The 40,837-nt window shown below is 68.7% G+C and carries 39 protein-coding genes and 1 pseudogene; all 40 read left to right on the forward strand.

The genetic code is table 11. The features are described 5' to 3' along the window. A partial coding sequence (locus LRM18_RS19385; protein WP_270955310.1) for a flagellin occupies positions 1-760 on the forward strand: 760 nt, incomplete at its 5' end. A gap of 441 nt (positions 761-1,201) precedes the next feature. Continuing rightward, a complete protein-coding gene (gene fliD, locus LRM18_RS19390) occupies positions 1,202-2,617 on the forward strand; it encodes a flagellar filament capping protein FliD (protein ID WP_053462823.1) in 1,416 nt (471 codons plus the stop codon). A 128-nt stretch (positions 2,618-2,745) separates the two neighbouring features. After that, positions 2,746-3,162, forward strand: coding sequence for a flagellar export chaperone FliS (gene fliS / locus LRM18_RS19395; RefSeq protein WP_005416447.1), 417 nt, complete (start codon positions 2,746-2,748; stop codon positions 3,160-3,162). Next, positions 3,159-3,452, forward strand: a complete 294-nt coding sequence (locus tag LRM18_RS19400) for a hypothetical protein (protein WP_049466169.1) — start codon at positions 3,159-3,161, stop codon at positions 3,450-3,452. The genes fliS and LRM18_RS19400 overlap by 4 nt, the downstream gene beginning before the upstream one ends. Next, positions 3,449-4,027, forward strand: a complete 579-nt coding sequence (locus LRM18_RS19405; protein WP_049466167.1) for a PilZ domain-containing protein — start codon at positions 3,449-3,451, stop codon at positions 4,025-4,027. Before LRM18_RS19400 ends, LRM18_RS19405 begins: the two co-directional genes overlap by 4 nt. A 92-nt stretch (positions 4,028-4,119) precedes the next feature. Further along, entirely contained in the window at positions 4,120-4,752 is a 633-nt protein-coding gene (locus tag LRM18_RS19410; protein WP_032959406.1) for a response regulator transcription factor, read from the forward strand. Between the two features lie 321 nt (positions 4,753-5,073). Further along, a complete protein-coding gene (rpoN, locus tag LRM18_RS19415; protein WP_270955311.1) occupies positions 5,074-6,483 on the forward strand; it encodes an RNA polymerase factor sigma-54 in 1,410 nt (469 codons plus the stop codon). Between the two features lie 14 nt (positions 6,484-6,497). Then, the gene (locus tag LRM18_RS19420; protein ID WP_005409556.1) at positions 6,498-6,875 is read left to right on the forward strand and encodes a response regulator transcription factor; all 378 of its coding nucleotides are present in this window, start codon (positions 6,498-6,500) and stop codon (positions 6,873-6,875) included. Next, on the forward strand, positions 6,872-8,377 hold the full coding sequence (locus tag LRM18_RS19425; protein WP_053462827.1) for a sigma-54 dependent transcriptional regulator: 1,506 nt from the start codon (positions 6,872-6,874) through the stop codon (positions 8,375-8,377). Before LRM18_RS19420 ends, LRM18_RS19425 begins: the two co-directional genes overlap by 4 nt. Positions 8,378-9,118: 741 nt before the next feature. Beyond that, positions 9,119-9,484, forward strand: a complete 366-nt coding sequence (fliE, locus tag LRM18_RS19430) for a flagellar hook-basal body complex protein FliE (RefSeq protein ID WP_014037113.1) — start codon at positions 9,119-9,121, stop codon at positions 9,482-9,484. 13 nt (positions 9,485-9,497) lie between these two features. Then, a complete protein-coding gene (fliF, locus tag LRM18_RS19435) occupies positions 9,498-11,144 on the forward strand; it encodes a flagellar basal-body MS-ring/collar protein FliF (protein WP_064238479.1) in 1,647 nt (548 codons plus the stop codon). A 7-nt stretch (positions 11,145-11,151) separates the two neighbouring features. Next, the gene (fliG, locus tag LRM18_RS19440; protein WP_024958226.1) at positions 11,152-12,138 is read left to right on the forward strand and encodes a flagellar motor switch protein FliG; all 987 of its coding nucleotides are present in this window, start codon (positions 11,152-11,154) and stop codon (positions 12,136-12,138) included. Continuing rightward, a complete protein-coding gene (locus LRM18_RS19445; RefSeq protein WP_130768116.1) occupies positions 12,135-12,776 on the forward strand; it encodes a FliH/SctL family protein in 642 nt (213 codons plus the stop codon). Before fliG ends, LRM18_RS19445 begins: the two co-directional genes overlap by 4 nt. Beyond that, complete coding sequence (locus LRM18_RS19450) at positions 12,773-14,158, forward strand: FliI/YscN family ATPase (protein ID WP_049466155.1); 1,386 nt, start codon at positions 12,773-12,775, stop codon at positions 14,156-14,158. The genes LRM18_RS19445 and LRM18_RS19450 overlap by 4 nt, the downstream gene beginning before the upstream one ends. 3 nt (positions 14,159-14,161) lie before the next feature. Further along, positions 14,162-14,629 (forward strand): flagellar export protein FliJ, encoded by a 468-nt coding sequence (gene fliJ, locus LRM18_RS19455; RefSeq protein ID WP_021203862.1) that lies wholly within the window; start codon positions 14,162-14,164, stop codon positions 14,627-14,629. Continuing rightward, on the forward strand, positions 14,629-15,801 hold the full coding sequence (locus LRM18_RS19460) for a flagellar hook-length control protein FliK (protein WP_154330537.1): 1,173 nt from the start codon (positions 14,629-14,631) through the stop codon (positions 15,799-15,801). Before fliJ ends, LRM18_RS19460 begins: the two co-directional genes overlap by 1 nt. Before the next feature lie 193 nt (positions 15,802-15,994). Next, positions 15,995-16,510 (forward strand): flagellar basal body-associated FliL family protein, encoded by a 516-nt coding sequence (locus tag LRM18_RS19465; RefSeq protein WP_005416435.1) that lies wholly within the window; start codon positions 15,995-15,997, stop codon positions 16,508-16,510. Positions 16,511-16,520: 10 nt separating this feature from the next. After that, positions 16,521-17,525 (forward strand): flagellar motor switch protein FliM, encoded by a 1,005-nt coding sequence (gene fliM / locus LRM18_RS19470; protein WP_014647040.1) that lies wholly within the window; start codon positions 16,521-16,523, stop codon positions 17,523-17,525. After that, entirely contained in the window at positions 17,522-17,857 is a 336-nt protein-coding gene (gene fliN / locus LRM18_RS19475) for a flagellar motor switch protein FliN (RefSeq protein WP_005409543.1), read from the forward strand. The genes fliM and fliN overlap by 4 nt, the downstream gene beginning before the upstream one ends. Then, complete coding sequence (fliO, locus tag LRM18_RS19480; RefSeq protein ID WP_053495137.1) at positions 17,854-18,273, forward strand: flagellar biosynthetic protein FliO; 420 nt, start codon at positions 17,854-17,856, stop codon at positions 18,271-18,273. The genes fliN and fliO overlap by 4 nt, the downstream gene beginning before the upstream one ends. 1 nt (position 18,274) lies before the next feature. Beyond that, a complete protein-coding gene (fliP, locus tag LRM18_RS19485; protein ID WP_049466148.1) occupies positions 18,275-19,054 on the forward strand; it encodes a flagellar type III secretion system pore protein FliP in 780 nt (259 codons plus the stop codon). 59 nt (positions 19,055-19,113) lie between these two features. Next, complete coding sequence (locus LRM18_RS19490) at positions 19,114-19,383, forward strand: flagellar biosynthetic protein FliQ (protein ID WP_005413254.1); 270 nt, start codon at positions 19,114-19,116, stop codon at positions 19,381-19,383. A 13-nt stretch (positions 19,384-19,396) separates the two neighbouring features. After that, positions 19,397-20,188, forward strand: coding sequence for a flagellar biosynthetic protein FliR (gene fliR, locus LRM18_RS19495; RefSeq protein WP_046430450.1), 792 nt, complete (start codon positions 19,397-19,399; stop codon positions 20,186-20,188). Positions 20,189-20,355: 167 nt separating this feature from the next. Then, positions 20,356-22,488 carry a bifunctional diguanylate cyclase/phosphodiesterase gene (locus tag LRM18_RS19500; protein ID WP_057494245.1) on the forward strand — a complete coding sequence of 711 codons (2,133 nt, stop codon included), beginning with the start codon at positions 20,356-20,358 and terminating at the stop codon, positions 22,486-22,488. Between the two features lie 206 nt (positions 22,489-22,694). Next, a complete protein-coding gene (gene flhB, locus LRM18_RS19505) occupies positions 22,695-23,825 on the forward strand; it encodes a flagellar biosynthesis protein FlhB (protein ID WP_043033586.1) in 1,131 nt (376 codons plus the stop codon). A 44-nt stretch (positions 23,826-23,869) separates the two neighbouring features. After that, the gene (flhA, locus tag LRM18_RS19510; RefSeq protein WP_176422005.1) at positions 23,870-25,930 is read left to right on the forward strand and encodes a flagellar biosynthesis protein FlhA; all 2,061 of its coding nucleotides are present in this window, start codon (positions 23,870-23,872) and stop codon (positions 25,928-25,930) included. Between the two features lie 145 nt (positions 25,931-26,075). Further along, positions 26,076-27,692, forward strand: a complete 1,617-nt coding sequence (gene flhF, locus LRM18_RS19515; RefSeq protein WP_057494248.1) for a flagellar biosynthesis protein FlhF — start codon at positions 26,076-26,078, stop codon at positions 27,690-27,692. Further along, the gene (locus LRM18_RS19520) at positions 27,679-28,566 is read left to right on the forward strand and encodes a P-loop NTPase (protein WP_032959426.1); all 888 of its coding nucleotides are present in this window, start codon (positions 27,679-27,681) and stop codon (positions 28,564-28,566) included. Before flhF ends, LRM18_RS19520 begins: the two co-directional genes overlap by 14 nt. Then, positions 28,563-29,306: an RNA polymerase sigma factor FliA gene (locus tag LRM18_RS19525; RefSeq protein WP_049465789.1), complete on the forward strand. Its 744-nt coding sequence runs from the start codon at positions 28,563-28,565 to the stop codon at positions 29,304-29,306. The genes LRM18_RS19520 and LRM18_RS19525 overlap by 4 nt, the downstream gene beginning before the upstream one ends. Before the next feature lie 57 nt (positions 29,307-29,363). After that, on the forward strand, positions 29,364-29,756 hold the full coding sequence (gene cheY, locus LRM18_RS19530) for a chemotaxis response regulator CheY (RefSeq protein WP_005413247.1): 393 nt from the start codon (positions 29,364-29,366) through the stop codon (positions 29,754-29,756). Then, positions 29,756-30,361, forward strand: a complete 606-nt coding sequence (locus LRM18_RS19535; RefSeq protein WP_049465790.1) for a protein phosphatase CheZ — start codon at positions 29,756-29,758, stop codon at positions 30,359-30,361. The genes cheY and LRM18_RS19535 overlap by 1 nt, the downstream gene beginning before the upstream one ends. Positions 30,362-30,363: 2 nt before the next feature. Then, the gene (locus LRM18_RS19540) at positions 30,364-32,187 is read left to right on the forward strand and encodes a chemotaxis protein CheA (RefSeq protein WP_206632630.1); all 1,824 of its coding nucleotides are present in this window, start codon (positions 30,364-30,366) and stop codon (positions 32,185-32,187) included. A gap of 101 nt (positions 32,188-32,288) precedes the next feature. Beyond that, entirely contained in the window at positions 32,289-33,029 is a 741-nt protein-coding gene (locus LRM18_RS19545) for a flagellar motor protein (RefSeq protein ID WP_005409527.1), read from the forward strand. A 1-nt stretch (position 33,030) separates the two neighbouring features. Continuing rightward, positions 33,031-33,876: pseudogene (gene motD / locus LRM18_RS19550) on the forward strand (flagellar motor protein MotD); the annotation flags it as partial. Between the two features lie 175 nt (positions 33,877-34,051). Further along, on the forward strand, positions 34,052-34,834 hold the full coding sequence (locus LRM18_RS19555; RefSeq protein WP_164082737.1) for a ParA family protein: 783 nt from the start codon (positions 34,052-34,054) through the stop codon (positions 34,832-34,834). Beyond that, the gene (locus LRM18_RS19560) at positions 34,831-36,132 is read left to right on the forward strand and encodes a chemotaxis protein CheW (protein WP_270955318.1); all 1,302 of its coding nucleotides are present in this window, start codon (positions 34,831-34,833) and stop codon (positions 36,130-36,132) included. Before LRM18_RS19555 ends, LRM18_RS19560 begins: the two co-directional genes overlap by 4 nt. A 284-nt stretch (positions 36,133-36,416) precedes the next feature. After that, complete coding sequence (locus LRM18_RS19565; RefSeq protein WP_057494251.1) at positions 36,417-36,725, forward strand: STAS domain-containing protein; 309 nt, start codon at positions 36,417-36,419, stop codon at positions 36,723-36,725. Continuing rightward, positions 36,722-37,087, forward strand: a complete 366-nt coding sequence (locus tag LRM18_RS19570) for a response regulator (RefSeq protein WP_005409521.1) — start codon at positions 36,722-36,724, stop codon at positions 37,085-37,087. Before LRM18_RS19565 ends, LRM18_RS19570 begins: the two co-directional genes overlap by 4 nt. 45 nt (positions 37,088-37,132) lie before the next feature. Next, a complete protein-coding gene (locus LRM18_RS19575; RefSeq protein ID WP_206632635.1) occupies positions 37,133-39,118 on the forward strand; it encodes a chemotaxis protein CheA in 1,986 nt (661 codons plus the stop codon). 339 nt (positions 39,119-39,457) lie between these two features. After that, the coding region (locus tag LRM18_RS19580; protein WP_270955319.1) for an MCP four helix bundle domain-containing protein at positions 39,458-40,837 on the forward strand (1,380 nt) is incomplete at its 3' end.

Raw genomic sequence — 40,837 nt, forward strand, 5'->3', positions numbered from 1 at the left:
CTCGTTCTCCAGCCAGCTGTTCCAGGTCGGCGCCAACGCCGGCCAGGCCATCGCCATCGACAAGACCATCGATGCCAAGGCCGGCTCGCTGGGCACCTCGACCTTCGCCACCGGCGCGACGGCTGCCCTGGCTGCCAGCACCGACGGTGCCCGCTTCTCCGGCACCGTGATGGGCGTGGACATCGGCACGGTTGAAGTGAAGGCCGGCGCCACCACGGCCGATGCCTCCAAGGCCGTCGCCACCGCCATCAACGCCAAGATCGGCGAGGCCGGCATCTACGCCGAAGCCAATGCCGACGGCACGCTGAAGCTGAGCTCGGTGAAGGAAGGCAAGGCCGTTGCCGCTGCCGACATCGCGCTGATGCGCAGCGACTACGACGCGACCGCCAAGACCTGGGGTACCGCGGCTGCGGCAGGCGCCTACACCGCTGGCGCCGATACGGCGGCCAACGTGCAGAAGCTGGACGTGAGCACCGTGCTCGGCGCCCAGCAGGCCCTGGAAGTGGTCGACAAGGCCCTGGGTGCGATCAACAGCACCCGTGCCGACCTCGGTGCGATCCAGAACCGCTTCACCTCGGTGGTGGCCAACCTGCAGACCTCGTCGGAAAACCTGTCGGCGTCGCGCAGCCGCATCAAGGACACCGACTTCGCCAAGGAAACCGCCGAACTGACCCGCACCCAGATCCTGCAGCAGGCCGGTACGGCCATGCTGGCCCAGGCCAACCAGGTGCCGCAGGGCGTGCTCAGCCTGCTGCGCTGATCCACGGCAAGAAGGCGCCGCTACCGTCGGATCGAACCGACGGTAGCGGCAACCGGGAAGCCACGATGCACGAAGGCGCGGGCCATGCCCGGCCCGGGATCACTCCCGAACCGGCTTGGCATCGCCCGCTCCTGCGGACCTCTCTTTCAGCGCTGTACCTTTGACTGTACGTACCGGGCGGCTTCGTCTCCCCCCGATTGTCAGTAGCCTGATCCCTCCCCTGCATTGGGGGAGGGTTTTTTGCAGACCCCCGGCAGCCCGCGGTGAACCCACCCGCACCCTGCCCCAGGCCTCCTGCAACCCGCGTGCCAGAACCTGCGCCAGAGCATTGGCACGGCACGTGCATCAACGAAGTCCTCAAGACCCAGCGGCGCAGGCCGCTATTTTCGTTGACGACGGGCCACCGCACGGCGGCCAGGCCCGGATACCAGGAGAAACGACGTGGCAGACTTTGGATACGGTGGCATCGGCTCGGGACTGGACATTTCCAGCATCGTCAACCAGCTGGTCGCAGCTGACCGCAAGCCCGCCGACAATGCGCTGAACCTGCAGCAGTCCAAGGCCAAGATGCAGCTGTCGTCGATCGGCACCGTCACCGCGGCCTTCGACAAGCTGAAGACGGCGCTGACCGCACTGAAGGCCACCACCGCGTTCGACACGCGCACGGTGACCGCCAGCAAGGGCGGCGACAAGGGCACCGACGAGATCCTGACGGCCTCGGTCGCTCTGTATGACGTCGGCACCACCAAGGCGGCAGCCTCCAACGGCACGCACGTGGTCAACGTCACCTCGCTGGCCACCGCGCACAAGCTGATCGCCGACACTTCGGTACCCAAGACCGACACGTTTGCTGCCGGAACCTTGACGCTGACCGTCGGCGTGGGCGACAACGCCAAGACCATGAACGTGGAGGTGGAGGACGGCGACACGCTGACCACCATCCGCAACAAGATCGACGCGGCCGGCCGCAAGGAAGGCGTGCAGGCCACCCTGATCAGTTCCGGCGACAACCAGTACCTGTCGATCGCCCAGGAAAAGACCGGTGCCGCCAACGCGATCAAGCTCGAATACGCCGGCAGCGATGCCAAACTGGGCGGCCTGGTCAACAGCCTGAAGCAGAACACCGCCGCTGCCGATGCCGAGCTGACCATCGATGGCGTCAAGGTCGTCAGCGCCAGCAATACGGTGGCCGATGCGGTCCCGGGCCTGACCCTGAACCTGAAGATGCCGGGCACCAGCACGGTGACCATCAGCACCGACACTGCTGCGGCGACCAAGGTGATGCAGGAGTTCGTCACCGCGTACAACGCCGCACTGGCGGCCATCAACACCGAAACCAAGTACGACGCCAAGACCAAGGAAGCCTCCACGCTGACCGGCGATGCGCAGATGCGCGGCGCCACCAGCCAGCTGCGCTCGGTGATGTCGAGCGTGCTCAAGGACCTGGCCGGTGACAAGCTCGATGCCAAGGCGATCGGCCTGGACACCCGCGGCTACCCCAATGCCGACGGCACGCTGATCCTGGACACCACCAAGTTCGCCGCCGCCCTGGCCAGCCAGCCAGAGAAGATGCGCCAGGCGATCACCGGTGACACCGGCGGCGCCGGCAAGCTGTACACGCTGGTTGACGGTTATGTGAGCACCACGGTCGGCAAGGAAGGTGCCTTCGTTGCCCGCACCAAGGGCCTGAACACCACGCTGGACAACATCGACAAGCGCCGCAAGGACCTCGACACGCGCATGAAGAGCGTGGAAGAGCGCTACAAGAAGCAGTTCCTGGCGCTGGACAGCCTGATGGGCAAGCTGCAGCAGAGCAACACCGCGCTGCAGCAGCAGCTGGCCCAGTTGAACCGCTGACGGAACGTGCGCGGCACTCAAGTTTGCCGCGCCATGCACCGATAACGGACGCAACAGCAATCATCGCCGCGCCGTCGGCACCGGTCCCCGCGATCACCCGACGGCACCCCGCGCAAGGAGAATCACGAATGTACGGTTCCAGCCGTCAATATGCCGAGCAGTACCGCCAGGTGGGGGTGACCAGTGCGGTCGCCGATGCCGATCCGCACAAGCTGGTGGCGATGCTGCTGGCCGGCGCGCTGGAGCGCGTGCGCCGCGCCCTGGCCAGCCTTGAACGCGGTGACCAGGCCGGCAAGGGCAAGGCGATCGGCGAAGTCTGCGCGATCGTCGGCCACCTCAACGGCTCGCTGGACCACGAGGCCGGCGGCGAGATCGCCGGCAACCTGTCGGCGCTGTACGACTACGTGCTGCAGCGCCTGACCGAAGCCAACCTGCACAACGACCGCGCCGCGCTGGATGAATCGCTGCAGCTGCTGGGCGAGATCGACAGCGCCTGGAACGCGATCCCGCACGAACAGCGCCGCCCCGCCGCGGTGGCACCATGAGCCTGCACGCGCTGCATGCGCAGCTGGATGCCTTCGAGAAGGCGCTGGGCGATGATGCGCTCGACCGGGCCGACAGCCTGCTCGACGGCCACGACAGCACCCTGCACGCCCTGCTCAGCCAGCCGCTGACCGCGGCCGACCACGCGCCGCTGAGCGCCCTGTTCGAGCGCCAGCAGAGCCTGCTGGGCCTGCTGCGCCAGCGCCGCGACGCCGTAGCCGCGCAGATGAACGATGGCCAGCGCTCCCTTCGCGCCGCGCATGCCTACCTGCAGGCAGAATCGCTGGCATGACCCAGTTGCCGACCACGTCGCTGCACCACCCAGCCGAAAGCGAGCTGTTCGACGAAACGCTCAGCTGCGAACTGGCGCTGCCGGCCGAGTTCCAGGCAGGCAGCGCAGCCGGCCGCACCAGCAGTGCCGAAGGCCTGCTGCGCAGCCTGGCACTGGTGGAGGACAGCCGCGTCGACGAGCACGACGAACGCAACGAAGCCAGCCTGCAGCTGCAGCGGCTGGAAGCCAAGCTGGACCTGGCGATGGTGCTGCTTGGCCGGCTGGTACGCCAGCAGGGCCAGGAACTGACGCTGCGCCCGGTGCGCTGGTCGCGGCGCGGCATCCGCCTGCAGCTGGGTCCGCGCAGCGGTGCCAGCCCCGGCCAGGCCGGGGTGGTGCGCCTGCAGCCCAGCGACTGGCTGCCCGACCACATCGACCTGCCGGTGGAGGTCGTCGCAGAAGCCGCCGACGGTAGCGGCGGGCACTTCCTGTGGCTGCGCTTCCAGCGCTTGGGCGATGGCCTGGAGATGGCGATGGAACGGCACCTGTTCCGCTTGCACCGCCGCCAGGTGGCCGAGGCACGCCGCGCACGCTGAAACCCGTCCCCTTGGCGCCGCACGGCCGACCCTTGGCGCGCCCGTTCAGCTAAGTTAAGGTGGATGCCCCTACACGGATCTGCTGCGTGCCTGTGCGAGTTCTCATCGTCGACGATCACACCCTTGTCCGCGCCGGCCTGGCGCGGCTGCTGCAGGGGTTTGCCGACGTGCAGCTCGTCGCCGAGGCCAGCAACGCCGAACAAGCACTGCAGCTGTCCCTGCAGCACGCACCGGACGTGGTGCTGATGGACCTCTCGCTGCCGGGCCGCACCGGCCTGGAAGCGCTCAGCGACATCCGCCTGCGTGCCCCCGGTACCCGGGTGGTGATGATGACCATGCACGACGATGCCGCCCACGTGCGCGATGCGCTGGATCGTGGCGCGGTCGGGTTCGTGGTGAAGGACGCCGCACCGCAGGAACTGGAACTGGCACTGCGCGCCGCGCACGCCGGCCAGGTGTTCCTGAGCCCGCAGATCTCGGCCAAGATGCTGGCGCCGATGCTGGGCCGCGAGAAACCCACCGGCATCGCCGCACTCTCACCGCGCCAGCGCGAGATCCTGCGCCGCATCGGCAAGGGCGAGAGCAACAAGGAAATCGCCGCCGATCTCGGCATCAGCGTCAAGACGGTGGAAACCCATCGCGCGCGGATGATGGAGTCGCTGGGCTGCCGCCGCGCCAATGACCTGCTGCTGCTGGCCGCGCGCCATCAGCACGAGCTCGAGTAAGCGCCGGTCCCGGGGTCAGCGCCCTTTCCCGCGGAAAGGGACCTGACCCTGCGACACCCTGCATCGGCGACGAAATCCCGTCACCCCGACATTCCCTGACAGGAATCCGTACCCCAGCCGCCGCGCACCCAGCGGCCTCGCCACGACGAATCAATGACTTGGCGGCGCATTTCGTCAATTTCCCGCGTCAGTGTAGGGAATCCCCCTACACCCTGTCGGGAGTTCCACGAAATGCATCAGGAACCCCCCGATTCCGTCCTCACCGGATGAAAAGCAAGATGCGTTCCACAAGGCGCCGGGGAGCGGTGCCGGGGAACCACGATGAAGGCTGCACTCTCGACCCAACTGGGCCAGCAACTCCACCTCACCCCGCAACTGCTGCAGTCGATCCGGCTGCTGCAGCTCGATGGCCTGCACCTGGAGCAGGAAATCCAGCGCCTGCTGGACTCCAATCCGCTGCTGGAGATCGAAGAGGCCGAGGCGCCGGCTGCCGACGCCACCGAAGCCAGCACCCCCACGATCGATACCGCCGCCTTTGACGAGCTGCCCGAGCCGTCGATGTGGGACGTGGCCGGCGCCAGCTGGCAGGACGGCGACGACGACCGCATGGCGCGCATCGCCGCCGGCGAGTCGACCGACCCACAGCTGCGCGTGCTGCAGCGCCTGTCGCTGGACATGGACGATCGCCAGCTGGCGGTCGCCGCCTTCTGGCTGGACCAGTGCGATGAGGCAGGCTACCTGCAGGCGCCGCTGGCACAGCTGCAGCTGCTGGCCAGTGCCCAGTTCGACATCGCTGCCGACGGGGTGGAAGCCATCCGCCAGCAGCTGCTGCATGGCGAGCCCGCAGGCATGGCCGCCCAGGACCTGCGCGAAGGCCTGCAGGCGCAACTGCGCAGCCTGCACGGCGTCGTGCCGGCCCGCCACTTGGCCGCCCGCATTCTCGACGGCGTGCTCGAAGCGCTGGCCGCGCACGACTACCCCGCCCTCGCCCGCCTGCACGATGCCGAGATCGACGACGTGCGCGAGGCCGTGCGCCTGATCCTCTCGCTGCAGCCGCGCCCGGGCGACAGCCTGCTGCCCGAACGCAACGCGGTGGTGGTGCCGGACGTCGTCGCCTGGCACGCCGACGGGCAGTGGAAGGTCGCCCTGAACCCGGCCACCAGCCGCCGCGTGTCGATCAACAGCCAGTACGAACAGGTGCTGGCCGAAACCAGCGACGCCGCCCCGGCGTTGCGCGAGATGCTGCAGGAGGCGCGCTGGTTCAGCCGTGGCCTGTCGATGCGCTACGACACCCTGCTGCGCACGGCGCGGGTGATCGTCGAGCGCCAGGCCGCCTTCCTGGTGCGCGGCGAAGAGGCCATGGCGCCGTTGACCCTGAAGGAAGTGGCCGAGGAAATCGGCATGCATGAGTCCACCGTCTCGCGCATCACCACCGGCAAGTTCCTGCAAACCCCGCGCGGCACCTTCGAGCTGAAGCACTTCTTCGCCGTGCGCCTGGAGGGCGCTAGCGTCTCCGGCCAGGCGGTGAAGGCCATGGTCCGCCGCCTGATCGACGCCGAACCGGCCGGCCGCCCGCTGGCCGACGAGGCCATTGCCGGCCTGCTGTCGCGCCAGGGGGTGAACATTGCCCGCCGAACCGTCGCAAAATACCGAGAACAACTGGATATCGCCCCGGCCCGCGAACGGCGCCGGCTCAGCGCCAGGCAACCCCAGCTGGCCCGGGTGGGCTGAAAAGGATGTTGGACATGAACAAGCTCACGGTCCTGCTGGTCGATGACCACGAAGGCTTCATCAACGCGGCGATGCGCCATTTCCGCAAGATCGACTGGCTGCAGATCGTCGGCAGCGCCGGCAACGGCCTGGAAGCGATCGAGCGCTCGGAAACGCTGCGCCCGCAGGTGGTGCTGATGGATCTGGCCATGCCGGAAATGGGTGGCCTGCAGGCCACCCGCCTGATCAAGTCGCAGGACGATGCGCCGTACATCGTGATCGCCAGCCACTTCGACGACGCCGAGCACCGCGAACACGCGCTGCGCGCCGGCGCCGACAACTTTGTCAGCAAGCTGTCCTACATCCAGGAAGTCATGCCGATCCTGGAAGGCCTCAGGGAGGAACAGTCGTGAGCGAATCGCGCATCCTGGTGCTGGACAACGACGCCGTGCGCGCAGAGCGCACCGTTGCCCTGCTGGAATTCATGGACTTCAACCCGCGCTGGGTGTCCGACGCAGCCGACTTCGACCTGGGCCGCCAGCGCCAGAACGACTGGATGGCGGTGATCGTCGGCAGCCTGGACGACAGCGCTGCCAGTACCGCGCTGTACCACTGGCTGGGCGGCAGCAGCCTGCCGCCGCCGGTGCTGCTGGCCGACGGTGATGCCGCTGCGTTTGCCCAGCAGCACGGCCTGCACGAAGCCAACATCTGGCCGCTGGAAACGCCGCTGCGCCATGCGCAGATGGAGGCCCTGCTGCGCCGTGCCAGCCTCAAGCGCCTGGACGCCGAGCACCAGGCCGGTGCCGCGCAGGACCAGGGCCCGACCGGCAACGGCCCGGCAGTGACCGCGCTGCGCACCATGATCGAACAGGTGGCCGCGTTCGATACCACCGTGCTGGTGCTGGGTGAATCCGGTACCGGCAAGGAAGTGGTGTCACGCGCGATCCACCAGCGCTCGCCGCGCCGCGATGGCCCGTTCGTGGCAATCAACTGCGGCGCCATTCCGGCCGACCTGCTGGAAAGCGAACTGTTCGGCCACGAAAAGGGTGCCTTCACTGGCGCACTGACCGCGCGCAAGGGCCGTTTCGAAATGGCCGAGGGCGGCACCCTGCTGCTCGACGAAATCGGCGACATGAGCCTGCCGATGCAGGTGAAGCTGCTGCGCGTGCTGCAGGAACGCAGCTTCGAGCGCGTCGGTGGCAACCAGACCATCCGCTGCAACGTGCGCGTGGTGGCCGCGACCCACCGCGACCTGGAGACCCGCATCGCCGAGGGCAAGTTCCGCGAGGATCTGTTCTACCGCCTCAACGTGTTCCCGATCGAAGTGCCCGCGCTGCGCGAGCGCCGCGAGGACCTGCCGGCGCTGGTGGAAACCATCGCCGCGCAGCTGGCCCGCACCGGCCGTGGCGAAGTGCGCTTCACTCCCGAAGCGCTGCAGGCGCTGTCCAGCTACGAATGGCCGGGCAACGTGCGCGAGCTGACCAACCTGGTCGAGCGCCTGGCGGTGCTGCATCCGGGTGGCTCGGTGCGCGTACAGGACCTGCCGGCCCGCTATCGTGGCGACGCCGCACTGGCCGCGGTGGCCGCACCGGCACCGGCAGCGCCGGTGGCCAGCGAAGACCGCCTGGACCTGCGCAGCTTCTCCTTCCATACCCCGGGCAGCGGCAACCAGCCGGCGCTGGAACACGGTATCGCCGTCAATCGCCCGGCGGCGCCGGCGGCACTGCCCGACGATGGCCTGGACCTGCGCAACCACATGGCCAACATCGAACTGGGCCTGATCAACGAAGCACTGGAACGCACCCAGGGCGTGGTCGCCCACGCCGCCCAGCTGCTTGGCCTGCGCCGTACCACTCTGGTGGAAAAGCTGCGCAAGTACGGCATCGAGCGCGAGCAGGCCGAGCTGGCCGGCTGAACCGCGCTACCAGCATGAAGGGGGCACGAACGCCTGGGCTTGCCCGGGCGTTGGTGTTTGTAGTGCCCGGGGTCAGATCCCTTTGCGCAGGAAACGGATCTGGCCCCGGATGTTCCGCGCACCGATGGCCACATCGGCCGCAGCTGCCGCAACCAGCGCCCCGCCCCCTACACCTTGCTGTTGACCGGCCAGAGCCATCGCTAGGGCCGTTTCGTCGACACCCAGCACGCGGGCCCCATCGCACCGCGCCAGCGCCAGAATTCCGGCCGCTGCACCCTGCAGCCATAGGCCAGAAAACCGACGCCGGTTAAATGACGCCGCCAATGGGGTCAGAGCCCGTTGCGTCGCAACGGGATCCGACCCCGTGCCAACCAACGGTCGGCGCCCACCATCAGTAGCAGGTTCCAACAGATCGCGGCCACCTGTCGAAGGCGGGGTGGGTCCGGTTGCGGGGTGTCCGCGGCATGGATGCCGCGGCCAAGCCCCCAAGGACGGGTTTACGGCGTCCCCGTAACCGGACCCACCCCGCCATCCCTCCGTAGACCCGCTTCTGCTGTTGCTCCGGCTTCGGCCGTTGCCGTTGAGGTTGCCGGCCAGCGGCCGGCACCACCGCGGGGAGCGGGGTGCAACCCCGCACGCACATCCAATCTCCTCACGTCACTGAATCGAAAACCGGTTTCGGCACGGCACTTGCACTGGCTACAGCAGACAACCCCATCCCTGTTTCTGGAACCGTTGCAGATGTCCCACTCCGTCACTTCGATCCTTTCGCAGATCCGCTCCTATCAGACCCAGATGGGACAGCCGGCGCTCAACCCGCTGGGCGAAACGCCGCGCAGCAATGCCCTGCCGGGCACGGTGCTGGACGCGCCGCAGGTGCAGCCGGCCAGCTTCACCGAAACCCTGCGTGGTGCGATTGCCGGCGTCAACGATGCGCAGCAGAAGTCCGGCGCCCTCGCCAAGGCCTTCGAGATGGGCGACCCCAGCGCCGACCTGGCCAAGGTCATGGTCGCTTCGCAGCAGTCCCAGATCGCCTTCCGCGCCACCGTGGAAGTCCGCAACCGTCTCGTCCAGGCTTACCAGGACGTGATGAACATGCCGCTGTAAGGAATAGAGACGCATGGCACTGACGCTCTCCAAGGACAGCCTGAACGCCGAGAAGGCCGGGCAGTGGTTCGACCGCCTGCAGAGTCTGCAGATCACCCGTCGGCTGGGCCTGATGGCAATGATCGCGGTGGCGGTGGCGGCAGGCCTGTCCGTGTTCTTCTGGTCGCAGAAGCCGGGCATGGTCCCGCTGTACACCGGCCTGGACCAGAAGGCGACGGCGGAAGCGACCGACCTGCTGCGCGCCGCGCAGATTCCGTTCGCACTCGACCCGGCCACCGGTGGCATCACCGTGCCGGAAAAGAACCTGCACGACGCTCGCCTGAAGCTGGCCGGCTCCGGCCTGACCGACAGCGGCAAGCTCGGCTTCGAGCTGATGGAGCGCGATCCCGGCTTCGGCGTCAGCCAGTTCGTGGAAAGTGCGCGTTACCAGCACGCACTGGAAACCGAGCTGTCGCGCACCATCAACACGCTGCGCCCGGTGCGTGATTCACGCGTGCACCTGGCCATTCCCAAGCCCAGCGCGTTCACCCGCCAGCGTGACGTGGCCAGCGCCTCGGTCACCCTGGAACTGCGCGGCGGCCAGCAGCTGGAACGCAGCCAGGTGGACGCCATCGTGCACATGGTCGCGGCCAGCATTCCCGACCTCGCGCCGGAACGGGTGACCGTGGTCGACCAGAGCGGGCGCATGCTCAGCATCACCGACCCGAACAGCGAAGCGGCGGTCAACGCCGCCCAGTTCGAGCAGGTGCGCCGCCAGGAAACCTCGTTCAACCAGCGCATCCGCGAGCTGCTGGAACCGATGACCGGCCCCGGCCGGGTCAATCCGGAAGTGAGCGTGGACATGGATTTCTCGGTGACCGAGGAAGCCCGTGAGCTCTACAACGGTGAACCGCAGAAGCTGCGCAGCGAGCAGATGAGCGAGAACACCACCAGCACCCCGGGCCCGCAGGGCGTGCCCGGCGCGACCAGCAACAGCCCGCCGGGCCAGCAGGCCGCACCGGCCACCGCGCAGGCCCCGACCGAAAGCAGCAAGAACGCCACCCGCAACTACGAGCTGGACCGCACCCTGCAGCACACCCGCCAGCCGGCCGGCCGCATCAAGCGCGTCTCGGTGGCGGTGCTGGTGGACAACGTGCCGCGTGCCGGTGCCAACGGCAAGATGAGCCCGCAGCCGCTGTCGGCTGCCGAACTGACCCGCGTCGAAGCGCTGGTCAAGCAGGCCGTCGGCTTCAACGCCGAGCGTGGCGACACCGTGTCGGTGATGAATGCCCCGTTCGTGCGCGAGACCACGCCTGAGGAAGGCCCGGCGTGGTGGGAGCTGCCGTGGGTGCACGATGCCGGCCGCATGCTGCTGGGCGCGGTGGTGGTGCTGGCGCTGCTGTTCGGCGTCCTGCGCCCGGCGCTGCGCGCGATCACCGGCCAGAACAGGAAGGACGACCCGCAGGCACTGGAGCCGCACACCGCAGACGTGCAGCTGGTCGATGACGATGGCACCCCGCTGCCGGCGCTGGGCGCCGACCGGGTCAGCCTGGCCGGGCCGGACGCACTGGCCCTGCCGGTGGATTCTTATGAGGAACGACTGCGGATGGCGCGTGAAGCCGTGAAGACCGACTCCAAGCGCGTGGCCCAGGTGGTCAAGGGTTGGGTGGCCAATGACTGAGGCAGCCCTGACCGGCGTGCAGCGCGCCGCCGTACTGCTGCTTTCGCTGGGTGAGCTGGACGCGGCCGAAGTGCTGCGCCACATGGAACCCAAGGAAGTGCAGAAGATCGGCATCGCCATGGCCACGATGACCGACATCACCCGCGAGCAGGTGGAACGGGTGATGGACCAGTTCGGCCAGGAGCTGGGCTCGAAGACCTCGCTGGGCGTGGGCTCGGACGACTACATCCGCAACATGCTGGTGCAGGCGCTGGGCAGCGAGAAGGCCGGCAACCTGATCGACCGCATCCTGCTGGGCCGCAACACCACCGGCCTGGACGCGCTGAAGTGGATGGACCCGCGCGCGGTGGCCGACCTGGTGCGCAACGAGCACCCGCAGATCATCGCCATCGTGATGGCGCATCTGGAAACCGACCAGGCCGCCGACGCGCTGAAGCTGCTGCCCGATCGCACCCGCGTGGACGTGCTGCTGCGCATCGCCACCCTCGACGGCATCCCGCCGAACGCGCTCAATGAACTCAACGAGATCATGGAGCGCCAGTTCGCCGGCAACCAGAACCTGAAGTCGTCGAACATCGGTGGCGTGCAGTGCGCGGCCAACATCCTGAACTTCATGGACAGCGGCCAGGACCAGGCCATCCTGGGCGAGATCGCGCGCATCGATGCGCCGCTGAGCAACCGCATCCAGGACCTGATGTTCGTCTTCGACGATCTGGTCGACCTGGACGACCGCGAGATGCAGCTGGTGCTGCGCGAAGTCAGCGGCGAGCGCCTGGGCCTGGCCCTGCGCGGCGCCGACATCAAGGTGCGCGACAAGATCACCCGCAACATGTCGCAGCGCGCGGCCGAGATCCTGCTGGAAGACATGGAGGCCCGCGGACCGGTGCGCTTGTCCGACGTGGAAGGCGCGCAGCGCGAGATCCTGGCCATCGTCAAGCGCATGGCCGATGAAGGCACCGTCACCATCGGCGGCAGCGCGGAGGCCATGCTGTGAGCAACGTCGTGCGCTGGCTTGCCCCGGACCTGCTGGCCCAGCCCGAACCGCTGCTGGAGCAGGAGGACGCGTTCGAACTCACCGAGCCGGACCCGGAACACGAACCGGAGCCGCCGCTGCAGCTGCCCACCCTGGAGGAAATCCAGGCGATCCAGGACAGCGCCGAGAAGGAAGGATTCGATCAGGGCCATGCCGAAGGCTACGGCCAGGGCCAGGCCGAGGTGCGTCGCCTCGCCGCGCAGATCGAAGGCATCCTCGACAACTTCAGCCGGCCGCTGGTGCGGCTGGAGAACGAAGTGGTCGGCGCCCTTGGCGAACTGGCGGTGCGCATCGCCGGGGCACTGGTCGGCCGCGCCTACGAGGCGGAGCCGGCACTGCTGGCGCAGCTGGTCGGCGAAGCGATCGACGCCGTGGGCGGCAGCACGCGCGAGGTGGAAGTGCGGCTGCATCCGGATGACATCGCCGCGCTCGCCCCGTTGCTGAACCTGTCGCCGGCGCAGCGCCTGGTACCGGATACCAGCCTCAGCCGCGGCGACCTGCGCGTGCACGCCGAAGCGGTGCGCATCGACGGCACCCTGGAAGCCCGCCTGCGCGGTGCGCTGGATGCGGTGATCCGCCAGACCGGAGCGACGGCATGAGCGCTGCACCGCAAACCACGACGCCGCCGGCCGACTGGGCCGTGGCCCGCAACCTGCGCCTGGCCCGGCGCCTGGATGGCCTGCGCGTGGATACCGCGCATGGCCGTGGGCTGATCCGCGAGGGCGTGCTGCGCCGCGCGGTCGGCCTGACCCTGGAAGCGGTCGGCTGCGAGGCGCCGCTGGGCGCCAGCTGCAAGGTGGAAGTGGTCGATGGCGGCTGGGTCGATGCCGAAGTGGTCGGCTTCGCCGGCGAACGCACCTACCTGATGCCCAGCGCCGAACTGCATGGCCTGCTGCCCAATGCGCGGGTGGTGCCGTCGGCGCGCCGGGGCGGCGTGGAAGTGGGCGAAGGCCTGCTCGGCCGCGTCATCGACAGCGACGGCGTGCCGCTGGACGGCAAGGGGCCGATCCGCGCCGAAGGCCACGTCGGCATGGCCGGCGTGTCGATCAACCCGCTGGCGCGTGAACCGATCACCCAGCCGCTGGACGTGGGCGTGCGCGCGATCAACGCGCTGCTGCCGATCGGCCGCGGCCAGCGCGTCGGTCTGTTCGCCGGCTCCGGCGTCGGCAAGTCGACGCTGCTGGGCATGATGACCCGCTACACCGCCGCCGATGTGATCGTGGTCGGCCTGATCGGTGAACGTGGCCGCGAAGTACGCGATTTCGTCGAGACCACGCTGGGCGAGGAAGGCCTGCGCCGCGCGGTGGTGGTGGCCAGCCCCGCCGACCGGCCACCGCTGGCGCGCCTGCACGGTGCCTACCGTGCCACCGCCATCGCCGAGTGGTTCCGCGACCAGGGCCTGAACGTGCTGCTGCTGATGGACTCGCTGACCCGCTTTGCGCAGGCGCAGCGCGAGATCGGGCTGTCGGTTGGCGAACCGCCGACCACCCGCGGCTACCCGCCGTCGGTGTTCGCCAAGCTGCCGGCGCTGGTCGAGCGCGCCGGCAATGGCGCAAAGGGCCGCGGCTCGATCACCGCGTTCTACACCGTACTGACTGAAGGCGATGATCCACAGGACCCGATCGCCGACGCCGCGCGCGCGATCCTCGATGGCCACATCCTGCTTTCGCGCCGCGTGGCCGACAGCGGCCTGTACCCGGCCATCGACGTCGAATCGTCGGTCAGCCGCGTGGTCACGGAAATCGCCGACGAGCCGTGGCGCCTGCGCATCCGCAAGCTGAAGCGACTGGTCTCGGCCTACTCGGCCAACCGGGACCTGATCGCGATCGGTGCCTACCAGCGCGGCAACGACGCGGCCACCGACGAAGCCCTGGAACGCTGGCCGGAAATCATGGAGTTCCTCGGCCAGGACGTTGCCAAGGCCGCAGATCTCCCGCACAGCCAGGCGGCGCTGCAGCGCCTGGTGGAACAAGAGAGTTAAGCCATGAACCAGTCCAAGCGCATCGATCCCCTGCTCAAGCGGGCCCAGGAACACGAGGACGCGGTCGCCCGCGACCTGGCCGAACGCCAGCGCGTGCTCGACACCCATCTGTCGCGCCTGGACGAACTGCGCCGCTATGCCGAGGAGTACGCCAACGCCCAGATGGCAGCGACCAGCCCGGCACAGCTGCTGAACCGCCGCGCCTTCCTTGATCGCCTGGACAGCGCGGTCGAGCAGCAGCAGGCCACGGTCAACGGCAACCGCGAAAAAGTGGAGGCCGAGCGCGCGCGCCTGATCCTGGCCAGCCGTGACAAGGCGGTGCTGGAGCAGCTGGCCGCCAGCTACCGCGCGCAGGAAAAGGTGGTGACCGACCGCCGCGACCAGCGCGAGATGGACGATATCGGTGCGCGGCGTGCGCGCCTGGTGCAGGCCGAAGACCAGGACGGCACCGAGCAGGGAGGCCGCCCGTGATGCCCGCTCCGCTCGCCAGCAGCGCCAACACCACCACGCCAGCCGCCAGCAACAGCGCCGCGCGTGCCCCGCGCAGCGAAGGCGGCAAGGATTTCAGCCAACTGCTGCAGGGTGGCGCACCCTCTTCACCCGCGCCTGCCGGCGGCGCCACGACGCCGACGCCGACGCCATCCACGCCCAGCCAGCCATCGACCGCCGACAGCCATGGCCAGGCACCGGGCGAACGCAACGCAGACGGCGAAGCGGCAACCGCTGAAACGTCCCCGCTGCCGCCCGTTGCCGTGACCCCGGCTGGAGCCGGCACCGACAAGGACAAGCCTGCCGCAACCGAGGACGCCCCGTGGCCACCGCTCGGCCTGGCCGGCCTGGTGCTGGCGATGCCGGCGCCTGCCGATCCAGCGGCCGCCCTGCCGACCACCGCTGCGCCATCGCTGGCCAGCGACGGTAGCGCGCTGCCCGCTCCCCCTGCCGCGAACACGGCACTGCCTGCAGCCGCGCCGGCAGCGGCAAGCGCAGCGCCAGTGGTGGCCGACGGCAAACCGGCGGCGACCAACGCTGACGACGCCACCGCACTGCCCCTGCCGGAGATGATCCTGCCCGGCAAGCGCAGCGAGCGCGCCGAAGGCAGCGATGTGGCCGCCGTTGGCGACCGCGCCAGTGCGCCGCTGCTGCACGCACCGCCAGCGGCCGCCGTGCAGGACCTGAAGGCCGCACTCGCCACCGGCACCGCGATCTTCAATGGCGAACCGACGCCCAAGCCCGTGCTCGGTGACGAGGGCTTCGATCAGGCCATCGGCGCACGCCTGGGCTGGCTGGCCGACCAGAAGATCGGCCACGCCCACATCCGCCTGAGCCCGGACGACCTGGGCCCGGTCGACGTGCGCCTGCAGTTGAACGGCGACAAGGTGCATGCCAGCTTCAGCAGCCCGCACGTGGACGTGCGGCAGGCACTGGAAAGCAGCCTTCCGCGGCTGCGCGAGCTGCTGGGCGAACAGGGCTTCCAGCTGGCCCACGCCGACGTCGGCCACCAGGCACCGGGCGGTGACGGCAATGCGTCGGGCCAGCCCGGTGGCGGCAGCATGAGCGGCGACGGAGAACCGACGCCGGGCGACGCCAGCGTGTCGGCCGCGCAGTTGATCCGCCAGCGCGGCTTGCTGGACGCCTACGCCTGACAGGCGTGCCAGCCAAGGTTGGCACCCACCAGCGCTGGGCGGTTGGCACCCGCCCGGGCACCCTGCACTAGCGCCAGCGAGGATCGGCACCCTCCCGTCCGCGCCTCCGACGGAATTCCGTCGCACCCCACTGCCCCGCCTTCGGCACACCCCTTGCATATCCCGGTGAAGCAACCCTCAGGAGCTTCACCCCGTGGCCGCAGCCGCTGACAAAACCAAGAAGACCGCCGAGAAGGACAAGGCCGCCAAGCCGCGCAGTCCGATCCTGATCACCGCACTGGTGGCCGTACTGGCTGCCGCTGCCGCTGGTGGCGGCGTGTGGTTCTTCACCCAGTCCAAGCACGAAGAGAAGACCGCGCAGGCGCCGAAGAAGAGCGCGACCCCGGCCCCGGCACAGTACTTCGCGCTGGACCCGGCGTTCGTGGTCAACCTCAATGGCCCGGTCGACGGCCCGCGCTACCTGCAGCTGGAGGTCCAGCTGATGACCCGCGACCCGGCCGCACTGGAAGCGATCAAGACCCATGCCCCGGCCATCCGCGCGCGCCTGCTGATGCTGTTCTCGCAGGTCAGCCCGGACCAGATCGCCGATGTCGCCGGCAAGCAGAAGCTGCAGGCCGCGTCGCTGGCCGAGGTGCAGAAAGTGCTCAAGGCCGAGACCGGCAGCAACGGCGCCGACGATCTGCTGTTCACCAGCTTCGTGACCCAGTAAGGGCCCACCGATGAATGATCTGCTGTCCCAGGACGAGATCGATGCCCTGCTCCACGGCGTGGACAGTGGCGCGGTCGAGACCGATGCGGAACCCCCGTCAGGCGAAGCGCGTTCGTACGACTTCGCCAGCCAGGACCGCATCATCCGTGGTCGCATGCCGACCCTGGAAATGGTCCACGAGCGCTTCGCGCGCCTGTGGCGGATCGGCCTGTTCAACCTGATCCGGCGCTCGGCCGAGCTGTCGGTGCGCGGCATCGAACTGATCAAGTTCAACGACTACATGCACTCGCTGTATGTGCCGACCAACCTGAACCTGATCCGCTTCAAGCCACTGCGCGGTACCGGCCTGATCGTGTTCGAGCCGACCCTGGTGTTCGCCATCGTCGACAACTTCTTCGGCGGCGACGGGCGCTACCCCACCCGCATCGAGGGCCGCGAATTCACGGCCACCGAAATGCGGGTGATCCACCTGCTGCTGAAGCAGACCTTCGCCGATCTGCGCGAAGCGTGGGCACCGGTGATGGATGTCGACTTCGAGTACATCAACTCGGAGATCAACCCGCACTTTGCCAACATCGTGACGCCGCGCGAATACGTGGTGGTGTGCCGCCTGCACGTCGAGCTCGACGGTGGTGGCGGCGACATCCACGTCACCCTGCCCTACTCGATGCTGGAACCGATCCGCGAACTGCTCGACGCCGGCATCCAGAGCGACCGCAACGACCGCGACGAGAGCTGGGGCAAGACCCTGCGCGAGCAGCTCAACATCGCCGAAGTCACCCTGTCCAGCGTACTGGCCAGCAAGCGCATGACGCTGCGCGACCTGACCCAGCTGAAGGTCGGCGACATCCTGCCGATCGAGCTGAGCCCGCAGGTGCCGCTGTGCGTGGAGAACATTCCGGTGTTCACCGGCGAGTTCGGCATCGCCAACGGCATGAACGCCGTGAAGATCACCGCTACCCATCCACCGGGCACCCGCCCGCGCGTACCCGTCATCCAGGAAGACCCGCAATGAACGATATCGACGCCCTCGAACCGACCCCGGCCCAGTTCAGCAGCCTGCAGGCCGACGAGGCCAACGGTCCGGACCTGAACCTGGACGTGATCCTCGACGTGCCGGTGACCCTGTCGCTGGAGGTCGGTCGTGCCCGCCTGCCGATCCGCAACCTGCTGCAGCTCAACCAGGGCTCGGTGGTGGAACTGGAGCGCGGCGCCGGCGAATCGCTGGACGTGTTCGTCAACGGCACCCTGATCGCACACGGCGAAGTGGTGGTGATCAACGACCGCTTCGGCGTGCGCCTGACCGACGTGGTCAGCCCGAGCGAGCGGATCCGGAGACTGCGTTGAGCCTGCTGGCCTCCACCCTGCTGGCGGTCGGCAAGACCGCCGCCCCGATCGGTCCGCAGGTCGGCCAGCATGCGGCGGCCGCGCCCAGCCTGTTCGGCGCGGTGCTGGCGCTGCTGGCGGTGCTGGCGCTGGTGATTGGCCTGGGCTGGCTGCTCAAGCGCATGCCCGGCAGCGGCTTCCGCCCGGCCGAAGGCATGAAGCTGGTGGCCAGCCTCAGCGTCGGCGCCAAGGAGCGCGTGGTAGTGGTGGAGGTCAATGGCCAGCAACTGCTGCTGGGCGTCACCGCCGGCGGCATCAACACCCTGCATGCCCTGCCCGAACCGCTGCCGCCGCCGGCACCGGTGCGCGTGCCGGACTTCAAGAACCTGCCGAATTTCGCCCAGCTGCTGCAGCAGCGGCTGCGCAAGGATCCCTGACATGCGTGTCACCCGTACCCGTCTTGCCACCCTGATGCCGTGGCTGCTGTTGCTTGCCCTGTGCCTGTTGCCGGCGCTGGCGTTCGCCGCGCCCGGTGCCCCGGCCACCCCGCTGCCGGACGTCAATGTCGGCAAGATCGGCGGCCAGCCGGTCAGCCTGCCGCTGCAGACCCTGCTGCTGATGACGGCGATCACCCTGATCCCGTCGATGCTGCTGGTGCTGACCTCGTTCACCCGCATCATCATCGTGCTGGGCCTGCTGCGCCAGGCGCTGGGTACCGGCCAGACGCCGTCCAACCAGGTGCTGCTGGGCCTGGCCCTGTTCCTCACCGCGATGGTGATGATGCCGACCTGGGACAAGGCGTGGAGCGCGGGCATGGCGCCCTACCTCAACGGCGACATCGACTTCCAGACCGCCTGGACGCTGACCACGCAGCCCCTGCGCGGGTTCATGCTGGCGCAGATCCGCGAGACCGACCTGATGACCTTCGCCGGCATCGCCGGGCATGGCACCTACGCCAGCCCCGACGCGATCCCGTTCCCGGTGCTGGTCGCCTCGTTCGTCACCAGCGAACTGAAGACCGCCTTCGAGATCGGCTTCCTGATCTTCATCCCGTTCGTGATCATCGATCTGGTTGTGGCCAGCGTGCTGATGTCGATGGGCATGATGATGCTCTCGCCGATGCTGGTGTCGGCGCCGTTCAAGATCCTGCTGTTCGTGCTGGTCGATGGCTGGGTGCTGACCGTGGGCACGTTGGCGGCCAGCTTCAATCCGGCCTGATATCCCCCACAAAGCGCCGTCGAGCATGGCTCGACGCTGCACAAGCAGATGGAACCCGAATGTCTCCCGAACTTGCCTTGACCGAACTGCGTGGCGGCCTGATCACCGTGCTGTGGGTGGCCGGACCGCTGCTGCTCACCGTGCTGGTGGTGGGCGTGGTGGTGGGCGTGGTGCAGGCCGCGACCCAGCTCAATGAACCGACCATTGCCTTCGTCGCCAAAGCGGCAGCGCTGACCGCGGTGCTGTTCGCGCTGGGCAGCCTGCTGATCGGCCACCTGGTTGAATTCACCACGCTGCTGTTCCAGCGCATTCCACACCTGATCGGCTAGGGCACGCGCTTCGATGGACGCCGCGACACAGATGGCGGCCGACGGCCTGCAGGCCTTCGGCATGATCGGCACGGTGCTGTGGACCATGCTGCGCATCGGCGCAGTGGCCATGGCCATGCCCATGGTCGGCACGCGTGCGGTGCCATCGCGGGTGCGCGTGGTGCTGGCCGGCACCCTGGCCATCGCACTGGCCCCGCTGCTGCCCCCGGTACCGGACTGGACCGGCTTCGACGCGGCTACGGTGCTGACCATTGCCCGTGAACTGGCCATCGGCGTATCCATCGGCTTCATGCTGCGGCTGGTGTTCGAAGCCGGCGCGATGGCCGGCGAACTGATCGCACAGGGCACCGGCCTGGCCTTCGCGCAGATGAGCGATCCACTGCGTGGGGGAACCTCCGGCGTGATCGGACAGTGGTTCTACCTGCTGTTCGGCCTGCTGTTCTTCACCGCCAACGGCCACCTGGCGTTGATCTCGCTGCTGGTGGACAGCTATCGCGCGCTGCCGATTGGCGCCCCGCTGCCGGACCCGCATGCCTTCTTCAGCATCGCCCCCACCTTCCTGCTGACCGTGCTGCGCGGCGCGCTGAGCCTGGCCATTCCGCTGACCGTGGCGATGCTGGCGGTGAACCTGGCCTTCGGCGTGCTGGCGCGTGCCGCCCCGGCACTGAACCCGATCCAGCTGGGTCTGCCGGTCTCGCTGCTGCTGGGCCTGTTCCTGCTGGCCCTGCTGGCCGGGGAAATGGGGCCGCCGGTACAGCGACTGTTCGACGCCGCCTTCCAGGCTGCGGACGCGGTCACACACTGACCCGGTCATCACGAATTGCCGCTTGAAGTCCCCCCCGGTCTGCGCGTTAGAGTGAATGCGCGGCAACCGGGGGGATGCCGCACCTGGCCGGCGCCCGTCCGCGTCGGCCTGCCTCATGCATGCCCCACCGTAGTTTCCGTCGACAGGCAGGTCCGGGAGACTGACGAATGCTGGTAGGCACGTACAACCCGTGGCTGGTGGCGATCTCACTGCTGGTTGCCGTGATGGCGTCGTACACGGCGCTGGCGATGGCCGGACGCACGGTCACCGCCCCCGGCAAGGGCGCGGCCTGGTGGTGGCGCCTGGGCGGCGGCTTTGCCATGGGCCTGGGCATCTGGTCGATGCACTTCATCGGCATGCTGGCCTTCGACCTGCCCATTCCACTGGGCTACGACCTGCCCATCACCCTGCTCTCGCTGGCGCTGGCGATCGCCTCGTCGGTGTTCGCACTGTGGCTGGTTTCGCTGCGCACCCTGCCCCACCCGCGATTGGCCGGTGGTGCTCTGCTGATGGGCACCGGCATTGCCGGCATGCACTACGTCGGCATGGCGGCGATGCGCATGCAGCCGGGAATCGACTACGACCCGGGCTGGCTGCTGCTCTCCCTGGTGGTGGCGGTGGCCGCATCGTGGACCGCGCTGTACGTGGCGTTCCGCCTGCGCGCGCAGCGCACCCGCGTCGGTGACCGGTTGGCAGCCGCGGGCCTGCTCGGCCTGGCCATCGTCGGCATGCACTACACCGGCATGGCCGCCGCGCGTTTCCCGGAAGGCAGCATCTGCGGCGCGGCGGTCGGCGATGGCCTGCAGAGCGAGTGGCTGGCGATGCTGGTGGTGGTGCTGACGGTCGCGATCCTGGCGGTAGTGCTGGTGGTTTCATGGCTGGACCAGCGGGTGGAGGCGCAGCTGCTGCGGCTGCGCAACTCGATGCTGAGCACCTCGTTGACCGATGCCCAGCAGGAACTGACCCAGGCCGCGCTGCACGATCCACTGACCCGCCTGCCCAACCGCCTGCTGCTGCAGCGGCGCATCGTGCAGGCGCTGGCCGAAGCCGAACAGGGCGGCAACCGCTTTGCGGTGATGTTCATGGACCTGGATGGCTTCAAGCAGGTCAATGATGCCTACGGTCATCAGGCCGGCGACGCGCTGCTGGTGGCGGTGGCCGAGCGTACCCGGCAGCTGCTGCGGCCCAACGACATGCTGGCCCGCCTGGGCGGCGACGAGTTCGTGCTGGTGGTGCGCATCGAGCACGACGAAGACCTGCCGACCCTGGCCCGGCGCATCCTGCAGGCGGTGGGCAGCGGTCCGCTGCTGCAGGACAACGAACTGCAGGTGACCGCCAGCATCGGCGTGGCGATCTGCCCGGACCACGCCGCCAGCGAGCGCCAGTTGATGGCCTTCGCCGACGCGGCGATGTACCAGGCCAAGGAGTCCGGTCGCAACGCCTTCGTGCTCTTCGCCGACTGGATGAACGACAGTGCCGAACAGCAGTTCCGGCTGCTGGCCGACCTGCGCCGGGCCATTGGCAGCGAGCAGTTGTTCCTGCACTACCAGCCCAAGATCCGCGTGGCCACGCAGAAGGTGGCGGGTGCCGAGGCGCTGATCCGCTGGAAGCACCCGGAGCATGGGCTGATTCCGCCGGACCGTTTCATCCGGCTGGCCGAGCGCAGCGGCGCGATCAACGAGATCGGCCGCTGGGCGCTGGACCAGGCCTGCCGCCAGCTGCGCCACTGGCACGATGCCGGCCACGAAGGCTGGTCGATATCGGTGAACCTGTCGCCAGTGCAGTTCGGCTCGCCCCACCTGCTGCGCGACGTGCGCGAAGTGATCGAGCGCCATCGCATTCCCGCGCGCCACCTGGTGCTGGAGATCACCGAAAGCACGGTGATGCGCGACACCGACACCAGCCTGCGCCTGCTGCAGGCGCTGTCGGCGCTGGGCGTGGGCATCTCCATCGATGATTTCGGGACCGGCTATTCCAGCCTGCTGTACCTGAAGCGGCTGCCGGCCACCGAGATCAAGATCGACCACGCCTTCGTGCGCGACCTGGAACACAGTGCCGAGGACGTGGTGATCGTCTCGGCGATCGTGGCGCTGGGCCACGCGCTGGACATGGACATCGTCGCCGAGGGCGTGGAGACCGCCGCGCAGCGCGCCTACCTGGAGCGCCTGGGCTGCGACTTCCTGCAGGGCTACCTGCTCGGCCGCCCGGTCGACGCGGCACGCTTCATGCAGCTGCACGACCTACCACGGCCGCGGGTGGAACTGGCGCAGAGCCCACCGCCGCAATACCCGCCCGGCTGACACCGGGCCACGCGCGCCCGCCATCACGGAACGATTCCTGCGGCACTCTCCTGTAGAGCCGAGCTCATGCCCGGCTGTGCTTCGCGCCTGGCCCCAACCGTAGCCGAGCGTGGGCTCGGCTCTACAGAACGGGCCGTCGGTAGATCCACGCCATGCGTGGAACGGTTCTTGCACGCACCCCGGCATCCCCTGCCGCAGTGCCTGTGATGTCCGAGAACGAATCCGCCGGCGAAAAGACCGAACAACCTACCGAAAAACGCCTGCGCGATGCCCGTGAACAGGGCAACCTGCCGCGCTCGCGCGAACTCGGCACCGCCGCCGTGTTCGGCGCCGGCGTGCTGGCGGTGATGGCCATGAGCGGCTCGATCGGCCGTGGCGCCAGTGCCTGGATGAAGCACGCGCTCAGCCCGGAACAGAGCCTGCGGCAGAACCCGAAGGAACTGTTCGGCCACTTCGGCGACCTGCTGCTGCAGTTCATGCTGGTGATCGCACCGCTGGTGCTGGTCTGCCTGCTGGCCAGCTTCGTCGCCCCGCTGGTGATGGGCGGCCTGCGCTGGTCGCAGAAGGCGTTGCTGCCCGACATCAACCGCATGAACCCGATGAGCGGGCTCAAGCGCCTGTACGGCCCGGAAGCCATCGCCGAGTTCACCAAATCACTGCTGCGCGTGGCCTTCGTCGGCGTCGCCGCCGGGCTGGTGGTCTGGACCGGCTTTGACACCCTGCGCGGGCTGATCCACCACCCGCTGGAGACGGCCATCACCGACGGCCTCGGCTTCACCCTGCGCCTGCTGCTGGCCACCGCCGGCGCGATGCTGGTGCTGGCCGCCATCGATGCGCCGTACCAGCGCTGGAACTGGATGCGCAAGCTGAAGATGACCCGTGAAGAGCTGCGCCGGGAAATGAAGGAGAGCGAGGGCAGCCCCGAGGTGAAGGGCCGCATCCGCCAGCTGCAGCAGCAGATGGCCAACCGCCGGATGATGGAAGCGGTACCCACCGCCGACGTGGTGGTGGTCAACCCCACCCACTACGCGGTGGCCCTGAAGTACGAGGGCGGCGCCATGAACGCCCCCACCGTGGTCGCCCTGGGCGTGGACGAGACCGCCCTGCGCATCCGTGAGGTGGCCGACGGCAATAAGGTCGCGATCGTCTCTGCCCCGCCTTTGGCACGCGCCTTGTATCGGGAAGGACAACTCGGAAAGGAAATCCCCGTGAGACTGTATTCGGCCGTCGCCCAGGTCCTGTCCTACGTCTACCAGCTGCGCGCCTGGCGCACTGGCCCGATGCCGGACGCCCCGCACATCCAGGTGGATGAATTCGGCAAGGGAGGCCGCCCGTGAGCGCCCAGCCCTCCGCCGGTTTCAACACCCGCCGCGCCCTGGAAATGATCCGCCAGGGCCTGGGCGCGCCGCTGATCGTGCTGGCCCTGCTGGCCATGGTCGTGGTGCCGCTGGCCGCGCCGGTGCTCGATGCGCTGTTCACCTTCAACATCGCCATCTCGCTGATGGTGCTGCTGGCGGTGGTCTACGTGAAGCGCCCGCTGGACTTCACCATCTTCCCGATCGTGCTGCTGATCACCACCATGCTGCGGCTGGCGCTGAACGTGGCCTCCACCCGCGTGATCCTGCTGAACGGCCAGAACGGCCACGATGCCGCGGGCAAGGTCATCGCCGCCTTCGGTGAATTCGTGATCGGCGGCAACTACGCGGTCGGCATCGTGGTGTTCGCGATCCTGACCATCATCAACTTCGTGGTGATCACCAAGGGCGCCGGCCGTGTCTCGGAAGTGACCGCGCGCTTCATCCTGGACGCGATGCCCGGCAAGCAGATGGCGATCGACGCCGACCTCAACGCCGGTTTGCTGACGCGTGAAGAAGCCAAGCTGCGCCGCGAGGAAGTGCGCGAGGAAGCCGACTTCTACGGTGCGATGGACGGCGCCAGCAAATTCATCCGCGGCGACGCCATCGCCGGCATCCTGATCCTGTTCATCAACATGCTCGGTGGCCTGGCGGTGGGCGTGCTGCAGCATGGCATGCCGTTCGGCGAGGCCGCTGCGACCTACACCCTGCTGTCGATCGGTGACGGCCTGGTGGCGCAGCTGCCAGCCCTGCTGGTCTCCAGCGCGGTGGCGATGCTGGTCACCCGCGCCTCGCGCTCGCAGGACATGGCCCAGGCCATGACCGGACAGGTGTTCGGCCAGTACCGCGCGCTGGCGATCACCGCCGGCATCATCGGCCTGGTCGGCCTGGTACCGGGCATGCCCAACGTCGCTTTCCTGACGCTGGCCTCGATCCTCGGCTTCATCGCCTGGAAGCTGTATCGCAAGACCAAGGCACCGGCCGCCGACGCGACAGGCAGTGGCACCGATGCCGCCGCGCTCACTGCGCTCGGGCGCCCGGCCACCGCCGCCCCCACTGCCGAGCTGAGCTGGGACGAACTGCGACCGGTCGATCCGCTGGGCCTGGAGGTCGGCTACCGGCTGATTCCGCTGGTGGACAGCAACCAGGGCGGCGAACTGATGGCGCGCATCAAGGGGGTGCGCCGCAAGCTCACCCAGGATGTCGGCTTCCTGATTCCATCGGTGCACATCCGCGACAACCTGGAACTGCCCGCCAACGGATACCGGGTGCTGGTGCACGGCGTGCCGGTGGCCACCGCCGAAATCCACCCGGACCGCGAGCTGGCACTGGATCCGGGCAGCGCGCTGGGCACCCTGGAGGGCATCGCCGGCAAGGACCCCGCGTTCGGCCTGGATGCCACCTGGATCCAGCCGCACCAGCGCGCCCAGGCCGAAACGCTGGGCTACACCGTGGTCGATCCGGCCACCGTGGTCGCCACGCACCTCTCGCACCTGATCCGCGAGCACGCGCCGGAACTGCTCGGCCACGAGGAAGTGCAGCACCTTCTGGCCAACCTGGCCAAGAGCGCACCCAAGCTCGTCGAAGATCTGACGCCCAAGGCGCTGCCGCTGTCGGCGGTGGTGCGCGTGCTGCAGAACCTGCTGGTCGAGCGCATTCCGATCCGCCAGCTGCGCAAGATCGCCGAAGCGCTGGTCGAACACGCGCCCAGCAGCCAGGACCCGGCCGTGCTGACCGCTGCCGTGCGCACCGCACTGGGCCGCTTCATCGTGCAGGAGATCGCCGGAATGTCGGCGGAGCTGCCGGTGTTCACCCTCAACCCGCAATTGGAACGTGTCTTGCAGGAGTCCACGCAGGGCAACGGCGCCGCGCTGGAACCCGGACTCGCTGAGCGACTGCACCAGAGCCTGGCCGAATGTGTCAGCAAGCAGGAAGCCCGCAACGAGCCCGCGGTCGTGCTGGTACCTGGCCCGGTGCGCGCCGCGCTGGCCCGCCTGGTCCGCCACAGCGTTCCGTCGCTGTCGGTCCTGGCCTACAGCGAGGTGCCGGAAGACAAGCGCCTGAAGCTGGTCGGAACGATCAGCTGACGCCGGGCTCCGACGCGCCAGAAAACAGACACCACTTTCGAACCAACGCAACAGACCGATACCAAGGGGAACCCGCACCGTGCAGACCACCGATCACCCGAGTTCCCCGACCGCCACCCCGCCGTCTTCGCCTCGTGACCACAGCATGAAAATCAAACGATTCGTCGCCGCCGACATGCGTTCGGCCATGAACCTGGTGCGCAAGGAACACGGTCCTGACGCCGTGATCCTGTCCAACCGCCGGATCGAGGAAGGCATCGAGATCGTCGCCGCCGCCAACTATGACGAGAGCGCCGTGCAGCGTGCACTGGAAGCCTCGCGCCGTGACGTCGCACCGCCGCCGGCAGCCAAGCCGCGCACCGCCGCCGACGCGGTGATCGCCGCCGTCACCCGCCGCCGCAGCGCCACCCCGGCGCCGGAACCGGTCGCCGCCACCACCTCGGCGGTGGCCGCCCTTGCCCGCGCCGCCGTCGGTGCCACCGGCCGCACGCTGGACAGCGCCGACGAGATCGTGCCGACCCGTGGCAGCACCGGCTTTGCCGCCACCCTGGCGCGTGCCACCGTCAACGAACCGGCACTGCCGGAGCAGATCTTCGCGCCGTTCGCCGAAGCCATCGTCGCACCGGCCGCGGCTGTGCCGGCCAACCGCGCCCGCTTCCCGATCGATCCGCCGCACGAGGCGCATCACGAAAGCGTGGCGCCGGCGGTGCAGCCGCCGCCGCTGCCGACCGCTGCCGTCGCCGACGCGCAGCCGGCCAGCGCCGCCACCGAACCGGCATTGGCCGATGCCATCGTCGAAGCCGCGCCGGCGCCCACCCTGGCCCCGGCCCCGGTGCTGACGGTGGTCGCCCAGGACGACGCCGAGATCCGCCAGCTGCGCCAGGAAGTGGCCGGCATGCGCCAGGTGATCGAGCGCGAGATGAACCGCTTCACCGACGAGCGCCTGCGCGGCTGCCCGGTGCGCGCCACCGCGCTGGACCTGATGGACGAGTACGGCTTCGACGCCGGCCTGGCCCGTGATGTGGCCATGCAGATTCCACTGGAAACCGAAGCCCACCGCGGTCGCGGCCTGATGCTGGGGCTGATCTCGCGCAAGCTGCCGATCGCCCCGGTCGACCCGCTGGAAGAAGGCGGCGTGATCGCCCTTGTCGGCCCGACCGGCGCCGGCAAGACCACCACCATCGCCAAGCTGGCCTCGCGCTTCGCCGAGAAGCATGCGCCGCGTGACGTGGCCCTGGTCACCACCGACACCACCCGCATCGGCGCCCGCGAGCAGCTGTATGGCTACGGCCGCCAGCTCGGTATCGCCGTGCACGAGGCCAACAGCGGCACCGACCTGGACCAGCTGCTGGAACGCCTGAAGGACTACAAGCTGGTGCTGATCGACACCGCCGGCCTGGGCCCGCGCGACCGCGCGCTGGCCGCCCAGCTGCAGTGGCTGCGCGCCGCGCGCCAGGTCCGCACCCTGCTGGTGCTGCCGGCCAACACCAGCTTCGGCGACATGGACGAGGTGGTCCGCCGCTTCGGTGCCGCCAACCTGCAGGGCCTGGTGCTGAGCAAGCTGGACGAGACCGGCCGCTTCGGCAACGCCCTGTCGGTGGCCGTGGACCACGCCCTGCCGATCACCTGGGTGACCGATGGGCAGGACGTTCCGGAGGACCTGCACCGGGCCAGTGCAGCCAATCTTGTACTTCGCCTTGAAGATTTGCGCCGAGCGGCCGATATGCCCTGCAACCCGGAGTTGAACCATGCCGTCGCGTGAGTACGCCAAGCTGACCAAGACCTTCCCGCTGTCGGCCACCCGCAGCGAGCCGCTCGGCCCTGTGCGCACCATTGCCGTGACCGGCGGCAAGGGCGGCGTGGGCAAGACCAACGTGTCGGCCAACCTGGCCGTGGCGCTGGCCGGCATGGGCAAGCGCACGCTGCTGCTGGACGCCGACCTCGGCCTGGCCAACATCGACGTGATCCTGGGCTTGAACCCCACCTTTACGCTGGCCGACCTGGTCGCCGGCCGCTGCTCGCTGGACGACGTCATCGTCGAAGGCCCGAACGGCGTGCTGGTGGTGCCGGCCGCGTCCGGCCGCCGGCACATGGCCGAGCTGGCCCCCGCCGAGCACGTCGGCCTGGTCAATGTGTTCTCCGAACTGGAACGCGAGCTGGACATCATGGTGGTGGACACCGCCGCCGGCATCACCGACGGCGTGCTGACCTTCTGCCAGGCCGCGCAGGACACCGTGGTGGTGGTCTGTGACGAGCCGGCGTCCATCACCGATGCCTACGCGCTGATCAAGGTGCTGTCGCGCGAACGGGGCGTGGACCGCGTCCAGGTGGTGGCCAACATGGTCCGCGACCCCAACGAGGGCCGCGTGCTGTACGAAAAGCTGACCCGCGTCTGCGAGAAGTTCCTGGCCGACGTCTCGCTGAACTACCTGGGCTGCGTGCCGCAGGATGACTGGCTGCGCCTGTCGGTGCAGCGCCAGCAACCGGTGGTGAAGGCCTATCCGTCCAGCCCGTCGGCGCTGGCGATCACCGAGATCGCACGCCGTACCGCGCGCTGGCAGGCGCCGACCGAACCGCGCGGTGGCGTCGAGTTCTTCCTCGAACGCATCCTCAAGCAGCGTGGGGTGGCAGCATGAAAGGCGCAGCCCAGTACAGGGAAGTCCAGCGCTCGGCGGCCAACGATGTCATCGCCCAGCATTCGGACCTGGTGCGGCGCATCGCCCACCATCTGGCCGCGCGCCTGCCCGCCAGCGTCGAGGTGGACGACCTGATCCAGGCCGGCATGATGGGCCTGATCGAAGCCTCGCGCAGCTACGACGCCGACCAGGGCGCCTCGTTCGAAACCTACGCCTCGATCCGCATCCGCGGCTCGATGATCGACGAGATCCGCCGTGGCGACTGGGTGCCGCGCTCGGTGCACCGGCGCGCACGCGATGCGGCCGCCACCATCCGCCGCCTGGAACAGAGCAGCGGTCGCGCCGCCAGCGCCACCGAAGTCGCCGCCGCGATGGAGATGCCGCTGCCCGAGTACCTGCGCCTGATGGAAGACGCCGCGCGCGGCCAGGTGTTGAGCCTGGAATCGCGCATCGAAGACCAGGGCGAGCTGGACACCGTCGCCCAGGGCGGCCCGACCCCGCAACAGGTGCTGGAGCGTGGCGAGTTCGGTCGCGAGCTGGGCAAGGCCATCGGCCACCTGCCCGAGCGCGAACAGCTGGTGCTCTCGCTCTACTACGAGCAGGAACTGAACCTGAAGGAGATCGGCGCGGTGCTCGGCGTGAGCGAATCGCGGGTCTGCCAGATCCACGGCCAGGCCGTGCTGCGCCTGCGTGGACGGCTGAAGATTTTCGAGGCGGCGGACGCCGGCCTGGAAGAGTGAACATGCCCGAGGCGGCTGCCCCCGGCCGCCCGGAATGAACAACAAAGGAACTCTGCTTTGAACAAGAACATGCGCATCCTGATCGTCGACGACTTCTCGACCATGCGTCGGATCGTCAAGAACCTGCTGGGCGATCTTGGCTTCACCAACACCGCCGAAGCCGAGGACGGGCATGCCGCGCTGTCGCTGCTGCAGAGCCAGCCGTTCGATTTCGTGGTCACCGACTGGAATATGCCGGTGATGACCGGCATCGAACTGCTCAAGGCGATCCGCGCCGACGCCAAGCTGAAGACCCTGCCGGTGCTGATGGTCACCGCCGAAGCCAAGCGCGAGCAGATCATCGAAGCAGCCCAGAACGGCGTGAACGGCTACATCATCAAGCCGTTCACCGCGCAGACGCTGGAAGAAAAGCTCGGCAAGATCTTCGAACGCCTGGCGGCCAGCGCCTGATGGATACCACGGTCGACAGAAACGCCCTCGCCCTGCGCCTGCAGGAAGCCCTGGACGCGCTGGAGTCCGGCGATGAAGCCGCCTGGCGTCAACGCATCGACGGGCTGGTCGCGCTGCGCACGCAGCCGATGATGAGCGGCCTCTCGCGGCTGGCCCGCGAGCTCGGGCAGGCCCTGGGCGAATTGCCGACCGTGCCCAGCGAGGCCGGTGAACTGGACGATGCCTGCGCACGCCTGGACCATGTGGTGGCGATGACCGAACAGGCCACGCACCGCACCCTGGACCTGGCCGAGGAATGCCGCAGCCTGACCGAGCAGCTGCGCGCCGAAGGCCTGCAGCCGGGCCAGGACGCACAGCTCGAGCGCATCCGCCACAACCTGACCGAGATCGCCCTGACCCAGAGCTACCAGGACCTGACCGGGCAGATCATCCGTCGCGTGGTCGGCATCGTCCGCCGCGTGCACGAAGGCTTCGGCGCGCTCGGCCTGCCGCCGGAACAGCATCGCACCGACCCGGAACTGGCCGGGCCGGCACTGAAGGGACTGGACCGCCACGCGGTCTCGCAGAACGACGCCGACGACCTGTTGTCGGATCTGGGGCTGTAAGCATGAGCGCGGTATCCGACGACATCACTGCCGATTTCATCATCGAGGCACAGGAAATCCTGGATCGCCTCGGCGAACAGCTGGTGTCGCTGGAGCAGGCACCGCAGGACGGCGAACAGCTGAACGCGGTGTTCCGCGGCTACCACACGCTCAAGGGTGGCGCCGGCTTCCTTGGCGTCACCGCGATGGTCGAGCTGTGCCACGCTGCTGAGGAAGCGCTGGGCGCCGCGCGCGCCGGCCAGGCCGTATTGCAGGCGCACCACTTCGACGCCGCGCAGCAATCGCTGGACTACCTGCAGTCGATGCTGGACGCCGTGTCGTCCGGCACCGAACCGGGCTATGCACCGCCGGACCTGATCGCCCAGTTCGATGTGCACGGTGGCACCGCGGCGGCGCCTGTCGCCGCCGCTCCTGCAGCCGGTAGCAGTGACCTGATCACCGACGACGAATTCGAAGCCCTGCTTGACCAGCTGCACGGCGGCAACGCCCCGACCGCGGTCGCACCGGCCAAGAAGGCCGACGACGGGCTGATCAGCGAAGACGAATTCGAAGCCCTGCTCGACCAGCTGCACGGTGGCGCCGCACCCGGCGCCAGGCCTGCCGCTGCGTCGGCGCCGCTCGCTGCCCCACGCCCGGCGGCCGCACCGGCGCCGGCGCCCAAGCCGGCTGCCAAACCACTGGCCGAGGCGGAACATACCGTGCGCGTGGACACCAAGCGCCTGGATGCGATCGTCAATCTGATCGGCGAACTGGTGCTGTCACGCAACCGGCTCAAGACCCTGCGTGCCCGCCTGCGCGACGAGGAGCTGGACCGCGCCGTGTCCACCCTGGACATCGCCACCGCGCGCCTGCAGTCGGCGGTGATGCGCACCCGCATGCAGCCGGTGGGCAAGGTGTTCTCGCGCTTTCCCAAGGTCGCCCGCGATGTCGCCCGCTCGCTGAAGAAGGAAGTGGACCTGGAGTTGATCGGCGCCGAGACCGAACTCGACCGCAACCTGGTCGAGGCCCTGGCCGACCCGCTGGTGCACCTGGTCCGCAACGCCATCGACCATGGCGTGGAAATGCCCGACCTGCGCGAAGCACAGGGCAAGCCGCGAATGGGCCACGTGCGGCTGTCGGCGCAGCAGGAAGGTGACTACGTCAGCATCGAGGTGCAGGACGATGGCGCCGGCATTGATCCGGAAAAGCTGCGTGCGAAGGCGCGCGAGAAGGGCCTGATCGATCCCGAAGCCGCCGCCCGCCTGAGCAGCGAGGAGTGCCTGCACCTGGTGTTCCTGCCGGGCTTCTCGACCAAGCAGCAGGTCACTGACATCTCCGGCCGTGGCGTCGGCATGGACGTGGTGCAGTCGCGCATCCGCGAACTCAGCGGGCAGATCCAGATCCAGTCGGAACTGGGCCGTGGCAGCCGCTTCCTGATCCGCGTGCCGCTCACCCTGGCGATCCTGCCGACGCTGCTGGTGCAGGCCGGCGAAGACGTCTATGCGCTGCCGCTGGCGCGCGTGATGGAAGTGCTGCACGCGCCTGGCACGTCACTGGGCTGGTTCGATGGCCGCGCCGTGCTCGACCGCCGTTCGCACACCCTGCCGCTGGTCGATCTCCGCCAGTGGCTGGATGTGACGCCCGCCACGTCGACCCTGCTGACCATCGTCGTGCTGCAGGCCGGTGAAGCGCGCTTCGGCCTGGTCGTGGACCAGGTCCGCGGGCGCGAGGAAGTGGTCATCAAGCCATTGCCGAAGGCCCTGCGCGGCCTGCGCGGTTACGCCGGTGCAACCTTGATCGGCGATGGTCGCATGGCGCTGATCCTGGATGTGGACGGCCTGCGCTGACGCCCGCCGGGCCAAGCCCGGCGCCCGGAAAACTGTGACTACCGTCGTTACGCGATCTACCGGTGTCTCAAGTCCCATTCATACAAGCCGATACCGGATCCATGGATAGACTCAGCCTCATTGGACTCTTTCTCGCCCTGGCCTCGCTGGTCGGCGGCAGCATCCTCAAGGGCGCCGGCCTGGCGTCCCTGTGGTCGCCTGCGGCGTTCGTGATCGTCATCGTCGGCACCGTTGCCGCGATCCTGCTGCACACCTCGCCGGCGGTGTTCAAGCATGCGTTCAAGATCGTGCGCTGGGTCGTGCGCCCCCCGCACAGCGACCGCCGCGAGCTGATCCAGCAGATCGTCGAGTGGAGCAACATCGCCCGCCGCCAGGGCCTGCTGGGCCTGGAATCGCAGGTGGAAGCGCAGCAGGACCCGTTCCTGCGCAAGGGCCTGCAGCTACTGGTGGACGGCGTCGAGCCCGAATCGATGCGGCACATGCTGGAGATCGAACTGGGCAGCCAGGAACACCAGGACCAGGCTGGCGCCAAGGTGTTCGAGGCGATGGGCATCTACGCCCCCACCCTTGGCATCATCGGCGCCGTGCTCGGCCTGATCGCGGTGATGAAGAACCTGGCTGACCCAAGCAAGCTCGGCCACGGCATCGCCGCCGCGTTCACCGCAACGATCTACGGCATCGCCTCGGCCAACCTGCTGTTCCTGCCGATCGCTGCCAAGCTCAAGAGCGTGATCTCGCACAACACGCGCGACCGCGAGATGGTCATCGAAGGCCTGATCTCGATCGCCCAGGGCGAAAACCCGCGCAACATCGAAACCAACCTCTCCGGCTTCCTGCACTGACATGGCCCGCCGCAAGCACCACGAAGAGCACGCCAACCACGAAGCATGGGCGATCCCCTATGCCGACCTGATGACGCTGCTGCTCGCCTTCTTCGTGGTCATGTACGCGATCTCCTCGGTGAACGAGGGCAAGTACCGGATCATGGCCGACGCGCTGACCGATGCCTTCGGCGGTGCGCCGCGCACCATCAATCCGGTGCAGGTGGGCAACAAGCAGGTGCAGGGCGGCGGCTGGGACAGCCCGTCGGTGATCAAGTCCGGCACCAAGATCGGCCCATCGGCGCCGGCGCCCTCGCACGACCCGACGCTGCTGCCGTCGATGGCCTCGCAGATGCGCATGCCGGTGTCGGTGCACAACCAGGAGCAGATCGCCCGTGCCGAGCGCCAGCTCAACACGATCGCCGATCGCCTCACCGCCGCGCTGGCGCCGCTGATCGACCGCGGCATGATCAGCGTGCGCCGTACCGAACTGTGGATCGAAGTCGAGATCAACAGCGACATCCTGTTCCCCACCGGTTCGGCCGCGCTGGACGTGCACGCGCGGCAGACCCTGTCCAGCCTCGCCGACGTGCTGCGCGATGTTCCCAACAGCGTGCGCGTGGAAGGCCACACCGACAACGTGCCGATCGCCACCGCCACCTTCCCGTCCAACTGGGAGCTGTCGGCCGGACGCGCCGCCAGCGTGGTGCACCTGTTCGCCGACCAGGGCGTGCAGCCCTCGCGGCTGGCGATGGTCGGCTACGGCCAGTTCCGGCCCCGCGAAGAGAACGACAGCGCGCAGGGCCGCAACCGCAACCGCCGGGTGATGGTCATCATCCTGGCCGACACCTCGCATTCGGTGGACCCGCTCGGCCAGCGCCTGAACGCCGCCACTGGCGCCACCGGCAGCACCGACACCGAACAGGCCGCCGCAACTCCGGCCAGCGCCCCCACCTCCCCCATCGCACCGGTGAAGTTGCCGCCGGTGCCGGCTGGCAGCCGCGTCGGCGCCGCCGTTCCCCCGGCAATGAAGGAGTAATCCGATGCGCATCTGGGCTGTCGCCAACCAGAAGGGCGGAGTCGGCAAGACCACCACCACCCTCGCCCTCGGCCGCGGACTGGCCGCCCTCGGCCATCGCGTGCTGCTGATCGACCTCGATCCACATGCCTCGCTCAGCCGCGCCTTCGGCGTGCCGGTGGATCCGCCGCCGGCCGGCGTGCTGGAACTGTTCGGCACGCCGCCGGCGGACCTGTCCGGCCTGTGCCATGCCAGCAACATCCAGGGCCTGGACTACGTCTGCGCGCAATCGGCGCTGGCCACGCTGGAGCGCCGCAGCGCCAACCAGCCCGGCCTCGGCCTGGCGCTGCAGAACGCGCTGGCCCGCCACCAGGGGCAGCACGACTACATTCTGCTGGACTGCGCACCTACCCTCGGCCTGCTGATGATCAATGCCCTGGCCGCTGCCGACCGCCTGGTCATCCCGACCCAGGCCGAGCCGCTGGCCCTGCACGGCCTGGATGGGATGGTCCGCACCGGCGAGATGGTCGAGCGTTCGCGCCGCCGCCCGCTGCCGATCTCGATCCTGCCGACCCTGTTCGACCGCCGCACCCGCGCCGGCAACGAGACGCTGCGCACCATGCAGGACCGCCATGGCAACCGCGTGTGGGAAGACGCGATTCCGATCGACACCCGCATCAGCAATGCCGCCGGCCTGACCCTGCCGAGCGTCGGCGAGGACTATCCGGGCCGCGGCCTGGCCGCCTACCGCCGCGCATTGAACTGGATCCTCGGCGAGGATGCCCGCGCCCTGGAGCAGGCCGCATGAACAGCACCGGCGTCCTCGACGACTACCTGGACGAGCTGCTGGGCGAGGCGATCGCCCCGGCTGCGTCGGCCGAACCGCCGCCCGGTGGCGCCGAGGCAGGCGCGGCGCACGCAGCGCTCCCCGAACGCGAGCCGACCTGGGACGATCTGCCCGCCGACGTGATCTACGAAACCGGAACCGCCGCCGCCCCGACGAGCGAAGACCACGCCGCGCTGGACGCCGCCTTCGAGACGGCGGCCGCTTCCGTCGGCGCCGACGCCGCCGCGGCGAGCGCTGCGGCCAGCGAACGCGAGCCGACCTGGGACGACCTGCCCGCCGACGTGATCTACGAAACCGGAACCGCCGCCGCTCCGCCGTGCGAGGACCACGCCGCGCTGGACGCCGCCTTCGAGACGGCCGCCGCCTCCGTTGGCACCGACGCCGCCGCGGCGAGCGCTGCGGCCAGCGAACGCGAGCCGACCTGGGATGACCTGTCAGCCGACGTCCTCCACGAAACCGCGCCTGCCCCCGCCGCCGCTGTGCAGGCCGGCCCGGAGCCGACCTGGGACGATCTGCCGGACGAAGTGATCTACGAGACCGATCCCGCAGACAGCCATCGCCTCGCCCACACCGACAGCCCCGGGCTGCAGGCCGCGTTCGAGGCCGCTGCCGAAGGCGAGGACGTCCCTGTGCCCGCCCCGGCCGTGATCGCAGCACCGGTGTCGGCACCTGCCGCACGTCCCGCGCCGCCCCCAGTGGCACGGGCGGCCGCCGCACCACCACCGCGCGTGGCCATGGACGCGCCCACGGGCAACCGCCCCAGCACCTGGCAGGAACTGCAGGCGCAGGCGCACCAGCCAGCCCACAGCCCGCATCCACAGAACCGCCGGGCCGGCGAACGCACCTCGCGCTGGCTGCGCCTGCGCTGCGGCACCCAGGCCTACGCGCTGGAACTGCTGAAGGTCCAGGAGGTCGTGCTGCCGGTGCCACTGCTGCCGTTGCGTGGCACTGCGCCGGCCATGCTCGGCATCATGAACCTGCGCGGCCAGGTCGTGCCGGTGATGGACCTCGGCCTGCACCTGGGCGCCGCGGCGGCAGAAGACGACGCCCAGACCCGCATCGTCGTGCTGGAGGAGGACGGCGAGACCATCGGCCTGCGCGTGTCTGCGGTGGAGGATGTCGCCAACCTCACCGATTCGCAGATTGAGCCGCCCGACACCGCGCGCATCTGCCAGATCTCCAACGACCTGTTCCGCGGCGTCGCCCGCGTCAGCCAACGGCCGATGATCCTGCTTGACGCCACCCGCCTGTTGAGCTGAGCAGAAAAAGGGGACGGAGGGGATTAAGTCGCAAGTGGCTCGGCGCTTTGCGCCGAAGCGGTGCCTGTCGGGGACGCAAGGAGTTGATACGTTGGATCAACACCTTACGTCCCCACTGCGCGGTCGCCGCTGCCGAGGGGGCTGCGGTAGAGCCAGGTCGCTTGCGACTTAATCCCCTCCGTCCCCTTTTCAACAGCGACCGCATCGACGCCCCGCGTCGATTCCGCTAAAGAACCCTGCCGGGGTGCCGTTATGGATCACGGAACCGTTTGTCCGGAGCAACGATGAGCACTGTCGAACTGGGTGGGGATCTCGGCATCGAGAGCACCGCCGAGCTCAAGAACCGCCTCGCCCCACTGCTGGAGCAGGCAGGCGAGCTGACCCTGGATGCCAGCCAGGTCGCACGCATCCACACCGCCGCCGTGCAGGTGCTGTGTGCATTCGTGCAGGCCCGCCGCGAGGCAGGCCTGGGCACCGGCTTCCACGGTTGCACCGCAACCTTCCGTGACGCCGCGCGCCTGCTGGGCGTCACCCAGGCCCTGGGCCTGGACGTAACCCATGACAACCTGAAATCTGTGGAGAACGCTGCATGAGCGCACGTATCTTGGTGGTGGACGATTCGGCGTCGATGCGCCAGATGGTGTCCTTCGCCCTCACCTCGGCCGGTTTTGCCGTCGAAGAAGCCGAAGACGGCGCGGTCGCGCTCGGTCGCGCCAAGGGCCAGCGCTTCAATGCGGTGGTCACCGACGTCAACATGCCGAACATGGACGGCATCGCGCTGATCCGTGAACTGCGCCAGCTGCCGGACTACAAGTTCACCCCGCTGCTGATGCTGACCACCGAATCGGCTGCCGACAAGAAGTCCGAAGGCAAGGCCGCCGGCGCCACGGGCTGGCTGGTCAAGCCATTCAATCCCGAACAGCTGGTCGCCACCGTGCAGAAAGTGCTGGGCTGATCGCCCGGCGCCGCTCCCCCTCTTCGCTTCCGGACCACCACTGCCATGAGCATGGACCTGCAACGCTTCCACGCCACCTTCTTCGAGGAGAGCCGCGAAGGCCTCGACGCGATGGAGGCTGGCCTGCTGGCCCTGGAATCGGGGCAGCAGGACGCGGAGATCATCAATTCGGTGTTCCGCGCCGCCCACTCGATCAAGGGCGGCGCCGGCACCTTCGGCTTCGATGCCATCGCCGGACTGACCCACGTGCTGGAGACGCTGCTCGATGAGCTGCGCGCCGGCAAGCGGGCGCTGGAAGGCCATGCCGTTGACGCGATGCTGTCCTCGGTGGACGTGCTGCGTGCCCTGCTGCGCGAGGCCGAACATGGCCAAGCCGCCGATCCGGCCGCAGTTTCCGCAGTGAAGGCGCGCCTGGAGGCAGTGCTGTCCGGGCAGGCCGCAGCGAGCACCCCGGCGCCGGCCGCCAAGGTGGACGATACGCCGGAAGCCTGGCAGATCGGCTTCACTCCGGCGCCGTCGCTGTTCATGAGCGGCAACGACCCGCTGCGCATCATCCGCGAGCTCGAACACCTCGGCTCGCTGCAGGTCGCCGCGCGCATGGAGCGCCTGCCTGGCTTCGCCCAGCTCGACCCGCTCGAAGCCCACCTGGCGTGGGACCTCGGCCTGGTCGGCAAGGTGCCGCGCAGCAAGATCGAAGACACCTTCGCGTGGGTGCTGGACGACTGCGAGCTGGACATCCGTCCGGCCGCGCCGCCGAGCCTGGCCACCCAGGCTCCTGCCGCCGCCCCTGCGCCGGCAGCGGCCGCGGCGCCCCCCACTGCGGCCGCGCCTGCTGCCAGCGGTGGCAACAGCCAGGAAGCGGAGACCTCGATCCGCGTCAGCGTCGACAAGGTCGATGCGCTGATCAACCTGGTCGGCGAGCTGGTCATCACCCAGGCCATGCTCAAGCAGGTCTCGCATGCGCTGGACCCGGTCCACGCCGAAAGCCTGTTCGCCGGCCTGGACCAGCTTGAACGCAATACCCGCGACCTGCAGGAAGCGGTGATCGGCGTGCGCATGCTGCCGGTCGATGCGGTGTTCCGCCGCTTCCCGCGCCTGGTCCGCGACCTTTCCAGCCGCCTCGGCAAGCAGGTGCGCCTGCGCACCGTCGGCGAAGGCACCGAACTGGACAAGGGACTGATCGAGAAGATCGCCGATCCGCTGGTGCACCTGGTGCGCAACTCGATCGACCACGGCCTGGAAATGCCCGACGTGCGTCGCGGTGCGGGCAAGGACGAGACCGGCACGATCACGCTGGCAGCCTCGCACCAGGGCGGCCACATCGTCATCGAGGTCAGCGACGATGGCCGCGGCCTGGATCGCGCCAAGATCCTGGCCAAGGCCACCGAGCGCGGCCTGGCCGTGCCGGACAACCCGACCGATTCGCAGGTCTGGGACCTGATCTTCCAGCCCGGCTTCTCCACCGCCGATGCGGTCACCGACCTCTCCGGGCGTGGCGTCGGCATGGACGTGGTCCGTCGCAACATCCAGGCACTGGGCGGCGAAGTCCAGATCGAAAGCAGCCTCGGCGCCGGCACCCGCACGCTGATCCGCCTGCCACTGACCCTGGCCATCCTCGACGGCATGACCGTGGCAGTGGCCGGCGAAACCCTGATCCTGCCGCTGGCCTACGTGCTGGAAGCCCTGCAGCCGCAGGCCGAGGACATCCGCAGCATGGCCGGCGAAGGCCGCGTGCTGCGGGTCCGTGGCGAGTACCTGCCGATCCTGTCGCTGAGCGAGTATTACGGCTACGGCAATCGCGCACCCGGCAGCGAATCGCTGGTGGTGGTGGTCGAAGGCGATGGCCAGAAGATCGCGCTGGAAGTGGACGAGCTGGTCGGCCAGCAGCAGGTGGTGGTGAAGAACATCGAGAACAACTACCGCCGCATCGGCGGGGTGTCCGGCGCCACCATCCTGGGCGACGGCCGCGTCGCACTGATCGTCGACATCGGTGGGTTGGTGCGCTCGCTGCGGGTACCGCAGGCCGCCTGATCTACACAGCAAGCGTGCACTGAACCGCCGCCCCTCGGGGCGGCGGTTTTTGTTTGCGCGCGCCATTCCAGCCTGGGCCGATCCCTTCTGTGAACTCCGTCGACACGATGGTTGCGGCTGCAACCACCGCATCCAAGCGAAACCCCGGCGCCGCAACGCTTTCGCGCTGTCATCCCTACGCAACCGAATGTGATCTGCGTCCATAAAGTCCGCGCGGACGGCGCCGTTATTTCGCAATGACGGTCGTCACCGAACCCCACCGGGCACCCCCGTTCGCTCTGCAACCACCCCCGATCCGGCGCACCGTCGCCGGTACTCTGCCCACCTGGAGCACCCTGCATGAAGTGGTTCCACGATCTGCCCATCGCCCGCAAGCTGGCCCTCGGGTTCACCCTCACCACCCTGATGACCCTGGTCCTCGGTGCGTTCGCCCTGCTGCGCCTCAGCGAGGCCAACGCGCAGCTGCGCGAGATGGCCGGCAACGACATCCCTTCGGTACAGCACCTGGGCGAAGCGCGCTCGCAGCTGGGCGAGTTCCGCACCTACGAACTGGCGCTGCTGAGCATGCTGGACCAGCCGGACAAGGTGGCCGACTACACCAAGCGCATGGACGACACCGCCAAGGGCGTGCATGACGAGCTGGCCGCCTATGCCGCGCTGCCGGCGCTGGCCAAGGAGCGTGAACTGTATCGCGCCGCCAGCGCGCAGCTGGATCGCTATTTCGCCGCCAACAAAGCCATGCGCGAAGCCGTGGCCGCGGGCGATGGCGTGCTGGCACAGCAGATCTCCGACGAGCAGTCGCGCCCGGCCCGGCGTGACCTGTTCGCCGCCATGAAGGCCCTGGGCACGCACATCGCCGGGCAGATGGACGGCAAGATTGCCGACGCCAACGCCACCCATCGCACCAGCATGATCGCCATCATTGCCTGCGTGGTGCTGCTGTCGCTGGTGGCGGCCGCACTGGCCACGGTCATCTCGCGCGCGGTGACCGGCCCGCTCGGCAAGGCCGTGCATGCCATCCAGGCCGTCGCCCGGGGTGACCTCAGCGTCAGCACCCACGCCACCAGCAAGGACGAAGCCGGCAAGATGCTCGCGGCGACCGCCGAGATGACCACGATGCTGCGCCGCTTCAGCGAGCAGACCCAGCTGATGGCGCAGATGCACGCCGGCCCGGACATCAGCCACCGCATTCCGGAGGATTTCCCGGGCGTGTATGGCCAGCTGGCCAACGGCATCAATACGGTGATCTTCGAACACCTCGATGCAATCGTCGATGCCATTGAAGTACTCAACCAGTACGCAATCGGCAACCTCGCCCCGGATGCACGCCGCCTGCCCGGCAGCCGCGCGATCCTGCACGAATCGATGGACGCAGCCAAGGCCAGCCTGCTGGCGATCAATTCGCAGATCCAGCAGCTGGCTGCGGCGGCCGCCGCAGGCGACTTCAGCCAGCGTGGCGATGCCCAGCGTTTCCAGCATGACTTCAAGCTGATGATCGAGCACCTCAACACCATGATGCAGGTTGCCGACGGCAACCTGGGCCAGCTCTCGCAGCTGCTGCAGTCGATCGCCGCCGGCGACCTGACCACGCGCATGGAGGGCCAGTTCAACGGCGTATTCGCCCGCATGCGTGACGATGCCAACACCACCGTCACCCAGCTGACCCAGATCGTCAGCCAGATCCAGGCCAGCGCCTCCAGCATCACCCTGGCCGCCGGT

The sequence above is a fragment of the Stenotrophomonas sp. PI_27 genome (assembly GCF_027854495.1).
Taxonomy (GTDB): Bacteria; Pseudomonadota; Gammaproteobacteria; order Xanthomonadales; family Xanthomonadaceae; genus Stenotrophomonas; species Stenotrophomonas pavanii.

Bases quoted from the DNA above. Each gene is read 5' to 3' on its own strand.
- fliR (WP_046430450.1), top strand. From the start codon at position 19,397: ATGGACGCCGCGACACAGATGGCGGCCGACGGCCTGCAGGCCTTCGGC.
- LRM18_RS19450 (WP_049466155.1), top strand. From the start codon at position 12,773: ATGAGCGCTGCACCGCAAACCACGACGCCGCCGGCCGACTGGGCCGTG.
- flhF (WP_057494248.1), top strand. From the start codon at position 26,076: ATGAAAATCAAACGATTCGTCGCCGCCGACATGCGTTCGGCCATGAAC.
- LRM18_RS19560 (WP_270955318.1), top strand. From the start codon at position 34,831: ATGAACAGCACCGGCGTCCTCGACGACTACCTGGACGAGCTGCTGGGC.
- rpoN (WP_270955311.1), top strand. From the start codon at position 5,074: ATGAAGGCTGCACTCTCGACCCAACTGGGCCAGCAACTCCACCTCACC.
- LRM18_RS19555 (WP_164082737.1), top strand. From the start codon at position 34,052: ATGCGCATCTGGGCTGTCGCCAACCAGAAGGGCGGAGTCGGCAAGACC.
- fliE (WP_014037113.1), top strand. From the start codon at position 9,119: ATGTCCCACTCCGTCACTTCGATCCTTTCGCAGATCCGCTCCTATCAG.
- LRM18_RS19500 (WP_057494245.1), top strand. From the start codon at position 20,356: ATGCTGGTAGGCACGTACAACCCGTGGCTGGTGGCGATCTCACTGCTG.
- fliS (WP_005416447.1), top strand. From the start codon at position 2,746: ATGTACGGTTCCAGCCGTCAATATGCCGAGCAGTACCGCCAGGTGGGG.
- LRM18_RS19460 (WP_154330537.1), top strand. From the start codon at position 14,629: ATGCCCGCTCCGCTCGCCAGCAGCGCCAACACCACCACGCCAGCCGCC.
- fliJ (WP_021203862.1), top strand. From the start codon at position 14,162: ATGAACCAGTCCAAGCGCATCGATCCCCTGCTCAAGCGGGCCCAGGAA.
- LRM18_RS19525 (WP_049465789.1), top strand. From the start codon at position 28,563: ATGAAAGGCGCAGCCCAGTACAGGGAAGTCCAGCGCTCGGCGGCCAAC.
- fliP (WP_049466148.1), top strand. From the start codon at position 18,275: ATGCGTGTCACCCGTACCCGTCTTGCCACCCTGATGCCGTGGCTGCTG.
- LRM18_RS19405 (WP_049466167.1), top strand. From the start codon at position 3,449: ATGACCCAGTTGCCGACCACGTCGCTGCACCACCCAGCCGAAAGCGAG.
- fliN (WP_005409543.1), top strand. From the start codon at position 17,522: ATGAACGATATCGACGCCCTCGAACCGACCCCGGCCCAGTTCAGCAGC.
- fliM (WP_014647040.1), top strand. From the start codon at position 16,521: ATGAATGATCTGCTGTCCCAGGACGAGATCGATGCCCTGCTCCACGGC.
- LRM18_RS19545 (WP_005409527.1), top strand. From the start codon at position 32,289: ATGGATAGACTCAGCCTCATTGGACTCTTTCTCGCCCTGGCCTCGCTG.
- flhA (WP_176422005.1), top strand. From the start codon at position 23,870: ATGATCCGCCAGGGCCTGGGCGCGCCGCTGATCGTGCTGGCCCTGCTG.
- LRM18_RS19535 (WP_049465790.1), top strand. From the start codon at position 29,756: ATGGATACCACGGTCGACAGAAACGCCCTCGCCCTGCGCCTGCAGGAA.
- LRM18_RS19420 (WP_005409556.1), top strand. From the start codon at position 6,498: ATGAACAAGCTCACGGTCCTGCTGGTCGATGACCACGAAGGCTTCATC.
- LRM18_RS19400 (WP_049466169.1), top strand. From the start codon at position 3,159: ATGAGCCTGCACGCGCTGCATGCGCAGCTGGATGCCTTCGAGAAGGCG.
- LRM18_RS19540 (WP_206632630.1), top strand. From the start codon at position 30,364: ATGAGCGCGGTATCCGACGACATCACTGCCGATTTCATCATCGAGGCA.
- LRM18_RS19570 (WP_005409521.1), top strand. From the start codon at position 36,722: ATGAGCGCACGTATCTTGGTGGTGGACGATTCGGCGTCGATGCGCCAG.
- flhB (WP_043033586.1), top strand. From the start codon at position 22,695: ATGTCCGAGAACGAATCCGCCGGCGAAAAGACCGAACAACCTACCGAA.
- LRM18_RS19520 (WP_032959426.1), top strand. From the start codon at position 27,679: ATGCCGTCGCGTGAGTACGCCAAGCTGACCAAGACCTTCCCGCTGTCG.
- fliF (WP_064238479.1), top strand. From the start codon at position 9,498: ATGGCACTGACGCTCTCCAAGGACAGCCTGAACGCCGAGAAGGCCGGG.
- LRM18_RS19575 (WP_206632635.1), top strand. From the start codon at position 37,133: ATGAGCATGGACCTGCAACGCTTCCACGCCACCTTCTTCGAGGAGAGC.
- LRM18_RS19565 (WP_057494251.1), top strand. From the start codon at position 36,417: ATGAGCACTGTCGAACTGGGTGGGGATCTCGGCATCGAGAGCACCGCC.
- LRM18_RS19490 (WP_005413254.1), top strand. From the start codon at position 19,114: ATGTCTCCCGAACTTGCCTTGACCGAACTGCGTGGCGGCCTGATCACC.